General features: G+C 61.5%; 75 protein-coding genes and 1 tRNA gene (2 of these 76 running past the window's edge). 50 read left to right on the top strand and 26 right to left on the bottom strand.

Annotated elements, in window-relative coordinates; translation table 11 throughout:
• From bfr to R8871_RS34435, 3 genes are all read right to left on the bottom strand, one after another.
• Window positions 1-30: the 5' portion of a bacterioferritin gene (bfr, locus tag R8871_RS34445; protein WP_054042121.1), read on the bottom strand. Its footprint begins 450 nt before the window's first position; the window shows 30 of its 480 coding nt (coding positions 1-30); it begins with the start codon at window positions 28-30; its stop codon lies beyond the left edge, outside the window.
• Window positions 31-230: 200 nt separating this feature from the next.
• Complete coding sequence (locus R8871_RS34440) at window positions 231-1754, bottom strand: fumarate hydratase (protein ID WP_175054406.1); 1524 nt, start codon at window positions 1752-1754, stop codon at window positions 231-233.
• Between the two features lie 57 nt (window positions 1755-1811).
• The gene (locus R8871_RS34435; RefSeq protein WP_175054405.1) at window positions 1812-2420 is read right to left on the bottom strand and encodes a TIGR00645 family protein; all 609 of its coding nucleotides are present in this window, start codon (window positions 2418-2420) and stop codon (window positions 1812-1814) included.
• An 825-nt stretch (window positions 2421-3245) separates the two neighbouring features.
• On the opposite strand from R8871_RS34435, the gene acs reads away from it, so the two are divergent.
• From acs to R8871_RS34415, 4 genes are all read left to right on the top strand, one after another.
• Window positions 3246-5228, top strand: coding sequence for an acetate--CoA ligase (gene acs / locus R8871_RS34430; protein ID WP_175054404.1), 1983 nt, complete (start codon window positions 3246-3248; stop codon window positions 5226-5228).
• 148 nt (window positions 5229-5376) lie between these two features.
• A complete protein-coding gene (locus R8871_RS34425; RefSeq protein WP_175054403.1) occupies window positions 5377-5775 on the top strand; it encodes a DUF4212 domain-containing protein in 399 nt (132 codons plus the stop codon).
• A 4-nt stretch (window positions 5776-5779) separates the two neighbouring features.
• Window positions 5780-7798, top strand: a complete 2019-nt coding sequence (locus tag R8871_RS34420; RefSeq protein ID WP_175054402.1) for a sodium:solute symporter family protein — start codon at window positions 5780-5782, stop codon at window positions 7796-7798.
• Window positions 7799-7858: 60 nt separating this feature from the next.
• A tRNA-Ser gene (locus tag R8871_RS34415) sits at window positions 7859-7949 on the top strand.
• A 74-nt stretch (window positions 7950-8023) separates the two neighbouring features.
• Here the strand turns inward: R8871_RS34415 and R8871_RS34410 are convergent.
• The 23 genes from R8871_RS34410 to R8871_RS34300 form a co-directional block, all read right to left on the bottom strand.
• A complete protein-coding gene (locus tag R8871_RS34410; protein WP_175054401.1) occupies window positions 8024-9076 on the bottom strand; it encodes a tyrosine-type recombinase/integrase in 1053 nt (350 codons plus the stop codon).
• Window positions 9077-9298, bottom strand: a complete 222-nt coding sequence (locus R8871_RS34405; RefSeq protein ID WP_175054400.1) for a DUF4224 domain-containing protein — start codon at window positions 9296-9298, stop codon at window positions 9077-9079.
• 58 nt (window positions 9299-9356) lie between these two features.
• Window positions 9357-9569 (bottom strand): hypothetical protein, encoded by a 213-nt coding sequence (locus R8871_RS34400; RefSeq protein ID WP_175054399.1) that lies wholly within the window; start codon window positions 9567-9569, stop codon window positions 9357-9359.
• Window positions 9566-9991, bottom strand: coding sequence for an ASCH domain-containing protein (locus R8871_RS34395; protein WP_175054398.1), 426 nt, complete (start codon window positions 9989-9991; stop codon window positions 9566-9568). Before R8871_RS34395 ends, R8871_RS34400 begins: the two co-directional genes overlap by 4 nt.
• Window positions 9988-10227: a hypothetical protein gene (locus R8871_RS34390; protein ID WP_175054397.1), complete on the bottom strand. Its 240-nt coding sequence runs from the start codon at window positions 10225-10227 to the stop codon at window positions 9988-9990. The genes R8871_RS34395 and R8871_RS34390 overlap by 4 nt, the downstream gene beginning before the upstream one ends.
• Window positions 10224-11213, bottom strand: coding sequence for a phage Gp37/Gp68 family protein (locus R8871_RS34385; protein WP_175054396.1), 990 nt, complete (start codon window positions 11211-11213; stop codon window positions 10224-10226). Before R8871_RS34385 ends, R8871_RS34390 begins: the two co-directional genes overlap by 4 nt.
• Window positions 11210-12343, bottom strand: coding sequence for an RNA-directed DNA polymerase (locus R8871_RS34380; RefSeq protein ID WP_456095321.1), 1134 nt, complete (start codon window positions 12341-12343; stop codon window positions 11210-11212). Before R8871_RS34380 ends, R8871_RS34385 begins: the two co-directional genes overlap by 4 nt.
• 202 nt (window positions 12344-12545) lie before the next feature.
• A complete protein-coding gene (locus tag R8871_RS34375) occupies window positions 12546-12923 on the bottom strand; it encodes a four helix bundle protein (protein ID WP_175054394.1) in 378 nt (125 codons plus the stop codon).
• 13 nt (window positions 12924-12936) lie between these two features.
• Window positions 12937-13404: a DUF1566 domain-containing protein gene (locus R8871_RS34370; RefSeq protein WP_175054393.1), complete on the bottom strand. Its 468-nt coding sequence runs from the start codon at window positions 13402-13404 to the stop codon at window positions 12937-12939.
• A 38-nt stretch (window positions 13405-13442) separates the two neighbouring features.
• Window positions 13443-13802 carry a DUF1566 domain-containing protein gene (locus R8871_RS34365; protein ID WP_175054392.1) on the bottom strand — a complete coding sequence of 120 codons (360 nt, stop codon included), beginning with the start codon at window positions 13800-13802 and terminating at the stop codon, window positions 13443-13445.
• Window positions 13803-14100: 298 nt separating this feature from the next.
• Entirely contained in the window at window positions 14101-14403 is a 303-nt protein-coding gene (locus R8871_RS34360; RefSeq protein ID WP_246287963.1) for a hypothetical protein, read from the bottom strand.
• Between the two features lie 284 nt (window positions 14404-14687).
• Window positions 14688-15212, bottom strand: coding sequence for a hypothetical protein (locus R8871_RS34355; protein WP_175054390.1), 525 nt, complete (start codon window positions 15210-15212; stop codon window positions 14688-14690).
• Window positions 15213-15275: 63 nt separating this feature from the next.
• Window positions 15276-15710 carry a hypothetical protein gene (locus R8871_RS34350; RefSeq protein ID WP_175054389.1) on the bottom strand — a complete coding sequence of 145 codons (435 nt, stop codon included), beginning with the start codon at window positions 15708-15710 and terminating at the stop codon, window positions 15276-15278.
• A 57-nt stretch (window positions 15711-15767) separates the two neighbouring features.
• The gene (locus tag R8871_RS34345) at window positions 15768-15941 is read right to left on the bottom strand and encodes a hypothetical protein (protein ID WP_175054388.1); all 174 of its coding nucleotides are present in this window, start codon (window positions 15939-15941) and stop codon (window positions 15768-15770) included.
• 2 nt (window positions 15942-15943) lie between these two features.
• Window positions 15944-18037 (bottom strand): ParB/RepB/Spo0J family partition protein, encoded by a 2094-nt coding sequence (locus tag R8871_RS34340; RefSeq protein WP_175054387.1) that lies wholly within the window; start codon window positions 18035-18037, stop codon window positions 15944-15946.
• A 10-nt stretch (window positions 18038-18047) separates the two neighbouring features.
• A complete protein-coding gene (locus R8871_RS34335; RefSeq protein WP_175054386.1) occupies window positions 18048-18473 on the bottom strand; it encodes a hypothetical protein in 426 nt (141 codons plus the stop codon).
• 215 nt (window positions 18474-18688) lie between these two features.
• Complete coding sequence (locus tag R8871_RS34330) at window positions 18689-19501, bottom strand: hypothetical protein (protein ID WP_175054385.1); 813 nt, start codon at window positions 19499-19501, stop codon at window positions 18689-18691.
• Between the two features lie 5 nt (window positions 19502-19506).
• Window positions 19507-20259, bottom strand: a complete 753-nt coding sequence (locus R8871_RS34325; protein ID WP_175054384.1) for a hypothetical protein — start codon at window positions 20257-20259, stop codon at window positions 19507-19509.
• Complete coding sequence (locus R8871_RS34320; protein WP_175054383.1) at window positions 20256-20471, bottom strand: hypothetical protein; 216 nt, start codon at window positions 20469-20471, stop codon at window positions 20256-20258. Before R8871_RS34320 ends, R8871_RS34325 begins: the two co-directional genes overlap by 4 nt.
• A 4-nt stretch (window positions 20472-20475) precedes the next feature.
• On the bottom strand, window positions 20476-20643 hold the full coding sequence (locus R8871_RS34315; protein WP_175054382.1) for a hypothetical protein: 168 nt from the start codon (window positions 20641-20643) through the stop codon (window positions 20476-20478).
• Window positions 20644-20737: 94 nt separating this feature from the next.
• The gene (locus tag R8871_RS34310; protein WP_175054381.1) at window positions 20738-20932 is read right to left on the bottom strand and encodes a hypothetical protein; all 195 of its coding nucleotides are present in this window, start codon (window positions 20930-20932) and stop codon (window positions 20738-20740) included.
• Between the two features lie 8 nt (window positions 20933-20940).
• A complete protein-coding gene (locus R8871_RS38585) occupies window positions 20941-21363 on the bottom strand; it encodes a hypothetical protein (RefSeq protein ID WP_246287961.1) in 423 nt (140 codons plus the stop codon).
• A 367-nt stretch (window positions 21364-21730) separates the two neighbouring features.
• Window positions 21731-22492: a helix-turn-helix domain-containing protein gene (locus R8871_RS34300; RefSeq protein ID WP_175054380.1), complete on the bottom strand. Its 762-nt coding sequence runs from the start codon at window positions 22490-22492 to the stop codon at window positions 21731-21733.
• Here R8871_RS34300 and R8871_RS34295 point away from each other — a divergent pair.
• From R8871_RS34295 to R8871_RS34070, 46 genes are all read left to right on the top strand, one after another.
• A complete protein-coding gene (locus R8871_RS34295) occupies window positions 22491-22760 on the top strand; it encodes a helix-turn-helix domain-containing protein (RefSeq protein WP_175054379.1) in 270 nt (89 codons plus the stop codon). The genes R8871_RS34300 and R8871_RS34295 overlap by 2 nt on opposite strands.
• A complete protein-coding gene (locus tag R8871_RS34290; protein WP_175054378.1) occupies window positions 22761-23123 on the top strand; it encodes a hypothetical protein in 363 nt (120 codons plus the stop codon).
• 75 nt (window positions 23124-23198) lie between these two features.
• Window positions 23199-23606: an XRE family transcriptional regulator gene (locus tag R8871_RS34285; RefSeq protein WP_175054377.1), complete on the top strand. Its 408-nt coding sequence runs from the start codon at window positions 23199-23201 to the stop codon at window positions 23604-23606.
• A complete protein-coding gene (locus R8871_RS34280) occupies window positions 23603-23791 on the top strand; it encodes a hypothetical protein (RefSeq protein ID WP_175054376.1) in 189 nt (62 codons plus the stop codon). Before R8871_RS34285 ends, R8871_RS34280 begins: the two co-directional genes overlap by 4 nt.
• A 10-nt stretch (window positions 23792-23801) precedes the next feature.
• A complete protein-coding gene (locus R8871_RS34275) occupies window positions 23802-23954 on the top strand; it encodes a hypothetical protein (RefSeq protein WP_175054375.1) in 153 nt (50 codons plus the stop codon).
• Window positions 23954-24235 (top strand): helix-turn-helix domain-containing protein, encoded by a 282-nt coding sequence (locus R8871_RS34270; RefSeq protein ID WP_175054374.1) that lies wholly within the window; start codon window positions 23954-23956, stop codon window positions 24233-24235. The genes R8871_RS34275 and R8871_RS34270 overlap by 1 nt, the downstream gene beginning before the upstream one ends.
• Window positions 24232-24462, top strand: a complete 231-nt coding sequence (locus tag R8871_RS34265) for a hypothetical protein (RefSeq protein WP_175054373.1) — start codon at window positions 24232-24234, stop codon at window positions 24460-24462. The genes R8871_RS34270 and R8871_RS34265 overlap by 4 nt, the downstream gene beginning before the upstream one ends.
• Window positions 24459-25025, top strand: a complete 567-nt coding sequence (locus R8871_RS34260) for a hypothetical protein (protein WP_175054372.1) — start codon at window positions 24459-24461, stop codon at window positions 25023-25025. The genes R8871_RS34265 and R8871_RS34260 overlap by 4 nt, the downstream gene beginning before the upstream one ends.
• Window positions 25022-26116 (top strand): helix-turn-helix domain-containing protein, encoded by a 1095-nt coding sequence (locus R8871_RS34255; RefSeq protein ID WP_175054371.1) that lies wholly within the window; start codon window positions 25022-25024, stop codon window positions 26114-26116. The genes R8871_RS34260 and R8871_RS34255 overlap by 4 nt, the downstream gene beginning before the upstream one ends.
• Window positions 26117-26408: 292 nt before the next feature.
• On the top strand, window positions 26409-26825 hold the full coding sequence (locus tag R8871_RS34250; RefSeq protein ID WP_175054370.1) for a hypothetical protein: 417 nt from the start codon (window positions 26409-26411) through the stop codon (window positions 26823-26825).
• Window positions 26822-27094 (top strand): hypothetical protein, encoded by a 273-nt coding sequence (locus R8871_RS34245; protein WP_175054369.1) that lies wholly within the window; start codon window positions 26822-26824, stop codon window positions 27092-27094. The genes R8871_RS34250 and R8871_RS34245 overlap by 4 nt, the downstream gene beginning before the upstream one ends.
• Window positions 27091-27720, top strand: a complete 630-nt coding sequence (locus R8871_RS38580; protein WP_246287959.1) for a hypothetical protein — start codon at window positions 27091-27093, stop codon at window positions 27718-27720. The genes R8871_RS34245 and R8871_RS38580 overlap by 4 nt, the downstream gene beginning before the upstream one ends.
• A gap of 28 nt (window positions 27721-27748) precedes the next feature.
• Entirely contained in the window at window positions 27749-27958 is a 210-nt protein-coding gene (locus R8871_RS34235) for a crAss001_48 related protein (protein WP_175054368.1), read from the top strand.
• On the top strand, window positions 27955-28272 hold the full coding sequence (locus R8871_RS34230) for a hypothetical protein (protein ID WP_175054367.1): 318 nt from the start codon (window positions 27955-27957) through the stop codon (window positions 28270-28272). Before R8871_RS34235 ends, R8871_RS34230 begins: the two co-directional genes overlap by 4 nt.
• Window positions 28266-28610, top strand: coding sequence for a hypothetical protein (locus tag R8871_RS34225; protein WP_175054366.1), 345 nt, complete (start codon window positions 28266-28268; stop codon window positions 28608-28610). The genes R8871_RS34230 and R8871_RS34225 overlap by 7 nt, the downstream gene beginning before the upstream one ends.
• Before the next feature lie 2 nt (window positions 28611-28612).
• On the top strand, window positions 28613-28966 hold the full coding sequence (locus R8871_RS34220; protein ID WP_175054365.1) for a hypothetical protein: 354 nt from the start codon (window positions 28613-28615) through the stop codon (window positions 28964-28966).
• Window positions 28960-29424 carry a nuclease domain-containing protein gene (locus R8871_RS38575; protein ID WP_246287957.1) on the top strand — a complete coding sequence of 155 codons (465 nt, stop codon included), beginning with the start codon at window positions 28960-28962 and terminating at the stop codon, window positions 29422-29424. Before R8871_RS34220 ends, R8871_RS38575 begins: the two co-directional genes overlap by 7 nt.
• Window positions 29417-30019: a hypothetical protein gene (locus R8871_RS34210; protein ID WP_175054364.1), complete on the top strand. Its 603-nt coding sequence runs from the start codon at window positions 29417-29419 to the stop codon at window positions 30017-30019. Before R8871_RS38575 ends, R8871_RS34210 begins: the two co-directional genes overlap by 8 nt.
• A complete protein-coding gene (locus R8871_RS34205) occupies window positions 30019-30207 on the top strand; it encodes a hypothetical protein (protein WP_175054363.1) in 189 nt (62 codons plus the stop codon). The genes R8871_RS34210 and R8871_RS34205 overlap by 1 nt, the downstream gene beginning before the upstream one ends.
• On the top strand, window positions 30204-30890 hold the full coding sequence (locus R8871_RS34200) for a DNA-binding protein (protein ID WP_175054362.1): 687 nt from the start codon (window positions 30204-30206) through the stop codon (window positions 30888-30890). The genes R8871_RS34205 and R8871_RS34200 overlap by 4 nt, the downstream gene beginning before the upstream one ends.
• Before the next feature lie 126 nt (window positions 30891-31016).
• Window positions 31017-31316 (top strand): hypothetical protein, encoded by a 300-nt coding sequence (locus R8871_RS34195; RefSeq protein WP_175054361.1) that lies wholly within the window; start codon window positions 31017-31019, stop codon window positions 31314-31316.
• Window positions 31317-31448: 132 nt separating this feature from the next.
• Entirely contained in the window at window positions 31449-31700 is a 252-nt protein-coding gene (locus R8871_RS34190) for a hypothetical protein (RefSeq protein WP_175054360.1), read from the top strand.
• Complete coding sequence (locus R8871_RS34185; protein WP_175054359.1) at window positions 31688-32365, top strand: hypothetical protein; 678 nt, start codon at window positions 31688-31690, stop codon at window positions 32363-32365. Before R8871_RS34190 ends, R8871_RS34185 begins: the two co-directional genes overlap by 13 nt.
• Window positions 32366-32510: 145 nt before the next feature.
• Window positions 32511-33218, top strand: a complete 708-nt coding sequence (locus R8871_RS34180; protein ID WP_175054358.1) for a hypothetical protein — start codon at window positions 32511-32513, stop codon at window positions 33216-33218.
• Window positions 33211-35304: a phage terminase large subunit family protein gene (locus tag R8871_RS34175; RefSeq protein WP_175054357.1), complete on the top strand. Its 2094-nt coding sequence runs from the start codon at window positions 33211-33213 to the stop codon at window positions 35302-35304. Before R8871_RS34180 ends, R8871_RS34175 begins: the two co-directional genes overlap by 8 nt.
• Before the next feature lie 5 nt (window positions 35305-35309).
• A complete protein-coding gene (gene gpW / locus R8871_RS34170) occupies window positions 35310-35579 on the top strand; it encodes a gpW family head-tail joining protein (RefSeq protein WP_175054356.1) in 270 nt (89 codons plus the stop codon).
• Window positions 35579-37231 (top strand): phage portal protein, encoded by a 1653-nt coding sequence (locus tag R8871_RS34165; RefSeq protein WP_175054355.1) that lies wholly within the window; start codon window positions 35579-35581, stop codon window positions 37229-37231. The genes gpW and R8871_RS34165 overlap by 1 nt, the downstream gene beginning before the upstream one ends.
• Window positions 37228-38112, top strand: a complete 885-nt coding sequence (locus R8871_RS34160; protein WP_175054354.1) for a S49 family peptidase — start codon at window positions 37228-37230, stop codon at window positions 38110-38112. Before R8871_RS34165 ends, R8871_RS34160 begins: the two co-directional genes overlap by 4 nt.
• A gap of 65 nt (window positions 38113-38177) precedes the next feature.
• Complete coding sequence (locus R8871_RS34155; RefSeq protein ID WP_175054353.1) at window positions 38178-38783, top strand: hypothetical protein; 606 nt, start codon at window positions 38178-38180, stop codon at window positions 38781-38783.
• Between the two features lie 41 nt (window positions 38784-38824).
• Window positions 38825-39481: a head decoration protein gene (locus R8871_RS34150; RefSeq protein WP_175054352.1), complete on the top strand. Its 657-nt coding sequence runs from the start codon at window positions 38825-38827 to the stop codon at window positions 39479-39481.
• Between the two features lie 75 nt (window positions 39482-39556).
• Window positions 39557-40594 carry a major capsid protein gene (locus R8871_RS34145; RefSeq protein ID WP_175054351.1) on the top strand — a complete coding sequence of 346 codons (1038 nt, stop codon included), beginning with the start codon at window positions 39557-39559 and terminating at the stop codon, window positions 40592-40594.
• 2 nt (window positions 40595-40596) lie between these two features.
• Window positions 40597-40905 carry a head-tail joining protein gene (locus R8871_RS34140; RefSeq protein WP_175054350.1) on the top strand — a complete coding sequence of 103 codons (309 nt, stop codon included), beginning with the start codon at window positions 40597-40599 and terminating at the stop codon, window positions 40903-40905.
• A complete protein-coding gene (locus R8871_RS34135) occupies window positions 40902-41456 on the top strand; it encodes a hypothetical protein (RefSeq protein WP_175054349.1) in 555 nt (184 codons plus the stop codon). The genes R8871_RS34140 and R8871_RS34135 overlap by 4 nt, the downstream gene beginning before the upstream one ends.
• 9 nt (window positions 41457-41465) lie before the next feature.
• Window positions 41466-41738, top strand: a complete 273-nt coding sequence (locus R8871_RS34130) for a DUF2635 domain-containing protein (protein ID WP_175054348.1) — start codon at window positions 41466-41468, stop codon at window positions 41736-41738.
• Window positions 41739-43244, top strand: a complete 1506-nt coding sequence (locus R8871_RS34125; protein ID WP_175054347.1) for a phage tail sheath subtilisin-like domain-containing protein — start codon at window positions 41739-41741, stop codon at window positions 43242-43244.
• Between the two features lie 79 nt (window positions 43245-43323).
• Window positions 43324-43710, top strand: a complete 387-nt coding sequence (locus R8871_RS34120; RefSeq protein WP_175054346.1) for a phage tail tube protein — start codon at window positions 43324-43326, stop codon at window positions 43708-43710.
• A gap of 2 nt (window positions 43711-43712) precedes the next feature.
• Complete coding sequence (locus R8871_RS34115) at window positions 43713-44330, top strand: phage tail assembly protein (RefSeq protein ID WP_175054345.1); 618 nt, start codon at window positions 43713-43715, stop codon at window positions 44328-44330.
• A gap of 68 nt (window positions 44331-44398) precedes the next feature.
• Entirely contained in the window at window positions 44399-46219 is a 1821-nt protein-coding gene (locus tag R8871_RS34110) for a phage tail tip lysozyme (RefSeq protein WP_175054344.1), read from the top strand.
• Complete coding sequence (locus R8871_RS34105) at window positions 46216-47652, top strand: DNA circularization protein (protein ID WP_175054343.1); 1437 nt, start codon at window positions 46216-46218, stop codon at window positions 47650-47652. The genes R8871_RS34110 and R8871_RS34105 overlap by 4 nt, the downstream gene beginning before the upstream one ends.
• A 3-nt stretch (window positions 47653-47655) precedes the next feature.
• On the top strand, window positions 47656-48723 hold the full coding sequence (locus R8871_RS34100; protein ID WP_175054342.1) for a phage baseplate assembly protein: 1068 nt from the start codon (window positions 47656-47658) through the stop codon (window positions 48721-48723).
• Window positions 48723-49367, top strand: coding sequence for a phage baseplate assembly protein V (locus tag R8871_RS34095; RefSeq protein WP_175054341.1), 645 nt, complete (start codon window positions 48723-48725; stop codon window positions 49365-49367). Before R8871_RS34100 ends, R8871_RS34095 begins: the two co-directional genes overlap by 1 nt.
• Complete coding sequence (locus tag R8871_RS34090; protein ID WP_175054340.1) at window positions 49364-49819, top strand: phage GP46 family protein; 456 nt, start codon at window positions 49364-49366, stop codon at window positions 49817-49819. Before R8871_RS34095 ends, R8871_RS34090 begins: the two co-directional genes overlap by 4 nt.
• Window positions 49819-50979 (top strand): baseplate J/gp47 family protein, encoded by a 1161-nt coding sequence (locus tag R8871_RS34085; protein WP_175054339.1) that lies wholly within the window; start codon window positions 49819-49821, stop codon window positions 50977-50979. Before R8871_RS34090 ends, R8871_RS34085 begins: the two co-directional genes overlap by 1 nt.
• A 3-nt stretch (window positions 50980-50982) precedes the next feature.
• Window positions 50983-51573 (top strand): YmfQ family protein, encoded by a 591-nt coding sequence (locus R8871_RS34080; RefSeq protein WP_175054338.1) that lies wholly within the window; start codon window positions 50983-50985, stop codon window positions 51571-51573.
• A 7-nt stretch (window positions 51574-51580) separates the two neighbouring features.
• Entirely contained in the window at window positions 51581-52948 is a 1368-nt protein-coding gene (locus R8871_RS34075) for a gp53-like domain-containing protein (RefSeq protein WP_175054337.1), read from the top strand.
• Window positions 52949-52952: 4 nt separating this feature from the next.
• A protein-coding gene (locus tag R8871_RS34070) for a hypothetical protein (RefSeq protein ID WP_175054336.1) crosses the window boundary here: on the top strand, window positions 52953-53439 show its 5' portion. Its footprint extends 47 nt past the window's final position; 487 of the gene's 534 nt are visible here — the first part of the coding sequence; its start codon is at window positions 52953-52955; the stop codon falls past the right edge of the window.

The raw sequence follows: 53439 nt of genomic DNA, 5'->3' as shown, positions 1-53439 counted from the left end.
ATACTCGATAACTTTCTTGTCGCCTTGCATGGGGTTTCCTTATTAGAGACTTGAATTTCCCAGAACAATAAACGCCGAAGGACAAAAAGCCAAGGCAAAAAACACAGTTTTTTGCCTTGATTTGCAAGGTTTTGTGCGTGATGCGTACCGTTCTCATTTCATCATAAAAAAAGCCGGGGTTCGAGGCCCCGGCTTCCATTTTTCAGCTGTTACTGCCGATCAAATTTCGATCAAACCGTCGCGACCGGAATCTTGCCGATCTTGGCTTGCCATTCCTTCGGGCCAGTCTGGTGCACCGAGGTGCCGTTCGAATCGACGGCAACGGTTACCGGCATATCCTGCACGTCGAACTCGTAGATCGCTTCCATGCCGAGGTCTTCAAACGCGAGAACCTTCGCGCTGCGAATTGCTTTCGACACGAGGTAAGCGGCGCCGCCCACGGCCATCAGATACGCGGCTTTATGCTTCTTGATCGCCTCGATCGCGACCGGGCCGCGCTCGGCTTTGCCGATCATCGAAATAAGACCGGTTTGCGACAACATCGTCTCGGTGAACTTGTCCATCCGCGTGGCGGTGGTCGGGCCCGCCGGGCCGACTGCTTCGTCGCGCACCGGATCGACCGGGCCGACGTAATAGATCACGCGATTCGTGAAGTCGACCGGCAGCTTTTCGCCCTTCGCGAGCATGTCGGCGATGCGCTTATGTGCCGCGTCACGGCCCGTCAACATCTTGCCCGACAGCAGCAACGTCTGGCCCGGCTTCCAGGCTGCGACTTGTTCCGGCGTCAGCGTGTTCAGATCGACGCGCTGGCTCTTTTCCGTGTCCGGTTCCCACTGCACTTTCGGCCATGCGTCGAGCGACGGCGCTTCGAGCTTCGCCACGCCCGAACCATCCAGCGTGAAGTGCGCGTGACGGGTCGCCGCGCAGTTCGGGATGATCGCGATCGGCTTGGAAGCAGCGTGCGTCGGTGCAGCCATGATCTTCACGTCGAGCACGGTGGCAAGACCGCCCAGGCCTTGTGCACCGATACCTAGCGCGTTGACCTTCTCGTGCAGTTCGACACGCAGTTCTTCGATCCAGTCCTGCGGGCCGCGCGCGATCACGTCCTGAATGTCGATCGGATCCATCAGCGATTCCTTCGCCATCACCATCGCTTTCTCAGCGGTGCCGCCGATGCCGATGCCGAGCATGCCCGGCGGGCACCAGCCTGCGCCCATGGTCGGCACGGTCTTCAGAATCCAGTCGACGATCGAGTCCGACGGGTTCAGCATCGCGAACTTCGACTTGTTTTCCGAGCCGCCGCCCTTCGCCGCAACCTGTACGTCGACCTTGTCGCCCGGCACGATCTCGTAGTGGATCACGGCCGGCGTGTTGTCTTTCGTGTTCTTGCGCGCGCCTTCCGGCGGGCTCACGATCGACGCGCGCAGCACGTTGTCCGGGTTCAGATAACCGCGGCGTACGCCTTCGTTGATCATCTCGGTGACGCCCATCGTCGCACCGTCCCAACGCACGTCCATGCCGACCTTCACGAACACCGTGACGATGCCGGTGTCCTGGCAGATCGGGCGCTTGCCTTCGGCGCACATGCGGCTGTTGGTGAGGATCTGCGCGATCGCATCCTTCGCGGCCGGGCTCTCTTCGAGCTCGTAAGCGCGGCCCAGGGCCTGGATGTAATCGAGCGGGTGGTAATAGCTGATGTACTGAAGCGAATCAGCAATGCTCTGAATCAGATCTTCCTGTTTGATGACGGTCATGATGGCTAGCTCAGTGGGGACAATGGCGCTTGTTATCAGACTCGCAGGGCAGTGCGGTCAGTCGTGCGCCTTCAGGGGAGTGGAACCGTTAGAGCCCAGCGGATGCAGTCCCGCGGGCTCCTGAAAATGTTTTGGATGCGTATGCGTGGTAAGCCGGTCGACCAGCGCCATCACCACCGCCGAGAGAAGGAACGCGACGTGGATAATGACCTGCCACATGATGGTGTGCGTCGAATTCTGGTCGGGGCTGATGAAGGTCTTCAACAGATGGATCGACGAGATGCTGATCAGCGCCATGGAAAGCTTCACCTTCAGCACGCCGGCGTTCACGTGGTCGAGCCATTCCGGTTCGTCCGGATGACCCTCAACGCCCAGGCGCGACACGAAGGTTTCATACCCGCCGATGATCACCATGATCAGCAGGTTCGAGATCATCACCACGTCGATCAGGCCGAGCACCACCAGCATGATGTTGGTTTCGTCGAGCGTCATGGACGCGCTGACCAGATGCCAGACTTCTTTCAGGAACAGGACGACGTACACGCCTTGCGCGACGATCAGACCGAGGTAGAGCGGCACTTGCAGCCAGCGGCTCATGAAGATGAGGGCGGGGAGCGGGCGCAGCGGGCGGCGCTGACGGGCTGAGTCGGGGCGCGGAGCGGACATAGGCAAGAGTCAGATGAAACGCAGGTGACGGAACACGGACCAAATGCGCTGACCCGAAGCGCAAACCAGACGCGCGGATCAAGCACGCAAACGAGGCGCAGACGGCGCGGTACGCGGCGAGAGGAGGCCGGAAAAGCTCGCGTCAGGCGCGCTATTGTACAGCGTCGGGTGAATTTGCTGCGCCGCCGCGGGCAGTGCGGCGCTTACGAGGCTGCCGGCGGTATTGCTTGACCTCCAGGCTCGCCAGTCCGATCTCTGCCGTCGCGCATCACGCAGGCGGGGTAATGAGACGCAGCGAGTATCGATTCAAGCTGGAATCCAGACGGCTAGTTCAGTTAGCATTGTAAGAGGGCGTGAGAGCCAGCGTAAGGGCGAAGTGCGGGCGAAGTGCCGGCGAAGCGCCGGTGCGGCGCACGTGATGCTTCCCCTATGCCCGATTTCGGCACGCGTCGCCTGGGTCAGCATGTCGATCAGCACGCATGCACGGACCGTAACGCGTAGCATGCCGTGCGTGACTAGTCTGAACCGCATAAGGGTTTTCGCCCGCCACGCGATGCGCCTCGCGTAAGTGGCCGGTAAGTTGCAAAGTTTATGTTTGAACATGAGAGCGGAACGTTAGCCACTCATTTATGTTGCGCTGCGACATGGATATAAGTGAAAGGGGAACGGGCCGCGGCGCAGCGATCGGCGATCGCTGCGCGAGGGTTGGAGACAGCGCGCGCCTATCGATCACGAATGATCGCGAATGGCGGCGCCATCATGACATGGCGAGCCACAGGCGCGCCGGCACAGGTTTTACGTTTCATCTTCACCAAGGGGTTGTCGATGTCTGCGATTGAATCGGTTCTTCAGGAACGCCGTGTTTTCCCGCCCTCCGCTGAAGCAGCGGCAGGTGCGTCGATCTCCGGTATGGATGCGTACCGGGCGCTTGCCGCCGAAGCGGAGCGCGATTACGAAGGTTTCTGGGGGCGCCTCGCTCGCGAGACGCTCAGCTGGAACAAGCCTTTCAGCAAAGTGCTCGACGAATCGAAGGCGCCTTTCTACACATGGTTCGAAGACGGCCAGCTGAACGCGTCGTATAACAGCATCGACCGTCATGTCGAAGCCGGCAATGGCGGGCGCGTCGCGATCATCTTCGAAGCCGACGACGGCACTGTCACCAACGTCACCTATCAGGATCTGCTGCAACGTGTGTCGCGCTTTGCGAACGCGCTGAAGAAACGCGGCGTGAAGAAGGGCGATCGCGTCGTGATCTACATGCCGATGTCGATCGAAGGCATTGTCGCGATGCAGGCGTGTGCACGAATCGGTGCAACGCACTCGGTGGTGTTCGGCGGATTTTCGTCGAAATCGCTCAATGAACGGCTGGTCGATGTGGGCGCCGTCGCGCTCGTCACGTCCGACGAACAGATGCGCGGCGGCAAAGCATTGCCGCTGAAGAACATCGCCGACGAAGCCATCGCCATGGGCGGTTGCGACGCAGTGAAGAGCGTGATCGTCTACAAGCGAACCGGCGGCAAGATCGCATGGGACGAAAGCCGCGATCTGTGGATGCACGAACTCACAGAGGCTGAATCGGATCAATGCGCGCCCGAGTGGGTCGGTGCGGAGCATCCGCTTTTCATCCTGTACACGTCGGGGTCGACCGGCAAGCCGAAGGGCGTGCAGCACAGCACCGGCGGCTACCTGCTGTGGGCCGCGCAGACCATGAAGTGGACGTTCGACTGGAAGCCCACGGATGTGTTCTGGTGTACTGCCGACATCGGCTGGATCACCGGCCATAGCTACATCACGTATGGTCCGTTGACGCTCGGCGGCACCCAGGTCGTGTTCGAAGGCGTGCCGACCTATCCGAACGCCGGCCGCTTCTGGGACATGATCGCCAAGCACAAGGTCACGTTGTTCTATACCGCGCCGACTGCGATCCGCTCGCTGATCAAAGCCGCCGAAGCCGACGCGAAAGTGCATCCGAAGAGCTACGACCTGTCGACGCTGCGCATCATCGGCACGGTCGGCGAGCCGATCAATCCGGAAGCGTGGGTGTGGTATCACGAGAACGTCGGCGGCGGCCGTTGCCCGATCGTCGATACGTGGTGGCAAACCGAAACCGGCGGCCACATGATCACGCCGCTGCCGGGCGCCACACCGCTGGTGCCGGGTTCTTGCACGCTGCCGCTGCCGGGCATCATGGCGGCCGTGGTCGATGAAACCGGCCAGGACGTGCCGAACGGACAGGGCGGCATTCTGGTGGTCAAGCGTCCATGGCCTTCGATGCTGCGCAACGTATGGGGCGATCCGGACCGCTACAAGAAGAGCTACTTCCCCGAGGAACTCGGCGGCACGCTGTATCTCGCCGGCGACGGTGCGGTGCGCGACAAGGAAACTGGCTACTTCACGATCATGGGCCGCATCGACGACGTGCTCAACGTGTCCGGCCACCGCCTCGGCACGATGGAGATCGAGTCGGCGCTGGTGTCGAACCCGATCGTGGCTGAAGCGGCGGTGGTGGGTCGTCCTGATGCGACCACCGGTGAAGCTGTGTGCGCATTCGTGGTGCTCAAGCGCGCGCGTCCTGAAGGCGAAGAAGCAGTGAAGCTCGCCAACGAACTGCGCAACTGGGTCGCCAAGGAGATCGGTCCGATCGCCAAGCCGAAGGACATCCGCTTCGGTGAGAACCTGCCGAAGACGCGTTCGGGCAAGATCATGCGCCGCCTGTTGCGCTCGCTCGCGAAGGGCGAGGAAATCACCCAGGACGTCTCGACGCTGGAGAACCCGGCGATTCTCGATCAGCTCGGCGAGTCGCTCTGAGCTTAGGTTTGCCTGGGTTTTTAGCCAAGGTATGTCGAACGATGTGCCCTTGGCTGGACCCAGGTACCGACCCGTGACATCGGGCAGTTAAAGCCACCGCGCGGACAATCCCGATTGCCTGCCCGGTGGCTTTTTGATACATAGGCGCATGGCCGCGCCGCACCACACCTCTCACGCTACGCTCAATCCCGCACCCGAACCCCCTCCGGTCTCGGCAGCGATGGCGCGCGCGCATCAGAAATACTGGCGCTTCAATCTCGCATTGATCGCGACGTTGATGACCTTGGGTTTCGTGGTGTCGTTCGTTTTGCCGCTGGTGGCGCCGGCGTTGGATCAGGTGCGCTTCATCGGCTTCAGGTTGCCGTTCTACTTCGGAGCGCAAGGGGCGATTCTGATCTACGTGGCGTTGATCGTCGTTTATATCCTGCTGATGCAGCGCGCCGACCGCCGTCTGCAACGCGCTTTCGATGCGGATGCCAGCGTCAGTGCCGATGACGGTGTCAACGCCAGCGCCGATTCCACCGCGCCCACTGCGCGCGGAAGCTGAGCCGATGAAGCTCACGAACCGGCTGATCCGTTCATACGCGCTTTATACGCTCGGCTTCCTGCTTTTCATCTATGTGATGTGGCGCATCGAGCGGACTACTGGCCCCGGCGTATGGATCGGCTATGTGTTCCTGTTCGTGCCGATCGCGGTGTATGCGGTGATCGGGTTGCTGTCGCGCACATCCGACCTCGTCGAATACTACGTAGCGGGGCGGCGCGTGCCGTCCGTCTTCAACGGCATGGCGACTGCGGCCGACTGGTTGTCCGCTGCATCGTTCATCGGCCTCGCCGGTTCGATCTATGCGACCGGATATGACGGCCTCGCGTATCTGATGGGCTGGACCGGTGGCTATTGCCTCGTCGCGTTCCTGCTCGCGCCATATGTGCGCAAGCTCGCGCGCTACACGATTCCCGACTTTCTCGGCACACGCTTTTCGAGCAACGCGGTGCGGGGACTCGCTGCGTTAGCGGCGATTTTGTGCTCTTTCGTTTATCTGGTCGCGCAGATTCAGGGCGTCGGCTTGATCGCGACGCGTTTTATCGGCGTGGATTTCGCGGTCGGCATTTTCTGCGGACTCGCGGGCATTCTCGTGTGCTCGTTTCTGGGCGGCATGCGTGCGGTGACGTGGACCCAGGTCGCGCAATACATCATTCTGATCGCGGCGATTCTGATTCCCGTGTCGATGATCGCGCATAAGGATGGCCTCGGCTGGGTGCCGCAATTCAACTACGGGCGCTTGATGGAGCGCGTCGAGGGGCTGGAGAAGCAGGTGCGCGACGCGCCGCTCGAACAGACCGTACGCGACGATTATCGGCGGCGCGCCGAGTTGATGCAGATGCGGCTCGACACGCTGCCGCAATCGTTCGTCGACGAGAAGCTGCGCCTCACGCAGGAAGTCGCCGACTTGAGACGCCACAATGGTCCGCTTCGCGAGATCAAGGAACGCGAGCGGGCGCTCGAACAATTCCCACGCGATGCCGCCGCTGCACAGATCGTGTGGACTCAACGCCGTGACGAAATGCTGATGCGCGCGGCCGCGCCGGTGCCGATGCACGAGCCGTTTCCCGTCACGAGCGAAGAAGACAGGCGCACACACGAGCGTAATTTTCTGTCGCTGCTGCTGTGTCTCTCGCTTGGCACGGCGAGCCTGCCGCATATCCTGACGCGCTACAACACGACGACCTCGGTGGCGTCCGCGCGACGCTCGGTCGGCTGGACGCTGTTCTTCGTCGCGCTGTTCTATCTGACGGTGCCTGTGCTGGCGGTGCTGATCAAGTACGAGATGCTGACCAACCTGGTGGGTCATCACTTTTCGGATTTACCGCAGTGGCTCACGCAATGGCGCAAGGTCGAGCCGAGTCTGATCAGCCTCGCTGACACAAACGGCGACGGTATCGTGCGCTGGAGCGAGATCCAGATGCAGCCGGATATGGTGGTGCTCGCCGCGCCCGAGATTGCGGGGCTGCCGTATGTGATGTCCGGGCTGATCGCGGCCGGTGCGTTGGCCGCGGCGCTCTCGACGGCGGACGGTTTGCTGCTGACCATCGCCAATGCGTTATCGCACGACGTCTACTACCACATGGTCGATCCGACGGCATCGAGTCAGCGGCGCGTGACGATCTCGAAGATTTTGCTGTTGGGGGTGGCGCTGTTCGCTTCGTACGTGGCTTCGTTGAATACGGGGAATATTCTGTTTCTGGTGGGCGCGGCGTTTTCGCTGGCGGCTTCGAGTCTGTTTCCCGTGCTGGTGCTGGGGGTGTTCTGGAAGCGGACTACGCGGCTTGGGGCGGTGGCGGGCATGGTGGCGGGACTGGTGGTGTGCATTTACTACATCGTGTCGACGTATCCGTTCTTCACGCAGATGACGGGCTTTGCCGGCGCAAGGTGGTTCGGTATCGAACCGATCAGTTCCGGCGTGTTCGCCGTGCCGGCGGGCTTTCTGGTGGCGATCGGGGTGAGTCTCGTGGACCGGAAACCGGACGCTTATACGAGGGCGCTGGTGGACTACATCCGGCATCCATAGGCCGGTTTGCGCATGGGTCTGGCGCAGGGCCCGAAGTTTGCTATAATTCGGCTCCCCGCCGGAGAGATGGATGAGCGGTTTAAGTCGCACGCCTGGAAAGCGTGTATAGGTTAATAACCTATCGGGGGTTCGAATCCCCCTCTCTCCGCCACCCTTCCAGCAAGCTTTTGCAGCATTTTGAAAATCTGCGCTGTGCCATAAAACTGGCTCTGTGCCATAGAATTTTCATCGCAAAGGCCTCACGCGTTCCGGTTTTCGCCGGTAAATCCGCTGCGTTACCTTGCCGTCGGCATGCGCTAGAAGTGCCTGAGCATGCTCGAGCGTCTCGGCATCGCTCGCGCATTTCGCGCGCAAATCGTGCTCGGTGAAGTGTTCCTTCAGCTTCGTCTCCTCGAGCACGCGCGTCATGAAATTCCGCCACATCGTGTCCCAGCCGCCGGCGCGCCCCGATTCTTCGTTGAAGTAGCATTCACCTCGACGATTGCAGAACAGCCACGGCGCGATCTGGACTGGCCGAGCAGCCATAGCCATGGCCACGGCTTCGCGCAGCGCATCGGACCATTCATAAATGATCCGCTTTGCAGTTGACCCCTCGGTCTTTCCCGGCATCACGTGAATACCATCGTCTTTGAGATTCGCAGGCCCGAGGCGTAACAGATCGCCGCGGCGCATGCCGGTGAGAAGCTTCACCCGCATATATGCCTGGATGGCGCGCACGCTGCCAGCCTTGCGCCGCGATTCGATCGAAAGACATTCGACGATCTCCCAATCCTCGACGTACCGCGTGCGCGCCTTCTCTCCCGTCAGGCGTACCTCGCCCTTGAATGGGTGTCGGTCGATATATCCCCACTCCACGGCTTTGGTATATGCGTGTGACAGGACTTCGATTTCCCGATGTGCCGAGGTCTTGGCGGCGCGCTTATCGACGTACTGATAGATGTGCCGCGGCTTCAACGCGTTAAGGGGATGTGCGCCCATAACGGCGCGCAGTCGCTTGATCGCGATCGCGTTCTGAGCCTGCGTCGTTACTTCCTTCTTCGGCACCACTTCGAGAGAGTAGCGATCGAGGAGATCGCCAATTGTGTCGGCATCATCGAGTGCGCTGAGTCGATCGGCCCAAGTCCGATAGGCCTCGGGCAGCGACTTGCCCAGACGGAACTGCTTTTTCCCGTCCCATGATGTCTCGAACCCGGGTGGCACCCGGTAGTAATACGCCCCATGGATGAGTCGCCAGCGCTTTGGCAAACCATTGTTCTCGGCCAGGCGTTTTTTGGGCACTTACGCTGCGCTCCAGTTGAACGCTTCGACGGGTGCGGACTCCTTCGCCTTACGCGAGCCGAACTGTTCTTTCACGTGCTCGCGCAGCACCATCACGCGCCTATCCGCGCGTACCTTATGCTCGATACCCATCTCGCGCAGGATCCGCACCTGGCTGGCGCTCTGCCGGCGGTCGGTGAGCTCAACGAGTTGCTCTGGGGTCAAAAACATCGAGTCGGACATAATCACTCTCCAAACCAATATCTGCGCGTGACGTCGATCACGCGTTGTGCTGCCTCGGTCATTCCGTGTATCCCTTCAGATCTTCCAATGCTTGGATCATTGCGACGATGTCGCCGCTCGCGGCGGCGCGCGTGGCGCGATCGAGCGAGGCGCGAATCAACATGGCGCCGAAAGCGCCGGCGCGGCCGATCTCGATGTAATGACCGAGGATCACCGTCACGCGCGCGATTTCGTCCGGCAGCGCATCGCCGAGGGTTTTGATATCGCTCACGTGATGGCTCCAAGGTCATGCATCTGGCGCAACTGCGCAGCGACGTCTGCCGGAACCTCGAAGAACCCGAGCGCACCCTTGCAGGCAACAAAAGGAATGGGCTTCGGATATGCGAGCTCGAAACCAAACTGCCCGCTCATGTGCCAGGGAGAGGTGCGGTTGTCAGGGTGTGCACAACCGACGATCGTCGCGGCCCCAACAATGCCGCCGCGCTCGAGCTGCTCGCGAGGCGGGAAGAACCCTCGATAGCCGACGTGCAGCACGGTGGCCAGCGCATCGTCATATTCGTCGCGCGTCATGCCTTTGCCGGCGTGGATGAGCACGCGGCCGCGATACTTCGTTGACCACGTCCGGTTCTCGACATCCTTATGGTCGTTGACGATCAGCCACGCCCACGGCTGGCGGATGGAAAGTGCCTTCATAGTTTGACCTCGGCGTATTCGGTTTTGACCGTCACGCGCGTGGAGTGGTGGTACTGGTGGACGATCCGAACGCCGTTCCAGATATCGAGGGCTCGGCCGCCAACATTCGCCTCGTTGAGCTCGGCGTTGTAGCGCGATGTTCCCAGCTGGCCCAGGATCTCCGCGATGATCTCGGGGTTATCCTGAAGCCTGTGCAGCAGATCGTGGTTGATCTCGATGAGGGTTCGGATACTCATGCGGCACCTCGCGGGAATTCGTCGTGCGTGCGGCCATCGAGTTGTCGACCAGCGGCTTTCTTGCCGACACGTTCGAGGATGCAGCGTGCGCCGAATCGGGTGAACGCACGCGGGTAATGATCGGTTTGGATGAAGTGCGCCGGCTCATGCTCATAGTCGCCGAAGGCGAAGCGCCCCGGTGTATCGGACGGATGCATGCCGGCGGGCGCCCATTCACCCCATTGCTTGAATAGAAACGGCACGCCGGCGCTACCGCATTGATCGCGCAGGCCTCGTATCCATTGAATGCTCATCGGCCGCGCTTCGTGGCCACTCTCGCCACCAGCGATTACCCAATGCACACCGTGCTCGGGGCTATTCCATCCCTGCAGCATGCTCATGCGGTGTCCACCCCATGGAATTGAGGTGAGATCGACCGGGCCGAGCAATGGCTCCATGCTCAGGAAATGTACGCGGGCCGGGGTCTGGACCAGCTTAGGAATGTCGCGGTCGGCTTCTTCCTGATTGACGATCGTCGCGCCGAGCCAAACGTTGTCTGGCAATCGAGGATTGCTGAGCCATGCGGCGTCACAGCGAAATCCGGCTATCTCGCCGAGCATCCACATGACATTACCGATGCGCTTTGTCAGCAGCAACCAGTCAAGATTCGGCGTGGCCTTGATCACATCGAAGAGGTCCGCTCGCCAGGCGACGCCGACGGCGTTGTCGAACACGTCGGCGAGCGACGCGCAGAATACCCGCTGGCGTCGACCGTGCTCGGCGAAGAACTCGCGGTGAGCTGCGTTCCATGCGATCGGCTTGCGCCAGTTCGCCGTCGACGTGCGTCGACGCGGGGCGCCCGGGCCCCAGTTAATCGCGGCACCACCGGCGAATCGCGCGTTGCGGGCTTCCGCATAGCAGTGATCGCAGCCCGGCCCGACCTTCTGGCAACCCTCCCAAGGGTTGAACGTGTGGTCGGTCCATTCGATTTTGCTGTTCTCGCTCATCGGGTACCCCGGTAAGTTTTCGTGAGACTGAAATTGATCGCGTGACCGCGCGATCGCACAACATTCGCGAGTAATGCACGGTCGTGATGACTGGCAGTTGCTTGGCCAAGAAGCCCGAAATACGAGTTGGCAACCGGCATCAATTCGTCGGCTGGCACGGTCGCGACCCTGCGCAACGCTTCGTTGCGCGTACGCTTACGCGTCGAGCGATGCCACGGTTTGATAACCTGGCCGACGAAATCGACACCGCGGTCAATCGGCTGCAGGATCGTCTTGCGTGGATTGAGCTGGATACCGAGATACTTCGGCAGGAAGGCGGTTACTTCGGCCAGAATCTCGTTAAGCCTCGCCGGCGATTCGTCGAGGAATATGAAGTCATCGACATAACGGATGTAATGACGCACGCGGAGCCCGTGCTTGACGAACTGGTCGAGAACGTCGAGCAGCACGTTCGCCGCGAACTGGCTGATCAGATTGCCGATTGCGAGGCCGAAATGCAGCCGTTGCTCGAGCAGCCGCTTATGCGGCGGAACGAGTTCCATGAGCGCGCGATCGCCGAGGTAGTCGAAGTCACCGCGCGGATCGTGCATCAGCACGATTTCGGTCAGCCATCGCCAGAATGGTTCGCGGATCCTCGTGAGAAACAGCTCGAGCAGGAGTGGCTTCGGGATACTGACGAAGAAGTTTGCTATGTCGCACTTCAGGTAATACGCCGGGCGCGACCAGTTTTCGGTAATCGATCGGATCTTTGCTTCGAGGCGCCGTGCCGCGTACAGCGTGCCGCGCCCCTTGATGCAGGCGCAGCTATCGGCGATGAAAGCTCGCTCGAAGCGCTCGCGGACATGGTTGTACAGAAAATGCTGCACGACCCGATCGGGAAAGTCTGCAGCCCACACTTCGCGTGGTTTCGGCCACGTGATAATGAAACACTTCGAGCGGCCGGGTAGGTAGCTGCCATCGGTCAGCTCATCATGCAGGGCTGCTATGTTGCGTTCAAGATTCGCTTCGAACGCAAGGGCGCTAGCGCTATTGCGCTTCGTGCGCCGGCAATCACGGTACGCCGTGACGAGTTTGGAACCAAAATCCGCTTCTGCGTTTCGATCTGCTGACGGCGACCCCGCGGAGCTCAGCGCTCTTGTGGTTGTTGTTCTGGTTGCCGTTGTTGTAGTTCTGATACCAGGCATAAGCTGGACCATCGTGCTATCTACGTCGCCCGGCCGATTGCTCAGCTGGGAAACTGCGCCGGACCGATTCACACGCCGGTGGTCGGTATCCTCATTGCGCATGGCGGTGGCCTTGTGGGCCAGCGGCACGACCAGATTGAAACGGTGCTCAGTCATGGCGGCGTGAACCTCCATGAGACGGGCGTTTAGCGGCCCACTCCCTCCACTTCACAGCTTGTTTGCTGATGCTCTCCGTGAGACGGATAACGGCCCAATACTGGCGGTCCGTGATCTCGTTCAAGTCCCACGCGAGACGGAAGAGCGACTCGACGAGTTTTACTCGCTCGATCAACTGAGACAGGTGAGGCACCTTGTCATCGGCCACATTGGCGCGATAGACGAGAATCAGGAGGCGCTTCATTTCTTCGACGATATCCTCGCCGATCAATCGCTTGAATGAGCGTTCCATGTTTTTGACGATGCCTGTGACCTTCTTAAAAAGGTCAAACCCCGTCTTGTACACGTCGAGTTCGGTGTGGAGGGCCATAGTGGCTGAATGACTAAATTACTGAAGGAATGAATCTGCTGACGGCAACCGCGCGGAGCTCAGCGCTCTCGCGGTAGCCGTTCTGGTTGCCGTAGTCGTAGTTCTGATACCAGGCGTAAGCTGGGTCCGGCTCGTAGTCCTCTTCGAGCCACATGCTTCCCTCGGCGCAGAACTCCGGAAAGGCGGCTTGCAAGAGCCGCCCTTCGCGACGATTGGGAAGCTTGAAGCCGCGATCGCCAACATATGCCTTCGCGGCGGCGTGATTGACATCGCTGGATTCGCCCTTGTGCAGGATCAGGTAATAGTCGAGCGCACCGTCTTCCTTGAAGATCGGCCCGGCGACGCGTGCGCCGGCCGGGAGCGGGATCACCGTCCGTTCGATGACATATTCGGTGGCGACGGCTTGCTGCTTGAACTGCTCGATCAGCGCGCCGATGCGCGCGTGTTCGGACTCGATGTGATCCAGTGTGACTTGGGACATTGAATCTCTCCGGATGGAAGTTCGAATGAGTGAATGAATCAAATAGTGAATCTGCTGACGGCAACCGCGCGGAGCTCAGCGCTCTTGTGGATGATGATCTGGTCGCCGTGGCTGAAGTACTGACACCAGGCGTAAGCTGGATCCCACTCGACGTCGTCATCAGTCCAATAGGCTTCGGGCTTCACAAGTTCGAGGTGCTCGTTGTACATCACGAGCGCATCGATACGGTTGTACAGAACGCCACCTACGCTCTTTGCCCATTCACGCTGCAGGTCGCGCGGCAGGCGCTTGTCGTTCACGGCCACGAGCACTGTGTGTTCGACATCGCCGTGTTTGTTGATGCGGCCGTGCAGATAGATCTGTCCGTCGACGAGCGGTGGAAGTTGAATTTGCTGCATGACTTCTCCTTTGTAGAAAGACAACGGTGTTTTCACTTCTACTTCTCAAATAGATCGCTTTGTGCGGCCACGTCGACGTGCTCCGGACAGCGGTGCAGATCAGCGCCGATCTCGTGCGCATGCTTCACGCACAGATGTCGATCGCATGTCTTGCCGGCCTTGACCGGGTAATCGCACTGGAAACCGCTCGGCGCCGTGCAACCGTCAACCGAGCAGTGCCGCACGCTCTTTCGCCCGCGGGTGCAGACGATGCCCGAGATACCACCAGGCAGGCGAAAGGGCGTGCAGGGCATGATCGTTAGGTGGCGATTGCGGTTAGCGTTGTGGTGCCGTCACCGTTTTCGGTGCGCAACATGAAAGGCGCCCGCAATGCGCGACGCCCACCGCGTAGCACACGCAGCGCGTCGACGAGGTTCTGAGGCGGTTCGGTTTCGGCGGTCAACAGCGCCGTCGTGCATGCAAGGGTTTCATCCCCTTCGTTCGGGATCGAGAACGAAGCGACGAATGCGATCTTGTTGGTCTGGCAGATCTCGATGATCTGGGCCATCAACGGATTGATCTGAGCGTCATAGACCTGCTCTTTGTTCAGTGGTGTTTCCATGGTCACTCCAGAAAAAGGACCGGGCCGAAGCGCAGGCCCGGTCAAACACACGCCGCGCTGTCGAGAGAGTCAGCGCGCCGAACTACTCTGTTTGGTGCTCGAGCTGCTGCGCGCGATCACAACCGAACCAACGTGCAACACAACTCGCTCACCGCGATCTCGCGCGATCATCTCGACGAACTCGGCGCACAACGTGTGCGTCGCGCTATCCGTCGGGATCCGCGAAGTGGCGTACGCGCGCGCCGCGTCCAGGAACGCTCCGCGGCGGCGCGGTTCGCCATACATCAGTTACCCGCCACTCGATAGTTGGCTGGCTGCGTATCGGTGCGCGACTCGAGCTCGGCCGGTTTGAGCGAGCAATCGAAGCCGGCGGCGCGGTATGCGTCATAGACCTCTTTGCTCACCTGGCAACGGATCAGCACCGCGGCCTTCTGCAGGTTCGCTTTGGTCGTCGAGTCGTCGGTGACGGTCGACTGGCGCACGGTCTCGGCGGCCGCGACCTCGAGCTTGCAGTCGAGCAGGCTATGAGAAGCGCCGCCGACCAGCGACACGCCGGCGATCGCGCCACCAAACTGGACCGTCTGGCCGCAGTTCATCTGAGAGAAAGAAGCCGCGTAAGCCCCCAGGACCGGTGCCGAAACATTCCGAACGGTTTCTGTCGTATGTTCCGGGGTCTGTGAGAACTGGATCGTGCCCTGTGCAGTGGATTGAGACGCGCTGGACTGCGTCGCCGTAGACGACGATTGAGCTTGCGCATGACCAATGGTCCCCAGTGCTAGAATCAATGCGACGGTGATTTTCGTGTTCATCGTTACACCCCCAAGGTGTGTGGTCGGGGCCTTCGATATTTACGGTATCGAAGGCCTTCTTCGTTACTGGCCGTAGGAATAGCTGCCGGCGAGGTTGGTATAGCCGTAGCCGCTGACGTCGGTGCCGACACCCGACTTGCTCGAGCCGTAGCCCGAACCGCTCGTGTAGCCGCCGGCGCTCGCATTCGAAGTGCTGCCGGTGTAGCTGCCCGACGCCGAGACACCACCGCCGAAACCGCTAAAGCCATACGAACCGACGCCGGCACCAATCAGCGTGCCGCCGATGGCATAGCCGCCGCCTGCCGAATTGCTCCATTGCGACGAATAGCCGTTGCCGTTCTGGCCGGCGGAGGCCTGCGAGCCACCCGACGTGCTGGACGACGAACCGAACCCGCCGCTGAACGAGCTCGTGGTGTTATTCGAATAGCCGCCGGCGAAAGCTGCCGGTGCGATGGCGAGGGAAAGTGCTGCTGCAACTGCAAGGGTGATGCGCTTCATGGTCTACCTCAGGTTGGTTTATTGCGCGGTGGTCCGGCCGCGCCCGGTGCTGCAAATTCAATCGTTCTTCGCCTTGTCTTCGTCGTGCTCAGCTGCTGTGCGATACGCCTCGGCGAAACGCTGCAGCGCGCTGATCGGTCCGGTCACGCTGTGGTATTCCTGCTGCCCGATGCGCCCGTTCAGGACCACGGTGAGGCCAGCCTCGCGCGCCAGTTCGACGATGTCTGGCATGGTTACGGCCTCGTGGTCGGGAACGGCCACGCCGCAGCCGGATCGAGCGGCGTCTTGATGGGCTTACCTTTGCCTGCTGGCTCGGTCGGCACGAAGCCCGGTTCGCCGCGAATCACCTTGGCGGGTGTCTTACGCACGGCGGCCTTCTTCGCGGCTGGCGCAGCCTTAGGCTTTGCTGTGACCTTGGGCTTTGCCACCTTCGCCGCGGGCGGAGTTACCGGACGAAGCAGGGCAGGGAGCCAACCGGTATCCGTGAGCAGCTCTTCAGCCTTCTGCGCGAGCTCACCTTTCTTCAGCTTGTCGGCCTGTTTGATCGCGAGCTCGCCGATCCCTACCTCTTCAAGCGCCTGGATGATCACGGGCTTAGCCACTTGGCTGAGATAGGACTTGCGCGTCGGTTGCCACCAGTCGGCCATGTTCAGACCGATCGTTTGCTCAACATGCTCGAGCGGTCGCGCGCGATCATTGCTGACGGTGGTATTGATGCAGGCCGCCGTACAGAATGCGAGCAGCTCGATCACGTCGACGGCGCTGCGCGAAGCCACGTAGCCGAAAATCGCGTCCGGATCCTCAGGCAGTTCAGCTAGCAGCTGCGTGCGCCGCTCGGTGAGCGCGGCCCACGCGTTGCTCTCTTCCATATCGTCCGCATTGGACGTGAGGTTCGTCAGCTGCTCGGTCGGTACGATCGCGAGCCCGCTAGATCCGTAGTAGCCGGTGTGGAGCACCTTTGCGAGCAGCGACGAACAAAGCAGATCGAGGGCCACGCGCGGTGCTTCGAGCAGGTGCGCGGACATGGCAGCCGACCGATTCGCGGTGAGCTTGCGCAGCAGGACTTCGCTGTAGGTGGCTTTCTCGGGCTCGACGGCCTCGCCAGCGGCGATGCGCTTGTCCCGATCGGCCTTTTCCTTCACCTTCTCTTTGGCCGCCGCTACCTTCGGGTCGATCATGCCGCGATGGATCTCGAGCACGCCGTTATGGTTGATGCCTAGCACGGCGCCTGCGCTTTTCTTCTGGCGATCACTGAAGGTTTCGAGCGATGCCTTTAGCTCATTGATGCGGGCGACTGCCTTCCGGTTCTTATCCTCGATCTCCGCATATTCGCCATCGGTAAGCTGGTTATCGTCGTCGCCTTCGAGGCCCTCCATTGCCTGCTCGGTTGACGCGGCTATTTCGTGAAGCTGCTCGAGCTCGGCAGTTTCCTCGGCAGTGAAGGTGCGCACCTTCGGTTTGCTGCGGGTGTAGCGGCTCGTTTCGTTGTAGCCGATCTCAGGAAGCACCTCTATGAACGACCAGCCCTCGGCACGCAGCGATTCGGCCGCGGCTTCGAGTTTGTCGCTGGCCAGCTTCTGCAGCAGCGCCATATCGGTGATGTAGCCGCTATCAGGACCGCCAAAAAGATCGCGCAGCACATTGCCGCCGGCGGCTTCGTACGCATTGAGCCCGACAAACTTGGCCGTGCGCAGGCTGGACGTGTCCGTTTGACCCTTGGTAAGCGCCTGGCGTAGATGGGAGGCGTGCTTGTAGAACTGCGACGCGCCGTACCACACCTTGCACTGCAGAGTCTGATCGTCCGTGAGCGTGAAGGCCTGCAGCTGTTCGAGATTCATGCCGCCCTTGCGGTAGATATCGACCAGTTCCGGCGACACCTTGGCAAGCGTCAGGCGGCGCTGCACAACTAGCGGCGTGACGCCGAACTGCGCGGCGATATCTTCGACCGGCGTGCCTTCCTCGAAAAGCACCTTGAACGCATAAAACTCGTCGGCGGGGTGCATGGCCTCGCGCCCGCTGTTCTCGGCCACGCTCGCTGCCAGCGCGTGCTGGGGAGTCGTGAGCAGGCAGAAGACCGGGTGGTCGGCCGGGACCTTGCCCTTTTGCTCGAGCAGCTTGAACGCGCGATAACGGCGCCCGCCACCGACGACGCCTTGATCACCGTCTTCCGGAGTGACGATCAGGTTCTGCAGCTGCCCTTGCGATTCCAATAGCGCGGCGAGTTCGGTCACATCGCTCGTATCGTTTGCACGCGCGTTCAGCGGCGAAATGTGCAATTGATTGAGCGGTATGGTGACCAGTCGCCCTTCGATGGTTTTTTTGCTCATGGCGGTGAATTTAGTGAGTGGTGTGCGGCACGCTGTCGGCCGGATTGAAGATCGCGCCGAGGATGCCGGCGAGGGCTGCGTTACCGAACTGGGCACCTTCGACCGGCTGCGACTGGCGCTGACGGAAGAGGTACAAGGCGCGGCGCCACGCGCCATTGGTTGCCGGCGCATCGAGCCACATGGGCATCCAGTTGCCGGCGCCATAGACCGCGTCATAGCGGCGCAGCAATGCCGCGCGCGTCGCGTGGACCGGGTCAGCGATGTCGGGGTCGTCCTCGCGCAAGAGATGCTGGGCACCCATCGCGAACTGGCAATGCGGTGCCGTATAGCTATCGAACTTGATGCAGCCGACGCGTTGACCGTCTTCGCCAAGCGCCACGATCGACTGCAGGTGATCGGTGGGCCGCGAATCGTTGAAAATGAAAATCGTCTTCATGGCGTTGGTCCCTTCGTTTTGTGCGTCGTGCGCCGGCGCTGGGCGGCGCGCACATGCGCGCGGGTGAGTCGGTAAGCGTCGCGAAGCGAAATACTGTTTGCCTGCAGATCCGCGAGCAGCTGCCAGAGAGTTGGTGTTTGCCTGCGTCGCTGCATTCGAAATCCTGGAAAAAACGGGCGCTGTGAGAGCCGCCCCCAAAGCTCGCCGACCGGGGGTTACAACCGACGAGAGACCACCGAAAAACCGCCGCGCAGCTCGACGAGGGTGATGAGTGCGCGGAAGTGTTGATGCGTGAGATCGACCGTGCTGCTTTCGGTCTGGATGGTGATGTCACCGTCGGGCCACGAGAGCAGCTGGATATCGCCGACGAACACGACGAACTCGGGCTTGCGTCCAGTCACCGGCGGCGCGGGCGCCGGAGCGGGTTGACGCATCGCTGCGATCGCGGCCGCGGCTTCGCTTGCTGCTACCGGCAGATTTGCCGACGCGGACGCATGCTCCGGGTATGCGTCGTCCTCGTCGGTGATGATCCGATTTGCCGCGACAGGTTTTGCTTTTTTGCGGCCCGCGACGATCGCTGTGGTTGCTTCGAAGTGGGAAATAGCTTCGGGAGCAGCCTTGGGCTCGGCATCCGGCTTCGGCACCGCTTCACCGCCGACGGAGTACTTCCCGTTATTGCGCACGATGCGGCCGTCACGCAGCGCAGCGTTTATGAACGGGGTGATGCCACCCTTCGACGTGATCCCCATTGCCTTGCAGAGATCTCCAGCCGGTGACGGGCCGTGGATCCGGAGATAGGCAATCGCTTCGTCAGCTCGCGTTGCGTGCTTCGTTTCGCCAGGCGCCGCAGTCGGCCGGAGTTTCGACAGCGGGTTGGCCCATGCGCTCGCCGGCACCGGCGCAGCCGATATGTCGTCCACTGGCGTCTCGACGACAGCGGCCTTCTGACGCGGCGCAGCTTCGGCGGCCGCGATGGCTACCGATTCACCGGCGATCGGAAACATGTTGGGGTGGCTGACGTTCTTCACGGTGTTCACCCGAGATGCGGCGCGAAGCCGTGGCGAGGGAAAAACCGGGTAGCCCTGGCGACGCTCATATCGAGCCGGAGCAAAGCCTCATCGCCCGCAACATGCGCAGCGGTATAGAGAGGAGGCAATTCAGCTTCGAAACAGGCACGCACTTCGTCGCGGCGGGCGCAACGGCCGTCTTGGTACCAGAACACCTGTTCAGGGTCGCCGATGCACACCCGGACGTCGGAGTCACCGTCTGACACTTCATAGGTGCGCGTTACCCAGACCATGACCAGGCCGATGCTGGTGCCGCGTGATTGGGTCGCCGCCGTAAATTTGGCGCAGTCCTGGTGTGCCGGTGCTTCGCTGCAGCGGCGGCTGATCGCCGACAGCGGGCGGGTGATGAACGCCTTGTACTGGCCGAGCGGTTCGCCGCAAACACAGCAGATCTTGTAGTAGTGGCAGTTCGCGAAGCTGAGTGTCGGCGTCACGTCGGCCGGCACGCGCGGAGCGTTTGCTGCCTGCTCCTGCGGGAGGCAACGCAGCCGCACGGGGGTGGCCGGAAGGCCGTTACGAAGAAGCATGCTCACGGCGCTTCCTATGCGGAAGGCGCGCCGCGACCGCGCCTCCGGAAGAGCCCGGTCATCGTTCGCGGGGGCGGGCAGGTGTTGGTCAGAGTCGAAAGCGTGGTCGAAGCGACCGGCGACAGTCGTGAGCGTCCAGGCAACGGAACCGAATGCAACGAGGGCCGAGCCCACATAACCGAGTGTGTTCACGGAAGCACCCTCCCTGTGGTTTGCTGAAGCCACTGTTTCGTAAGATCGACCCCAGCAGCTTCATTGCCGAGATAGAAGGCCTCGAAGATCTGAGCCACGGATACCTCGACGCCGAACATCGAAGGCATTCCTCGGCTTTCGAGCTCTTTAATCAAGTCATCACGGTCAATCTGACGGAGATCGACGTCCACATCGACGGTCACGTAAGGCATCGCGTCAGTCCTCGTCGATATCGTTGGCGGCGCGACGCTTGATGTCGACGCAGTTCTCGTCGAAGCCAAGCGAGGCCTGACCGCCAGATGCGGGCCGCGCGCGCGAGACGCTGCGCACGCGGGGGCTGGGGTTGCGAAGGGCATGCGCGTGGGCGTTCACGACGGCGCGCATTGGTGGCGGAAGATCCTGCGGCGCAGGCAGACCCATCGCACGACATACCGGCTCGAGCGCTTCGTCTGGGAGATGGACTGGGACCGGGCGCATTTCAGTGCTCCCCGCACATGTTGTCGAGGTGCTCGAGCGGCGCGAAACCGATGGCCGCATAGAATGCATCGATCCGCACCGACTTCGGCAGCAATTCAATGAGCTCAATCTCGTTGCCGAAGTCATCGACAACAGGCGACCATATGACGTGCGCATAGTCGCGCGGCCCGAGGTTGGTGTAGTAGGAGATCTTCATGGCTGATCTCACAGGCACCGGGTGAACGAGCACGACGTATCGCCGGCGGCGAGCCGATCCTGATACTGCATATAGCCGAGGCCGAGCAAGACCACGAAGCACACGCCGAGCACGGCGAGCACGTTCCGGGTAATGCGCAAAGTCAGCTTCACTGCACGCGGGATCTTCAATGGAACGCGGCGCGGGGGCAGCGCAGTGACCACGGCGTCGACCTTGAAGCCGGTGAGATCGTGGTGTCCTGCATAGGTCCACGCCTTGTCTTCGGCTTCCCAGATATTCACGGCTTCGACGCGCACGATGTTCGGGCCCTTGCGAACCTGATCGCAACGAAAGAACACATCGAAGTTGGTGCTGCAGAGGACGGCCGGGTGCACAGCGCGCGCGCCGCGCCGGGTATTGCCGGTGGGTGTTGCTGACTGTTGGTGGGCCATCTCTCGCTCCGTTGTTTGCTACTCGTTGGAGCGAATAATAGAACTATCGGTTACGTTCTGGCAAGTACCGAAAGTTACCTAATTTGTAACAAGCCGGGCTGAGGACGAAAAAAAGCCCGCAAAGCGGGCGTCTGGCGGCGAAGGGATCTGTGGTTAGTGAGTGAGCAGATATGTATCGAGCATGCTTGACGACATATCGAGGCACCAGGCGAGGACGGCCAATACGTGGAGGTCGGCGACGCGCGCCGGGCTCGGAACTACAGTTCCACCCCGGGTCACCGATAGATGTACGTCCGTAATGATTTCGTCATTGTCGATTCGGGCTTTCTTACACCGGGCGGCCCGATAGGCCACAAAGTCCACGATGTCAGGTCCCGTGCTTTCCCGTGTCATGTTGTTTGTCACTCTCAGGTTCCGCGGCCGATCGGAGGTCGGCTCTAGCGCTTCTGGCAAAGGCTGCGGGGCTGTCGGCGCCGTTGTCAGAAGTTGAGTGTGCTGCGGTCGGCGCCGCTTTAAACGGGGGATTAGAGGTGTTTTTACCCTCTTCTCGAGAGTTTTGCGCGCCAAGCATTAATAGGATTGCGGCGCGAATTGTAGGCGACATGTCAGTTTGCACGGCATGCAATGCTGCACGCAATAAAGTTGCGTCGTCGTCCGTAATCGCCGCCAGGCGGTGCTGGCCGTCTATCTCGTTCAAGATTTTGGCGAGCGCGACAGTGATCTTTGCCGGTGCGAAGGACGTCCCCTGCACGGAATCGCTCGCCGTGGTGGCGGGTTCAGTAGCCGGTTCGGCCGGGGTCGCCCCCTTTTTGGCGCCGCGCGCCATCGCTAGCCATTCGAAATTGACGTTGAGCCACTGCGCGAGATCAATGATCCGCGAGGTGGCCGGGATCGCCTCGCCCTCGAGCCACTTTCGCGCTCCCTTTTGCGAAACGCCCATCTTCTCGCCCAGCGCACTCTGCCGCCCGGCGCCCTTTGCGGGGAAGCCGATGTCGTCGAGTGCCTCGTTCAGGCGCTCGGAGAAAGCTCGCTTTTGATCGTCAGTAACCATGGGTTCTATTGTCCGCGCATAGCAAAGAACAATCAGTTCTTGCCGTTTGGTAACTTGCGGTTCTAAAATGCTGCGCATGAACCTCATCGAACAAGCCATCAAGCACGCCGGCGGCGTCACTGCCTTTACTAAGGCTTTGAACGAGCTGATCGAGCGCCCGGTCACCTATCAGGCGGTGAAGAAGTGGGCGGCGAAAGGCCGGCTGCCTCGAACCGAATGGACGGACGAGACTCACTACGCCGCCGCGATCGAGCAATTGACGGGCGGCCAAGTTCTGCGCGAGCGCCTTCTGCAGACCGGCGTCGCGTCGGGGATCAGTGCTCCAGTCGAAAAGGAGGGCGCTTAGATGAAATCCCTCTTTGGCATTTGCATCGTGCTGGCGGAAGGCTTGCTCGCCTATCTCTGGTTGGCGCTTGGGTATGAGGCCGCAGGTCGCATGCTCATTTTCTACCTGTGGGCATGGGCGATTCTGCTGTTCTTCATCGCGGGCATCGTCAGTCACCCGAAGTACACCCCTCCCAAGATCAAGAAATCGCCGCTCGTGGTGCGTTACTTCCACCGCGGCGCAACAGGTGTACGCGTGCTCGGTCTGGCTGCAATCGGCCGTCCGGTGCTCGCGGGTATTTACCTCATCGGCGCGGTGCTTATGTATCTCATAGCCAATGGCGGCGAGAAGCGTGCGCCCGAATCGAAGGAGGGCGGCGCGTGAGTTTTCGGGGATTTGCATGGTGTCCATGCAAAAAATTTTCGCCGCCGGCCGACCGGTGTACCAAGAGGTGTATCGATGACATTTGACTATCACAGCGCCGCTGCACACCCACGCGGCAGAACAATTCACCCCCCGCCGCCCGTCGCTTCAGAAGCGCCGCGGCTGCGGTTTCTGCCTCGCGAACAGATCGAGGCGTGCGCGACCTTCCGCGATGCATGCGTGCTCGCCTGGAAAAGCCGTCGCCACCCGGGCATGACCGAGACGTATCTCGCGTCGATGTGCGACCTCATTCAGCAGCATGTCTCTGAGTACTTCCATCCCGACGATCGCGATGAGAAAGGTCGCAAACGCCGCAAGCTGCCGGCCGACAAGGTCGGCGTCGTGCAGGAGCAGCTCGGCAATTGCGCGATCGGGCAATGGCTCGCGCGCGACATGGCCGTGAGGCTGGTTGAGGAGTTCTTCGCTGCGGAGAGCATGCGGTGACAGAAGTCGAGGCCGATCGGCTTACACAAGAGGCGTTGCGTACTGCGCGCGCCCGGGCAGGAGACAGCGTGTCGGCGACCACGACGGAACTACTCCGGATGATGCATTTCGACGCGCAACTGCAACTTGCTTTCGCCGTGCTGAGTATCGCGCGCCTGCAGGAATCACAGAAATTGCGCCACTGACGGGATGGCCATGGAACTGCACGAATTGATCGACTCGACGATGCGAGCGGCCGCGGGCGCGCTCCTGATCTGCGCGTTCTTCCCGGTGCGCCGGCGTTTCATTCGCCAGCTTAGCGTCAGCTTTGTCGTCTCGCTCGGCATCGCTCTTCTCTGGAGACACTGATGTCGCACCACCTTACCAATCTCACCTGGGAGATCGACCCGGCCGACGTCGACCTGTCGTCACACGGGCTGATCGTACTCTTGCGCCTCGCGCACCTGAGCGTGCAGAGCACGGGAGAATGCTCGGTGACTGTCCCGGAGCTCGCCGTTAAATGCCGGATCTCGGACAGCGGCGTGCGTCGCCAGCTGAAGGTGCTCGAGGCGATGGGCTTCGTCATGCAATTCAGGGAAGGCCGCAGGACGTCATTCCGCATCAACGTCGCGCGACGGGAGTCTGTGTGATCGAGCAGATTGCAATTGGCGTGCTCGGCGCGGGCGCAGCGTTCCTCTCGCAGGATACGAAGCCTGAACGCCGGCGCTTCGCATGCCTGTTTGGCCTCGCTGGGCAGCCGTTCTGGTTCTATACGACGTACCAATCCCAACAGTGGGGCATGTTCGCGCTGTCGATCCTGTATGCGATCGCGTGGGTTCGCGGATTTGCCACGCACTGGCTATGGCGGCGCGCATGAGCAAAGCAGCCTCCACAACCAAACTCAACGCCGGCCTCGTCGAGGCTGCGATCCGTCGGCACGTCGACCACCGCGCAAACACGCTCATTCCCGAAGCGGAGATCCGCTGGGGCATTGGCTCACACCGCGGCAACTACCGCGCCGACTTCGTATTGATCACGCGCGCGGGCTACGCAACTGAGCTCGAAGTGAAGGTCTCCCTCGCAGACTGGCGCAAGGATCTGTCGAAGCCGAAGTGGGTCGGTATGCCGGATTGGATCACGCGTTTCATCTACGTGGTGCCGGAGAACCTCGGAATTCCTGAGTGGGTGCCGGCGAAATCGGGCGTCTGGCATGTTGTGCCGGCGGTCACGGATCCGTATTACAACCCCGCGCTCGAGAGTCGGAGGCCGGACGGTTATCAGATCGTGGTCGCGCGTGCACCCCACGTGCTCGGGCGCACGAAGTTGCCCAGTGCAGTGCTCGGCACGTGGCTTAGAAACCTGTACTACCGCTATTGGGATCAGCGCATCCACGCCGAAGGCCGGATCGCGCGCCATATCCGTGAAGGTGTCGCAGCATGAAGCCATGGACATGGCGCCACGCCATCATCAGCTCGCCGTTGCCGTCGACCACGCGGCACGTGCTCCTCACGCTGTCCTGCCACGTCAACGATGCTGGTGAGCCTGCATACCCGTCGACGGCGCTTCTCGCGACCGAGACAGGCCTTTCCGAGCGTTCGGTCGTCACGCACCTGCAGGATGCGGCCGCACTCGGATGGCTGATCGTTCAGAAGCACGGATACGGTGGTCAGAGATGGGCGCGCAATCAATATTATCCGCGCGTGCCCGATGGTTTCGAGTTGCCGGATCGGGAGATTCGAGGCACTGAACGTACTTCAGTGCCTTCAAAAACGGGTCGTAACAAAAAGGCACTGAACGAGGTTCAGCAGCTTGTGGATAAAGGCACTGAAGCAGGTTCAGTGCCTCCGGAAAAGGCACTGAACGTCGTTCCAGAAGGCACTGAACCTAACGACAGAAAGGCACTGAAGGAGGTTCAGTCTAATACTGCAGTTAACCCTGCAGAGAAAGCAGCAGCACGCGAGGCCGAAAACGACGCTGCCGCTGCTGCTCAAAAAATAAGCAAACCCGAAAACACCGAACGCGAGCTCACCGATCTGTTGATCGACCTCGAGCGACAACGCGGGAAGGATCTGACGATCGACCGAAGCCGCGATCGCGTCCACGTGCTGACGTGGATCGGCAAGGGCGTGACGGCCGAGCAGCTGCGTGCAGCCCACACGGCAGCCGTGGCGGCGCGCAAGCGAGATACCGACGACCGACCGACATACGCCGGTTTCGTGTCGACGTTCATCGACCAGGTGCTCGCGCCGCCGGCGACCGCGACGCCTGCCGCTGCGAGCGTCGAAACCGAAGACTGGTACCGGACGCCCGACGGCGTCGACGCTCGCGGCGCCGAGCTGGCGCAGCGAACGCGCAAACCGGACGAGGACTGGCGGTATTACCGGGTGCTGGTGGCGAAGGCCTCGCGCGAGCCGCGGGCAATCGAGTTCGTGCTCAGCGACGCGCAGCGCTTCAACCAGCTCGACCTCTACCAGCTCGCCCGCAAGACGTTTGGCGACGCGCTGATGCCTGTGGACGACTACGCATCATGACCGAAAAATTTTCCCCTTCGGAACAGTGGGCGACCGCTGAAGTGGGCGTTCGCCACCTGTGCGTCACGTGCCGCTATTCAAAGCCCAATCCACCGCCGGGTCTTCCAATGGCTTGCTTCCATCCGCATTCGCGTCGCGACCCGGTTTACGGACAAGTCGATAGCTGTCAGGTCATGCGCGCCGCCGGCGAGCCTTGTGGCCCGAATGGGCGGTACTGGGATCAGCGGCCGCCGGCACCGCGGCGCAAGCCGACGTTCCAGCGTGTCATTCGCTGGTGGAAGGGAAACCGCGTATGAGCAACGTCATCGATATCGAGGATCTGCGCTTCACGCGCGACCGGCGGATCGTCAGGCCGCAGGACGAGTGCAGCCATCGCCACATGACGCTGGACGACAAGGGCCAGTTCGTCAGGTGCGACGACTGCGGCATCCAGCTTTCGCCGTTCTGGGTCGTGGCGAACATGCTCGACCAGTACGAACGCGCGCTCACGAAGATCGCATCTCGCGAAAAGCGCCAGGCCGAGGCGGAATTGCGTGGCGTGCACCTGCGCGCCGCCCAGATCGTGGAGCGGGCATGGCGCAGTCACAGCATGGTGCCGGCATGCCCGCATTGCGGCGAGGGCATCCGAGCGACTGACGGCTTCGGCCAGACCCAGATCAACAAATCGATTGATGACCGGCGGCGCGCCGCCAAGAAGGGAGGCGTATGAACTGCAAAGAGGGTGATCTCGCATATGCCGTGCGTGGTCTCTATACGCGCCACGATCGGCCGCCGGTTGTCGAGGTGGTGAGCTTCTACGCAATGCACCCAGAGTTTGGGGTTATCTGGTTGGTGCGCAGTCGCGAGCCGTTGCGCTTTCTATCTTCAGACGGCGAGCGCGAGGGATTTAATCGCGAAGTTCATGCCGCTGACGATTGGCTGCGCCCGATCAGCGGCGTTCCGGTGCTCGACGAGCAGCTCGATGAGGTACCTGCATGAGCAAGAGTGCCGTCCGCTTCCCTGAGAGCGCGATCGCCGACGGCTGCGTCGGTACCGCGCGGATCCGCGAGCAGATCGCGGGTGCGGCGGCGCGCCTCGCGTCGACCGAGCCAGTCCCGCTCGATGGCGCAATAAAGCGGCTGGCACAGTATGACGCTGCGGAAACCGCAGCAGCGTTCATGCAGGCATCCACTGTAGCGCTAGGTCTGGGCGTAGAAGTTGAACGCGTGCTGGCCGACTGGCGCAACGCACCGAGCCTTTCGCCGATCGAACGTATGCAGCAGCTCGGCCGTATGCCGCGCGGCAAGCAGAACAAGACCGAGACGGCCTATGAAGAGGAAGTGCTCAAGCCACAGCTTCACGCCGGCGAGATCCTGTTCTACCGGTTCGAGGCCATCAAGCTGCGTCTCGCTGACAACACGTTCATCACCATCGACTTTCCCGTCATCACCGCGGCTGGCCAGCTTGAGTTCCGCGAAGTGAAAGGGCGATGGACAGACGACGCGCGGGCCAAGACGAAGATCGCGGCCGCGCAATTCCCATTTCGATTCATCGCGATCCACGCCGTCGGCCGAGGTAGCCGGCGCACGTGGCGCGTCGAAGACCTCACCAGCCGCAGCTGGTAACCCCTCAAATCATTCCGGAAAAATGGACATGTCATACGCTCCCCATCAACAGCGCGTCGTCGACGAGAAAACCGAACTTGATTTCAAGCGAACCGCGCTCAAGGTTTTCATCGATTCGAATCCCGTGTTCGCTGGACTGCCCGACGATGAGCGCGGCCGTCTCGTTGCTCAATATCGCGTGATGACCGAATACTCGGTGATCTTGGGCGAGCGAATTGGCGCGTTCAAAGCATCATGAGCCAGCTCGACATGTTCGGCGATCCGGAGCCGACCGCCATCACCGCGGCGGCGGCGACCGATGCAACCGCAGTGCTGCGGGCCCAGCATGCGGAGCTCATCGAACTACTGCCGGAGAAGCTTCGCCCGCAATGCGCGCCGGCGGCGCCGGTACCGCAGGGCGGCGCGCAGCTCGAGCAATGGGCCCGCGTTACGCAGCGTATCTATCTGCTGTATCTCGTCGGCGCGATCGCGCGCGGCGTCTACCGTGATTCGAGTGAAGCGAACGCCCCATACGTGCTGATGAAGCTGAATGGCCTCGGAGGTGAATGGTGAGCCTCAGCGAAAAAGACCGGAAATATCTGATCGATCCCGTCACGCTTCGCGCGTCGGCCGTAGCGATGCGTAGTAGCGGCTTCGAAATTGTTGCTGAGCAGCTCGAAGCGGCGGCCGCGGAAATCGAAGGTGGTAACGAGGCGTTCGCTGCGATCGTAGAAGCCAAACACGGGTTAGAAACCGAGCTCAAGCATTCACGAAGCAATCACCGAAACACGCTCGATGTGATTGCGGAATGGGGCGACTTGTTGCGGGAACTCAAGGATGCCCGGCCGCTGATTCTTTATGGCGACGAGTGGGTCAAGCGTATTAAGCGCGCTCTGCGGATGATCGTCTGACCATGAAAATGACCTTTATCGTCCCTGCAGCTTTCACGGTGTACGGCGTACCGCAAAAGGAGCGGCCGCCATGTCTGATCCAGTGCGACGTCGTCGAGCTGGTGCGCGCGTTCTCGCATTCGCCGTGGAAGTTCCGCAATAGCCTGCGCCGCGGATTGCGCGTCAGCTACTCGGCATACGTGCGCCTGCCCGCGTGGATCATCCCGCCGGATAACTGGCCACGCCTCGAGAGTGGCGAGGTCGAACTGCGCGTGCCGCTGCATTTCAACCAGCGCGTGCCGCTTCCCGCATTCCCGCCGGACAGCAACCGCGTGCGCCTCGACGGCGTCGTCCAGTTGCGGGACGAGCCATGCTGACTCGCAAGAAACCGCTGATTAGCAAGACGCCGCTCAAGCGCAGCGCGCCGATCGGCCGCCGCCCGGCGCCGAACAGCTCGTTGACGCGCACACAGCTGCTCGTGAAGTCGCCATTCAAGCGCAAAGCGAGGAAGAAGCGCAGTTGGCACGACGCGAAGATGCGCAACGCCTGTCGTGACCAGCTCTGCTATTTGCGCGTGCCCGGGCTCTGCCGGCGGCGCGATCCCGAGGAGACGATCGTGCCATGTCACAGCAACGAGAGTGCACACGGGAAGGGCGGCGCGCGGAAGGCAGATGACAGGTACACGGTACCAGGGTGCGGTCTCTGTCATCACTGGCTTGATTTCGGCGGCGCGTCGCATCTGCTGAAGTGCTCGACGTGGCGGCGCGCATACAGGGAATGGTCGACCGTCCGCGACGGAGCACCGGACGAATCAGTCGGAGAGATCGATGGATGATCAACAGCGTGCGCGGTGCGGCCGCGCCATGAAATGGCTGGATTCGGAAGACGAGATACTCCGCGAGATCTGGAAACTGCGCACTCCGCTGAAAGTGAGCATTGCACGCCTGCCGGGACGGTCGGAACGAGGCGTCCAGATGCGCGCCGATGCGCTCGGTCTGCCGCGGCGCCGCCAGGCACGCGGCACATCTGATACACGGCCGGCGTTTGTCGCGCTGTGGGCTGCGCTTAAGAAGAAGCGCGGTACCCGGATCGAACTGGCGGCGCGTGCGGGCGTATCGAATCAGACCGCAGGGGCGTTCATCCAGCATTTCCGCGCGCAGGTCCGGATCGTCGGTTGGGCACCCAGAAAGGACGGCCCACATGCGCCGATCTATGCCGCGGGCGCCGGAGAGGACAAAGCCAAGCCTCCGCGCAAGCCGCGCGCGGAGGTGTACAGCGACTACTGGAAGCGAATGAAGCGCGAAAGACCTGATCTGGCCGCCGCCCGAATCGCGCGCACGACGTTTAAACGGTTGGAGCGGGAGGGCAAATTGGCTCGGCGTGATCCTCTCACAATTGCTCTGTACGGCCCGTCGTCCACCTTCAGGTGATGACCGCGCCGCTTGAGGAATGGGAGTTCCTCGACCCGGCCGACGTGCTCGAGCGGAAACGGGGCGAGCGCTGCGTCGGTTGTGTGCACGCGGTGCTTCGCAAGGATCATCTCGGGACGCTGAAGCGGGTTTGCAGGAAAGGCAGGAAATACGGAAAGCGCTGCGCGAAATACAAGGAAACCACATGATCGACACAGAACAGAAACTCTTCCGCTCGGCGCAGGACGCGATGATATTCGCCTTCAGCTATTCCATGCAGACACGCGACCGTTCGGCCGTGGACAGGATGGCCGCGCCGTCGCCACGTACGGGTAAGGGGCTGAGCGGCAACGACGGCGCCGCCCAGGCAGGCATGATCCGCCGCGAGCTCGAGGAACTAACGGCCATTGAACGGGCTGTGCTTGTTGCACGATTCGCGCCGCGTTCGTCGCCGTGCGCTTGTGGCCGTGCATGCTGCTGCGGACATACGCCAAACCCGGAATATCAGGAAGCGATCCGCACGCTCGAGCAGGCTGCAATGTCGATCCTGCCGTCCGGCACAATCGTGCATTACCAGTTGCGTCGCGGGCTTGTCGAGAAGGCGACTGGCATCAAGATCGAGATCAAAGCACTCGCAATCAAGTGCGGGGTTGCCGAGCGCACTGCTTACGCGCACTGGGAAGTAATCAAGCACTGGTTTCTCGGCACCGCAAAGCCGAAGAAATCGAAGGAAGCTAAACGCAAGCGAGTCGCGGCCGGCGATGGTGTCGCAGATGTACCGAACGAATCCGAACTTCTGCCCGAGGTTGCTACAGCGGTCGACGGCATCGAATCGAAGGCGCGGAAGCACGCCGATGAACTACTTAGCGGTCTCGATTTCGTTAGGCCTTGACGGACAAATAGTTGACTTCCGTAAAATCGACGTTAATATACGCATCAATCTGACACTGTGAATAAGTGTCTCCAAAGCCCCGAGTCGCTTCCGACCGGGGCTTTTTCCGTTTACCCGGAGCAAATCATGAGCATTCGCGCCAAGATGAGGTTGAGTTCGGTCATCGCCCAACAGTGGGGCGGTGCGCAGGCGATTTTCAGCTGCGAATACGACCCGACGCTGCCAGAAGATCAGAAGTTTCAGAAGGCCACGCCCACCGGTATGGCGCAATTCACGATCGACAATCCTTCGGCGACCGAGCAACTGGTCATCGGCAAGACGTACTACTTCGATATCTCGCCGTGCGATCCGCCGGCCGCCGTTGTCGTCGAACCCATCGCCGATCCTGTGCCGGCAGCGGCTCCGGACGCAACCGACGCCAGCTAAGCGATTTTTCTTTGCCCATTGCGGGTGTACGCCACCGGCAGACCATCGGGCTCATAACCCGAGAGCAGCAGGTTCAATTCCTGCCCCCGCAACCAATTGCCGCACGATGAACGAATCACGAGAAGGCAAGTGATGAACAAACCGAAGTCCAAGGGCGCCGCGCCCAACATCGCGCGCCCGCGCCTCGGTGAAAGCGTCCTCGTGCGAGCCCCGTTCTTCGCGAAGCCGACGGTCAGCCTCGTAATCGGCCTGTACGACGAAGACACGAACGATATTGCTGTGCAGGCTTTTCCCGTCGGACGTGATTCTCTGCAGATCCCCGCGATTCCCTTCTTCGAAGCTGAGCCCGATGCAAGCGTTCGCTCCGCAGCATGGCCGGCGTAATCACAATCCGCGTCTCATCGAACGCGAACGAGATCGCGCGCGGCCTCGACGATTTCATTCGTCGCCAGTTGCCATTCGCGATCGCCCAAGGTGTGAACCTCACGGCGAACCGAGTGGCGGGCGACGAGACCGAAAACATCGTCAAGACGTTCAAGAATCCGTCGCCATTCACGCGAAAAGCCGTCGGCATCAAGCGCGCGAAGAAGGGTTCGCCGACCGCCGTCGTCTTTATGAAGGACGCAACAGCGGCGTATCTACAGCCATATGAGACCGGCGGCGCACACCGTCTAGCGGGCACCGCGCTGCTGAATCCGAAGGACATCAACCTCAACCAGTACGGTCAGTTGCCGCGCGGCATCATGGCCAAGCTGCGAGGTCGGAAAGACATTTACATCGGTGTGATCCAGACAGCCAAAGGCAGTATCAATGGTGTCTGGCAACGACTTGATGTGACGAACAAAGGCACGACGCGTCGTAAGCGCGTTGAGCGCGGCAGTGTGCATGACAAGCATCTCGGTGCACTGAAACTGTTGATTCGTTTCGGTGATGCGCTCCCGGTCAAACAGCAGTTGAACTGGGGCAAGAAGGCCAAGCAGACGGTCGATCAATGGATCGACCGCGACCTGTCAACCGCGCTCGCCGCGGCCCGCAGAACGGCCCGTTAGGCCGCTGGCGGGGACTGCGGAGGGTGTCCGGTCGGAGGCCCCGGGTTGAGCGGGTCCTTCCCGGGACCCCTCGATAACGCGGGCATTGCGCGCGCCCGTTTCTCCCGTTCCACTGGGTAAAAAAATCCCGTTACACGTTACACCTATGGCGGCATCGAACGCAGCGCAAAGCCTCGCGGCGTCTGGGAAGCGTGGTGTAACGAAGGCTGGTGGCAAAACTCGGGGGAAGGCGCAAGCCGTTACACCAGCCGCCGTTACACCGGCGGGCAGCGACGGGATGATCGGCAAGGCGGCGCTTTGCGAAGCGCTGGGCTGGACGCGGCCGAAGCTTGACCGTCGGCTCGACAGCGACGAGAAATTTCCGATCGCGCAGCGCGGCACGCGCGCCGGCGGCTGGGCCTTCGATCTCGCCGCGGTGCGCACTTATCTGGAAAGCGGATCGCAAGCATCGGCGCCGGCGGCCGCCGCGCACTTCGATCAGCGCATCGATCCGAAGGCGTCGAGCAATCCGTACCCTGGCGCGAAGTACTCCGTCGTCCCGCCGGCTGGCGTTGAGCCAGTCGTGCATTCCGGCGAGCAGTCCGCACGGCAGCGGCGCGACGCCGTGCAGGCTGAGATCCTCGAAGACAAGCTGCGTCGCGATCGTGGCGAGCTCGTGCAGGCGGAGGTGATGCGCCAGGTGATCACGAAGATGCTCGTGCACCTCGGCAAGGGTCTCGACCGGCTGTCCGATCAGGTGGTCGACAAGTTGGGTTTGCCGGAGTCAAACGCTGACGATATCCGGGATCTGACCGACGATCTTCGTGCAACGATGGTCGACGAGCTGAACGTGTTGCTAGGTCCCGATGCTTGAGAACGCTTACGCCGACGCGTACCAGATCGCGCGCGAGGCGCTAGCGGCATTCATACCGCCGAAGCGTGAGACGGTCGCGCAGTACGCCGCGATGAATCGCCGCCTGTCCAATCAGGGCGGTGGCTTCGTCGGCCGCTGGCACCACGAGAAAGCGCCGTATCTCGTCGCGCCGATGGAGACGCTCACACGGCTTGACTACCTGACGACGGTGGTCGTCGGTCCGGGCCAATCGGGCAAAACGGAGATTGCGCAGAACTGGTTGCTCAAGTCTGTTGCGAATGACCCGGGCGACATGCTCTGGTACATGCAGACGGATCCGGGCCTCGAGGCCTTCGTCAAGAGCCGGATCAACACGCAGATCAATAGCCATCCCGAGATGGCGATGCGGCTCGGGTCGAAGCCCGTCGACGACTCGTTGCACTACAAGATGTTCGACGGCATGCACGTCGAATTTCTGTCGGCGAACGACAACAACCTGATCAACAAGTCGGCGCCTCGGATCGTCGCCGACGAGATCGATGCATATCCGGTATCGCTCGGCGACATCAAGGCGGTGCTGGACGTGCGGCGCCAGACATTCGGCCGGCAGTCGATGCTGCTCGGGATGAGCCACCCGGACCGTGCGCGCGGGATGGTACCGGAGCGTGACTGGACCGCCGGCATCATGGCTCTATACGGCGACAGCGATCGCCGCGTCTGGTACTGGCCTTGTCCGCACTGCGGTGCATGGTCGAGCCCGGTACCGCTCGCCGCACGTTTCATGGTGTTGCACTACCAGGACGACTGGAGTCTCGATGAGATCCAGGAGAAGGCGCGGCTCATTTGTCCTGTGAATGGCTGCCTGATTGAGGACCGCGATCGCCGTGCCATGAACCTCGCCGCTTACCGCTCTCCATTCGGCGGATGGGTCGGCGAAGGTCAGGAGATCTCACAGGATGGTGTCGTGACCGGCGAACTGGTCGCGCGCGACAGTGCCGGCTTCTGGATCGTCGGCGCCATGTCGCCATTCATCCTCGGCGGCATTGGTGGTCTCGCTCGGGCGAAAGCGAAAGCGGAGCGCGAGTACGAGGTCGACGGTGATGACAAGACGCTCCGGCAGGTCGTCGCCAAACAATGGGGCTTTCTGTATTCGCCCAAGCGCGGCACGGGTTCGATCGATGCGAATGTGCTTGCGGAGCGTGCCGAGGCGGCGCTCAAGCTGGCAGAGGTTCCCGAGGGCGTCCGCTTCCTGACGGCCGGCGTCGACGCGAACGGCGGACGGTTCGAGTGGCTGGTTCGCGGCTGGGGCGTGAACGGCGAGAGCTGGGTGATAGAGAAAGGGCGCCTTCTCGGCGATCCCGCGACGAACGCAGATGATTGGGATCAACTGCTCGAGATCATCGGGCGGACTTATCCGCTTTCGGACGGCAGCCGCCGGCGAATGCCGATCCGCGCGTTCGGTTTCGACAGTGGCGGCGAAGCCGGCGTGACGCAGCAGGCATATTCCGCATGGCACCGCTGGCGGAAGTTGAAGGGCGTTGTGCGTCTGATCGGCAAGATCGCCGGTCGCGATGCGTGGACCGTGATACCCACCAAGGGCGCTAGTGCGCTGGGTGCACAGCGGCTCGTGGTGACGTACCCGGACACGGGGCGTAAATCGAACCGTGCGGCTGCTGGCGGTACCGTCCCCGTTGCGCAGTTCAATCCGAACAATTTCAAGGACGATCTTTCCGGCCAGCTGCAGAAAGCGGACGTCGGCGAGTGGTATGTGCATTTCCCGTATGCGTTGCGTTCTCCCGAAGAACCTCACCTCTGGTTCGAGCAGCTGACCGCTGAGACGCGCATGAAGAACGGCCGGTGGGAAAAGTCCATCAAGAGCCGCCGCAACGAGGCGCTCGACCTGATGGTGCTCACGCACGTAATGGCGCACCTCCACGGCCTCGCTCGGATTGATTGGGCAAAGCCCCCATCGTGGGCGGCCGCGTGGGACACAAATTCATCCCTGATCGCAGGGTCAGCCACACCGGCTTCGAGCGCGCCCGAGTCTACGGCTGGTTCTGGCGATGCTCAGCAGAAGTCGAAATCCGCAGTTCACCGTTTCCGCTAAATCCTATGGCCACTACCGATCTGAGCTCGCCGTATTACGGCATGAGCGACGCGCAGCTGCAGGCCGCGCTCGTGTCGGCGCAGCAGGCCTTGATTGATCTGCGAACGGGCAAGAAGTTGGTCACCGTCTCGTACGCGCAAGGCGGCGGCTCTCGCAGCGCGACGTTCCAGCAAACCGACATGGCGAATCTGCGCATGCTCATTCTCGAGTTGCAGCAGGCACTCAACCCGGGCGTGCGCATTAATCGTCGCCGCTTCATCACGCCGGTGTTCTGATGAGCAAAGAGATCACGCTCGTCGATGCGGGGGGGAATCCGATCCGCCGTGCGCGTGCCGACTATCCGAACGGCATGCCTCTACGGAGTCAGGTCGGCGCCTCGTTTTTCCCGTATCAGGCCGCGGAGTGGCAGACGCAGGAGATGGGTGCGTGGCTGCCGTGGATCCGTTCGCCCGACGCCGAGATTACCCAGTTCCGCGACCGGATGGTCGCGCGCTCGCGCGATCAGGTTCGCAATGACGGTCGCTCGAGCGGAGGCATCACCCGAATCCTCGACAGCGCGATTGGCGCGTCGCTGCGCCTGTCCGCCGCGCCTGACTATCGCGCGTTGCGTCTCATCAGCGGGGCGAAGTTCGACATCCAGTGGGCGAAGGAATTCGCGAGCGCCGCCGAGGCGCGCTGGCGCATGTTCTCGAACGACCTGAACCGTTACAACGACGTGTCGCGGCAGCTCACCGTGTCGCAGCAGCTGCGTCTCGCGCTGCGTCACAAGTTGATCGACGGCGAGAATCTGGTCGTCAATTACTGGAAGCCCGAGCGCGTTGGCCGCGGCGCGGCCCAGTATGCGACCTGCTTTCTGGTCGTGGATCCGGACCGCCTGTCGAATCCCATGCAGATGCTTGACACAAAGCACCTGCGTGGTGGTGTCGAGGTCGACGAGGACGGCGTCCCGCTCGCATATCACATTCGCAGGGCGCACCAGAACGACTGGTACAACGCCGTCGAGAGCATGGAGTGGGAGCGTGTCGAGCGTGAAGACGAGGACGGCTGGCGGCGCGTCATCCATGACTATGACCGCGATCGCGCCGGACAGAACCGCGGAATTGGCGTCTTCATTCCTGTGCTGGCGCACGCGAAGATGCTCGCGCGTTATTACGGCATCGAGCTGCAGGCGGCCGCGCTCGCCGCAACGATCGGCACGTACGTTACGAGCCCCTACGATCCCTCGGAAGTGCAGGATGCGATCGGCAGCGATCAGGAGCTCAAGTTCTACCAAAGCCTGAGAAAAGACTGGAACGACGAGCGGCCGGCGATGTTCAACGGCGTGCGCGTGCCGGCGCTGGCGCCTGGCGAAGAAATCAAGTCGGTGGCGTCGGACCATCCTCATAACGGCTTTACTGAGTTCGTGCATGAGATGCAGGGTTGCGTCGCTTCGGCGCTTGGTGTCCCGATTGAACAGGTCACGCAGGATTGGTCGAGGAGCAACTACTCGAACATGCGCGGTTCAATGCTCGAGGGATGGAAGACATTGATCCGGCGCCGCCTGGATTTTTCCGCCGGCACGGCGACGCCGATGTATGCGGTGTGGCTTCGCGAGTCCATGGAGAACGACGAACTGCCGTTGCCGAATGGCGCGCCTGACTTCCTGGAAGCCGCCACGGCCTACGCGGCCTGTTCGTGGCTCGGGCCCGCACGCGGCTGGGTCGACCCGGTCAAGGAGCCGCAGGGCTCCATTCTTAAGATGGACGCGGCGCTTACGACGCTCAAGCAGGAAGCCGCCGAGCAGGGGCTGGACTGGGAAGAAGTGCTCGATCAGCGTCAGATCGAAATCGAGGCTTTCAAGAAACGCGACATGCAACTTCCCGAATGGGGCGGCAGCGAGATGGCGACGCGTACCGACGAACCTCCTGAACAGCCGAAGGCGGCATGATCAACTATCCCCACCTGGCCACGCGGCTTTTCAATGTGCCGATCGCGATCCTGCCGCATAAGGCTGAAGTCGTGATGGCAGCCCTCGCAGACCGCTTCGGCATATCGCATCTCTTCCGTGGTGACGGCTCGTCGCTCGAGCTGGCGAACGGCGGCGCGCGCGCGTTTCTCGACGCCGAGGACGACGGTGAGGAAGCGCAGTACAAGCCCTATGACGTGACGCAGGGCGTCGCGCGCATTCCGATCGAAGGCACGCTGGTGCACAAGCTCGGGATGCTTGAGCCGTATTCCGGCATGACCGGATATGACGGGATCCGCGCGCTGCTGAGCATGGCGCTCGGCGATCCGGACGTGCGGGCGATCATGCTCGATATCGATTCTCCGGGCGGCGAGGTATCGGGATGCTTCGATCTGGTTGATGCGATCTATGCGGCCCGCGGCCGAAAGCCGATCTGGGCCGTCCTGACAGAAAGCGCTTATTCCGCTGCGTACGCGATTGCGAGCGCGGCCGATCGGATCATCGTTCCGCGCACGGGCGGGACCGGCAGCGTCGGTGTGATCTGCATGCACGTCGATATGTCGCAGGCACTCTCGAAGGCGGGGATCGACGTCACGCTCATTCATTACGGTGCAAAAAAAGCGGACGGCAACGAGTTCAATCCGTTGTCGAAAGATGCGCTCGCCCGCTTCCAGTCTGACGTCGACAAGATGGGCGAGATCTTCGTCAAGACGGTCGCGCGCAATCGAGACCTCAAAACGGCCGTCGTGCGCGACACGGAGGCTGGCACTTTTCTCGGCGCCGCCGGCGTCGATATCGGCTTCGCCGATGCCGTCATGGCACCGGATGAAGCTTTCGCGTCCCTGCTCGACGAGCTGGGCTGATTCATCCCACCATCAGGGTAAATCCAATGAGCACTACGTTACGCAACCTCATGTCACGAGGTGGGTTGAGCTTCGCCCATCTCGCCCGTGGTTCCCGCGCTTCCGACGACGATAAGGATGACGACGACAGCGGTAAGGGCAAGCGCAGCAAGCGCGCCTCGGACGACGAGGACGATAAGCAACAGGACCGTGAAGACGGCGACAGCAAACGCGGCTCGCGCGCCGAAGGTGACGAGTCGGACGACGATAAGGATGACGACGAGGACGACGATCACGATGACGGCGGCAAGGGCAAACGCAGCAAGCGTGCTGCGGACAAGGAGGACGACGAAAGCGCCGACGAGGATGACGACGACGAGGAAGAGATGCGCGGCAATAGCGCAGCTGCTAACGCGCGTCGCCGCGAACGCGCGCGTTGTGCTGCCATCTTCGCGTGCAAGGGTGCGGGTCGCAACCCGGTCCTAGCCTGCAAGCTGGCGTTCAGTTCGGCCATGCCGCGAAGCGAGGCGATCGAAGTCCTTAATGGCGCGCCGGCGGCGGAAGGCAGCCGCGGACGTCGTCAGAACCCCAACCTTGGGATCGATAGCGATCGCAGCGTGAGCAGCGAGCAGTCGATCGCGGCCAGCTGGGACGTGGCGTTCCAGAAGGCTGGTGCGAAGCGGCGCCGCTAAGCAAGGCTGCTCACTCCTCTTTCTAACTCAGGAATCCGATCATGGCTCAGACCCCTCTTCTTGAAAACCGGCACGACGGTGGCTTTCTCGTGTCGGAAGCGCGCGGGCACCGTTCGCGCGATGCAGTCACATTTAGCGGCGCCGTTCGACATCTTCCCGGCGAAGTAATCGCGAAGAAGGCCGGCGGCACAGCAACGGCTGTGGCGAAGGCCGGAAACACCGGAAACGGCGTTTTCACGATCGACGCGACGACGCCCGTTCTGCCGAATGCGAAAACAGGTATCTACGTCGTGCGATGCACTATCGCAGCGACGAACAGCGGCACGTTTCGCGTGTTTGATCCCGCCGGCGACGTCGTCGGCGATATCGTCGTCGGACAAACGTTCGCCGACCAGATCAAGTTTGCGATCGCCGACGGTGCGACCGACTTTATCGTCGGCGACGAGTTCGACGTGGACGTGTCCGTTACCTCGACAACCTTCGTTCCGTTGAATCCGACGGCGACGGACGGGACGCAGATCGCGGCGGCCATCAGTTTCGGAACCTATGACGCAACGTTGGCCGATGTGCCGGGCGCTGCCGTCACGCGCGATGCCGAAGTGAATGGCGGCGAACTGATCTGGCCGACGGGGATCACCACCGCGCAGCTTGCGACGGCGCAAGGGCAACTCGCCGCGAAGGGCATCATTACCCGCTAAGTCTTACCCGCCGGGGTTTTTCTTTCCTTTGTCCTGTGGCCGCGTTCGCGGCCATTATTATTTCTGGAGCCGATAATGGCCAGTTTGGACGTATTCCATCAGGATGCTTTCTCGACCATCCAGCTCACCGCAGCGGTCGACAAATATCCATATCAACCGGTGGGCCTTGGCGATCTCGATATCTTCGAGGACGAACCCATCCGTAATACCGTGCTCGCCGTCGAGCAGCGTCAGGGTCAGCTGATCCTGATTCCGACGTCGCCGCGTGGCGCGGAAGGCACGCAGCGTGTCACCGAAACCCGTGCGGCAAGGTACTTCAAAGTGCCGCGCCTGATGCACGACGACACGATCTACGCGAACGAGATTCAGGATATCCGCGCGTTCGGCACGGAATCCGAGCTCATGCAGCTGCAGGCCGAACTGGCCCGCCGCGTTAGCGGGCCGACGGGCATTCTGCGCAACATCGAGTACACGTGGGAATTCCACCGGCTGGCTGCCGTGCAGGGCCAACTGCTCGATGCAAACGGCTCCGTGATCTACAACTTCTTCGACGAGTTCGGGATCACGCCGGCGACAGAAGTTGGATTTAACCTGCCGGCCGCAACGCCGAATTCCGTGCGTCCGATCTGCAACCAGATCCGTCGGGCAATGATGCGCAAGGCGCAGGGCGCCTGGTTGCCGACCACCAAGGTGTATGCGATGTGCGGCGACGTGTTCTATGACGACTTCGTCAACCACCCGGACGTGATCCGCACTTACCTGAACTGGTCGGCTGCGGCAGATCTGCGCGACGATAGCCAGGGTGCAGCGTTCGATACGTTCAAGTTCGCGGGCATCTACTGGATGAACTACCGTGGCTCGGACGACAACTCGACCATCAAGATCGCAGACGACAAGGTCAAGTTCTTCCCGGTCGGTGCGCCCGGCGTCTTCCGCCGCGCGTTGGCGCCCGGTGAATCGTTCGAGTGGGTCAATACGCCGGGCAAGCCGATGTACATGATCCCTATCATGGATCGCGACCGCAATGCATGGTGGAAGGTTGAGGGCTACTCGTATCCGCTCCATATCTGCACGCGGCCGGAAATGCTGCAGAGCGGTCGCCTCGAATCCTGACCGTGATCGACTTTGACGGGACGCTGAACGCCGCGATCGGCAAAGCACTTGGGGACGAGGTGCCGATCGTGTTTCCGGGCATCAGCACACCTGTGCTCGGTATCTTTTCGCTGATCACGGATCACATCTTCAGCGAGGAGAGCGGTGCGTCCGCGAACATCACGGTCGCGACGCTAGGCCTGCAGGTCTCCCAGCTGCCATCACCACCCCAGCAAGGCATCGTCATCCAGATCAACGGGGCGAGCTACGTCGTAAAGGACGTTGCGATCGACGGCCTCGGCTGGGCTTACCTCGATCTGGGCGCTCAATGACGACCTCACGTGATCTGCGCGAGCTCGCCGTGCAGGGTCTTGTCGTGTCCGGCGCGACAGCAGCCGGCACGAATGTCTTTTCGCCGCGCACATGGCCAACGTGGGACGGGACCTACCCGATGCTTCTCGTCCAGACGCCCGACGAGGACGGTCAGTCGTGGGGGCCGCACGGTCCGCCGGCGTTCACGGTAACGACAACCTTACGCGTCACGGCACGTGCACAGGCCGCGGCGCTGACAGGTGATCAGGCAGCGGTGGTCGTCGAAGAGCAGCTCGAGACGCTACGCGAGCAGATCAAGGCGGCGCTCATCAACTATCCGCCCTTGATGTCTTTGCTTCAGCAATACCCGTTTTTCAGGTCGACGATGCAGCCATCTGGCGAAGGGCAGTCGCCGATCGGCCAATTAGTGCTCGACATTGGTCTCGAGTTTGTACAGGGACCGCACGACTTCTATCAGCCCGCCGCGGTGCCGCTCACCGGCGTCGATCTGACGGTTCAGGTACCCGACGGCACGACCGTGCCGGGTCTGACGATCAACCTTCCCCAGTAGAGGATCTCCATGTTTGTGAAACCTGCTCCGGGCGTGCTCCTGCGCGACCCGGTCACGAAGCAGCTGCTGTCGGATGCGCCGGTTGGGGGGCTGAAGACGACTGTAGTGCCGCCTGAGGGCATGAAGGTCAGCGACTTCGACAAGTACTGGCTGCGCCGGATCCACGATCGCGATGCCGTGAAGGTATCGGATGTGACCGATGCGCAGGCGACTTCCACAACCAGCAACGCTGGCACCGTACAGAAGGTCTCGGACGGTGAAGCGGAAACCGGAGCAAACTAAATGGGCGATATCTCGTTTCCGAATATTCCGCAGAACATCCGTGTACCGCTGTTCTACGCGGATATCGATCCGTCGAATGCGAATACTGGGCAGCAGTCGCTTCGTGCGCTGATCATCGGCCAGATGCTCACCGGCAGTCCGGGTGTCCCGAGCCAGGCCGTAATCTGCCAAGGCGTCGACGCGACCAAAGCGCTTGCTGGCCAGGGCTCAATGCTCGCATTGATGACAGCGGCATATCGCAAGCGCGACTCATTCGGTGAGGTGTGGCTGCTACCGCTACTGGACGACGGCTCGTCGACGGCGGCGGCCGGCAGTCTCAATTTCACCAGCGTGCCGACGGCGACGGGTGTCCTGTCGCTGTATATCGGTGGCCAGATTGTCTCGTTGGTGGTGACGCCGACCATGACGCTCCCGCAACTCGCGACCGCGCTTGCCGCCCAGATCGGTACGCTGCCGGATCTGCCGGTGACGGCGGCCGTCGACGTCACGACGACGAGTAAGGTTGATTTAACAGCGAAGAACAAGGGTCTCGCTGGCAACGATATCGACCTGCAACTGAACTACGGTGGCACGCTCGCCGGCGAAGCAACGCCCGCGGGACTGGCAGTAACGATCGTGGCGATGTCCGGTGGCGCAACGAATCCTTCGCAGCTGCCGACGGCACTTGCCAATCTGGGCGATCAGCAGTTCGACTTCATCGCTTTCCCATACACGGACAGCACGTCGCTTAGTGCGATCCAGTCGTTCCTGAGCACGCAGACGGGTCGCTGGAGCTGGAGCGAGCAACTCTACGGCGGTATGTACGCTGCATATCGCGGCACGCTCGGCACGCTCACGACTTTCGGCGTCACGCGCAATGATGAGCACGCGTCGATCATGGGTTTCAACGGATCGCCGACGCCGGCATGGGTGATCGCTGCCGATATCGCTGCCGCTGTTGCTGTTTCAGCGCGCGCTGATCCTGCGCAGCCGCTGCAGACTGTAACGCTCGCGACGATGCAGCCGCCACCGCGGCAGATGCGCTTTGCGTTGACCGACCGCAATACGTTGCTGTACGACGGGATCTCAACTTTCGATGTGGCCGACGACGGCACTGTGTCAATCGAAAACCTGATCACGACGTACCAGAAGAACAGCTTCGGCAACGCGGACAACAGCTACCTCGAAGTCGAGACGATGAACACGCTGGCCTTTGTGCTGCGCGATCTCAAATCGCTCGTCACGACGAAGTATGCGCGGAAAAAGCTGGCGGCCGACGGTACGCGGGTTGTGCCCGGGACCAACGTCGTCACGCCGAGCATGATCAAGTCGGATCTGATCGCGCGGTACGGGACGCTCGAGGAAAACGGCTACGTGCAGGGCAGTGCAGTTTTCGCACAAGGCCTCATCGTGCAGCAGAACTCGCAGAACCCGAACCGCGTCGACGTGCTGTATCCGGCCATCCTGATCGACCAGTTGCGGATCTTCGCGCTGCTGATGCAGTTCTCCAACATCGTCCCGGCGTAGATGACCTGACGGTTATCGCGCTGCTTCGCAGCAGGCCGCCGTCTGGCGGCTTCTCTAATTTCCGCGTGGAGCATTCCAAATGCCATCTCAGACTGGTGGACTTCTCGCCGGCACAGCCGACGTTTCCGTCGACGGCACGACATACATGGTCACCGGCGACTTCAAGTACAAATCCGGCAACAAGAAGCGCGAGACGCTGGGCGGTATGGACCGGATCCATGGCTACAAGGAAACGCCCTCGGCCCCGTTCATCGCATTCAATCTGCGGGACTGGGGCGGCCTGGTCGTGGGCGACATCAACAACTGGACCGATGTGACGTGCGTGGCCAGGCTCGCGAACGGCAAGACGGTGATCGGGAGTGCCATGTGGGCGGTTGAAGAACAGGAAGTCGACTCGACCGAAGCCAAATTCGACGTCCGTCTCGAAGGGACTGACGACTCCGTCACCGAAGTTACGACGAGCTGAGCATGAGCCAATCCGAAGAAAAGGTCATCACGCTGGACGTCCCGCTCTCGCTGGGGGACGCGCTGAAGTACGAATCGATCATGTTGCGTGAACCGACGGTCGACGAACTCGACCGCAGCACGCAGACGGCCGGATCGATCTATGCGGTGAACGCTGCGCTGATCTCGATGGTTTCGAGCATTCCGCTGACGTTGATCCGCAAGCTGGGGAAGACCAAGTACGAAGAGGCCGTTGCATATCTGAAGGGCTTCGACTGGACGCCCCCGAAAGATGATGCCAAGGCGCCCGTCAAGACCGTGGTGCTGAAGAAACCAATCACACTGAACGGCGACAACAGGACGTATGACTCGATCGCGCTCAGCGAGCCGACCGTCGAGCAGCTCGACCAAAGCGCGCAGGTTGAAGGCACGGCCTACGCGTGCAATGCCGAGCTGATCTCGCTCGTTTCTGGTGTGCCGCTCGCCGTCGTGCGGAAGATGGGCAAATCGAGCTACGAGGAGGCGACCGCGTTCCTCTCGGGTTTTACATGGGCGCCCCCGCAGTCTGGCGAGACCTCGGAGACCGGTGCGCCGACGTTACCCACTTCTTCCGATGGGGACCTGACGCCGTCGGCTGCATGAAGCTGAGCAGGTTCCAGTATTGGCACGACCAGGCCCTGCGCCTGAGACAGAGCACCTGAGGCCTTCCAATGCCCAACGTTTTCCAGATCACGATCAGCGCGGTCGACCGCGCGACCGCGGTCGCCAAGGGCGTCAACGCGTCAATCGGCAAGATTACCAAGCCGATCTCAGACGTGAAGGCCTCCGTGCAGGCTTTTTCGAAGGAAACCGGTCTCGACAAGTTCGGCGATCGCCTCGTCAAGGTCGGCGGCCTGGCTAGCGATGCGGCGCGCCGCATCGGATCGATTGCGCCGCCGCTCGCCGCGATTTCGGCTGCAGGCTCGATTGCAGGGCTTGCGACCATGGCCCACAGCTGGGGGCGCACGGCGACTGAGATCTCGAACACGGCATCGGTTATCGATGTGACGACCGACCAGCTGCAGAAGTATCGCGGCGCCGCTCGGCTGGCGGGCCTGTCGGATGCCGACATGACGTCTGGCCTGAAGTCGGTGGGCTCGGCATTCGAGGATGCGGCGGCGGGCCGCGACACGTTCGTCGCCGGGGTGCTGTCCAGCAAGAATATTGGCATCCACCGGATGGCCGATGGCTCGGTCAACACGATCCGCGCGTTGCATGACATTTCGAACGCCGCATCGAAGATCACGAACGCGCAGGCGCGCGAGAAGTTTCTCGACATCTTCGGACTAGGATCCCTCGCACCGCTGCTCTCGAAGGGGGGCGCAGCGATCGACGAGTACGTCGCGAAGTACGAGAAGCTGAACGCGACGATGACGCCAGACCAGATCGCACGCGGCCAACGCTTCAACGAGAACATGGTGGCGCTGGATGCATCGTTCGGGAAGCTGAAAAACACCCTGGGCGAGTCTGTAGCGCCGGCGCTGACAACTGTCGCGAACCGCCTCGAGCCGATCGCTCAGGAGTGGGGGCCGAAGGTCGCCGCGTGGATTGAGAACACGGACTGGAACAAGGCCGCTGACGACACCTCGAAGTTCGTCGATCAGCTGGGGGGCGTGAAGACGATCGCCGCTGCTGTCGCTGCGATCACATTCGCTGGTCCGATTCTGAGCATTACGACGCTGATCGCACAGGCGGTACGTCTCATCGGTCTACTTGGCACGATCGCAGTGACAACAGGGGCCGGTTCGGTCGTCGCGTTGGGCGCTGCCGGGTATATCGCGGAAAAGACGCGCCAGGCGGCTTTTGACAAAGCCATTCCCGCCGGGCCGAATCATGATCAGTATGTGGCGGACGCAATGGCCGGCGGTATCGTCACTCCAGAAGTTCAAGGGCCAAAGGGCGGCGGTTTCGGCGGCGATATCTACCGATGGGCCTCAGGCCTGTTCCGCTCGAGCGCTGCAAATAATGCCCAGACTGCGCCGATCGTCGGGCGCTTTCAGCAGATGGGATGGAGTCCGGCGCAGGCAGCGGGCATCGCGTCGAACATTTTCCGCGAGAGCGGCTATAACCCTGCGGCAAGTGGCGATAACGGTCAGGCATATGGCCTGGGGCAATGGCACAAGGATCGTCAGGAAGAATTCCGCAAGCGGTTCGGAAAAGACATCCGGCAGTCCTCTCTCGACGAGCAGCTTCAGTTCGTCGACTACGAGATGCGGCAGGGCAATGAACGTCGCGCGGGAACTGCCCTCGCGCAGGCAACGTCCGCGGCGCAGGCCGGCGAGATAGTGTCGAGACTTTATGAGCGTCCCGCCCAGGCGGACAACGAGGCGGCGATCCGTGCCAGTGACGCCGATGCGATCAATGGTCGCGTGCACGTGCAGATCGAACTGCCCAACGCTCCGAAGGGTACGCGGGCAACAGTCCGCAGCAGCGGGGCGGCGAGTGCCTCGGCGAACATCGGCGAGTCGTCCATGATGGAACCGGCAATATGAGTGCAGCAACCCTGACGACCTTTGCGGGCAGCATTGGCGGTCTCGCATCGGCTGCGCAGCAGGTCGCATCAATCCTGACGGGAAGCGGTGCCGGCACGTGGTGGGGGTCGCTGCGTCAGGCATCGTTTGGCGGCGTCCCGTTCGCCGTGCGGGAGAACCGTACGCGCTTCGGCGGCCGCAATGTCGTTCACCGCTACCCGATGCGCGACGACGCATATATCGAACCGCTCGGCAAGCTGCCGCGGCAATACGAGCTGATCGGCTTCCTGATCGAAAACAGCCGGGTCTACGGTGGTGGCCCGGTCATCGCACAGCGCGATGCGCTGGTTCTGGCCTGCGAGAAGGCTGGCCCACAGACGCTCGTGCACCCGACTTTCGGTGCCGTGCAGAACGTCAGCTGCATGGAATCGGAGGCAAGCGAGAGCTTCGATCATGGTCGGGTGATCATGATCCGCCTTTCGCTGATGCGAGGCGGCGCGAAGATCTATCCGAACGTCACGCAATCGACGCAGAACGGGGTTGATAGCGGTGCGCAGAATCTGTTTGGCAGCGCCCTGGTCGACTTCGCGACGAAGGCTGCCACCGCAGTTCAGCAGGGCGCTGCCGTCGTGAATACGGCCGTCGATACAGCTCTTTCGTGGTACCAGACGGCTGTGAGCGACGTCCACGATGTAGAGCGTGTGGTCAATGCCGTTTCGACGCTTTCCGGCGACTTCAGCCGGTTCTTCGGCGGCGGCAATAGCGGCTATACGGGCTCGAACCAGAAAGCGCCGGCGGGGACCACTGCAGAGCAACTGCTCGAGCAGGATACTGTCAGCGTCGCGGCGGTAGTAGCCGCTGGCAGTGCATTGCAGGTTGCGGCCGCGAACGCGAGCGATACGACGACCTTCGCGACGGCTGCGCAGACGCTCGTGACCGCGCTTGCAGCCACCGCCTCAGATCCCGCCGATGCGATTCGCCTGATGACGGATCTGGCGTCATTCAACCCGTCTGGCATGTTCACGAGCTCTCCGATCGGGTCGGCAATGTCGTCGATGCAGACGAGCTGCGGAGCGCTCTTCCGGCGAACGGCGCTTGCCGGCGTGGCGCAGGCCTGCGCCACTTATCAGCCGTCCTCGTATAACGATGCGACGACCGTGCTCGAGAACGTGACGACACTCTTCGATGCCGAGATCGAGACGGCAGGTGATGCAGAGGACGATGCAAGCTTCACGGCACTGCGCGCTTTACGTAGCGCAGTCGTTTCGGACCTGCAGGCGCGCGGTGGCGACCTCGCGCAGCTGGTGACGATGTCGTTCGCGGGTTCACTGCCGGCGCTCGTGCTGGCGCACCGGATTTACGACGACGCGGCCCGGTCCGATCAACTGGTTCAGCAAGTGCAGCCTATCCACCCGTTATTCATGCCCCAATCGTTCCAGGCACTGGCCAGCTGACGGATGGACGACGATCTGATTCTGATCGCGGGCGCCCAGGCGATCAGCGGCTGGACCGATGTGCGTGTCACGCGAGGTATCGAGCGCTGTCCGTCCGACTTCAACCTCGGGCTGACGGAAGATTTTCCGGGCGAGACAGAAGAGGTCATCGTGCAGGCGGGCGATCCGTTCCAGCTGCTCATCGGCTCGGACCGGGTCATCACCGGGTATATTGATGAATACGTGCCGGAGTATGACGCCGACAGTCATTCGATCGCCGCCGCGGGCCGTGGAAAGTGTCAGGACCTGATCGACTGCTCGGCAGTGTGGCCGAGCGGCCAGATCAGCGGGACATCGGCGCTCGACGTAGCGTCCAAACTTGCGGCGCACTATGGCATCAGCGTTACATGCGATATCGAAGGGCTGCCGCCGATCCCGCAGTTCAACATTTTCATCGGCGAAAGCGCGTACGACATCATTGAGCGGATCAGCCGGTACAGCCAACTGCTTGTCTATGACACGCCGGACGGCAATCTGCTGCTGACGCAGGCTCACAAGACCATGCATGTCGGCGGCATCGCCGAGGGCATCAATGCACAGCATGCCCGCGTGCGGTATTCGGCCTCGCAGCGGTTCTCGAAGTACACCGTCTTCACGCAGTCGGTCGAGACATTCAACGACGCCGGCGTTGGGGCGAACGTGATTGTCACCGTCGAGGACGTGGGGGTGAGGCGCACGCGCGAGCGCTATATCGTCGCGGAAGCCGTGCAAGGCTATGCGGATCTCGCGAAGCGCCGCGCGGTGTGGGAGATGAATCGCCGCGTTGCGCGTGCGGCCGAGATCACGGTCACGACCGACAGCTGGCGCGATGGGGCGGGCACGCTCTGGACGCCCAACACGCTCGTGCCCGTGACATTGCCCAAGCTGAAGATCGTCGATGAGGTCTGGCTGCTCGGCGAAGTGACCTATATCCGGAACGAGGAAGAAGGCACGATCGCGGAGCTCACGATCATGCGGCCCGAGGCCTATCTGCCAGAACCTGTCGCGCTGCAGCCGTTGTTCGTCGACGCAAGCGCATTGCCGGGGGCTTGATGGCTACCTTCCATGCAGCGATCCGTCAGGTAAGTCGAGCGCTGGGCCGTGCGCAGGCAACAGCGGACCGCCTCGCGCGACGCGTCCTGCTGCTCGTGGGCCGCGGTCGCGTCAGCGCGCCTGTGAATGATGCTGGCCCAGTCCAGGTGTTGCAGGCGCAGATCAACGAGCTCGAGACGATCGACAACCTGAAGCGCATTGCTGAATTCGGCTTCACGTCGGTACCGCCGCAGGGATCCGACGTCGCAATCGTATTCGTAGGCGGCGATCGCGGCGGTGGCCTCGTGATCGGTACGAACCATCAGGCGTCACGTCCTACAGGGCTCAAATCGGGCGAGACGATGATCTTCACGCAGGACGGCAAGCAGATCTATCTGACAGCCTCGGGCGGCATCTTCATCAAAGCAAACAATCAACCGGTCGAGGTCGACGGCGCCACGATCGTCACAATCAATGCAGCTACGAAGATCCGGGCGGTTACGCCCCGCTTCGAATGCACAGGCGACATCATCGACAACTGCGACTCACAGTCGAGCACGGTTGCGGAGCTGCGCGCGGCACATGATGAACACGATCACGAAGTGGTGGACGTCCAGACCGGTGGAAGCACCATCACGACGACCGGACCAAACCTGACCACATGAGCGATTTCAAGATTGTCTGGGACGTCGCTAACGCGCGCGGCGACTGGGCGCTCGTGCCCGGCGATATCGCGACTGGAGACGACCTGGAGACCGCATTGCTGTTCAGCATCTTCACCGATCGCATAGCCGCGCCGGACGACGAGATTCCTGACGGATCGAACGACCGGCGTGGGTGGTGGGGCGATGACGATTCGGGCGATGCCACCGGCCCGACAGGATCGCGCCTCTGGTTGCTCTCCCGTAGAACCTCACCGACAGACAAAACGCTCACGGATGCCTATGACTATGTGGTCGAAGCTATCCAGTGGTTGATCGATACGGACGTCGTCGGCAGCTTCGCTGTCGTTACGCAGTGGGTGCGCCCGGACATGCTCGGGATTTCTATTACTGCGTATCAGCCGGATGGCACGGCATTGCAGACCTATAACTGGGCTTGGCCCATGGTGAACTGATGCCATTTTCACGCCCTACGTTAAGCGCACTGCGCACCCAGATCTGGACGGACATCAAGAGCGCGGTCGGGCTTACAGTTTCGCTGTTGCAAAAGGCGGTCCTGAAGATCGTCGGATCGGCACTCGCCGCACTTGTTTTTGGTCTATACGGCTACCTGGACTGGATTGCGAAGCAGGCGGTTCCGTTCACATCAACCGACGAGTTCCTCGCGGGCTGGGGCGCGATGAAGAGCGTGTACCTCGAGGCCGCTACACAGGCGCAGCTCACCGTGCAGTTCACTGGAACCACGGGCACGCCGCTGCCGGCAGGAACGGGCGTGAACCGCACGGCCGACGGCTTTTCCTACGTGACAATGTCTGACGCCGTGTGGAGTGGCTCGACTGCAACGGCGAATATTCAAGCGGTCGCTGCGGGAACAGCGGGGAACTGCGATGTTGGAACATCAGTGTCTCTCGCCTCGGCAATCACAGGGATCCAGTCGAGCGGGACGGTGACGGCGATCGTCAGTTCAGCTGCGGACGTCGAGACCCAAGACGATTTCCGCGGTCGGGTGATGCTCGCATTCCAGGATCCAGTGCAGGGCGGCGCGCAAACCGACTACGTAAAGTGGGCGCGCGACGTGGCAGGCGTGACGCGCGCGTGGTGCGCGCCGAACGGGTTCGGCGCGGGCACAGTCGTCGTCTACTTCATGATGGATGAGGCGGAATCGTCGCACGCTGGCTTTCCGCAGGGCACGAATGGTGTGTCGCAATACGATGAGGGGCCTGGTGGCATACCACGCGACGTTGTGGCCACCGGCGACCAGCTCACGGTGGCCAACGCGATCATCAGCTTGCAACCGGTAACCGCGCTCGTCTATTCCTGTGCACCGATCGAGAACCAGATTGGCTTCAACATTACTGGCGTGACATCGACAACCACGCAGGAGGCGATCGAAGGGGCGCTTGCCGAACTGATGATCCGGGAAGGAGCGCCGGCTGGCACGATCGATCTGTCGGATGTGAATTCATCGATCGGTTCCGTGTCGGGGTCGTCAGGGTATTTGATCGAATCCATTACCAGCACCGTGGGAGGCGTGACAACCACTTATCCCGCGAATACCAACATTACGAACGCCACGGGCCAGTTGCCGGTGCTCGGTAACGTCAACTGGGTATAGCCGATGGCCGCTCCTGACTATAGCGCCGCGGACTATCTGCAGGCGCTTCAGACGCATTTGCCGCGCGGTCGTGTATGGCCGCGAGATCCGGATGCCATACAGACCGCCGTCCTCTCCGGTTTCACCCCGTGTTTCGCGGCGCTGACGACCCGGGCTAACTATCTGCTCGTCGACGCCTTTCCGCCGTCCACCTTTGAACTGCTTCCCGAATGGGAGTCGACGTTAGGGTTGCCGGATCCATGCGCAGGAGAAGCACCAACGACGCAGCAGCGCGTCGCACAGGTTGTTGCCCGGCTCACTGCGACCGGCGGCCAATCGATTGCCTATTTCACCGCAGTGGCGGCCGCTCTCGGATATGCGATCACGATTACGCAGTTTGTGCCGTCTCGGTTTGGAAAGAATTTTGGAACGCTCTTTGGCGGCACGGCATGGGCGTTTGCATGGCAGGTAAACGCACCGACATTCACGATCGCCGGGTTGCAATTCGGCGGATCGTTTGGCACCCCTTTTGCCTCCTGGGGCAACAACGTTTTGCAATGCGAGTTGCAGCGCTTCGCACCGGCGCACACGACCGTTCTCTTCTCTTACTCCTGAGGCATTCATGGATCGATTGATCGCGCCAAATTCGGTTATAGAAGCGCAGGCTGATACCGCTCCGACGACGGGCACCCCGCAATACGCGACGGATGGCAATCCGGCCACGAATGTTCCTGCAACGCAATGGCCGGCATATCAGTACAACGCGTTCCAGGAAGAGCTCATTGCAATTTTGACGGCGGCCGCCATCGCGCCTGACCGCACGAAAACCAATCAGGTTGTCGCTGCGATTAAACGATTGATGCAGAACACGGTTGTGCTGGCCGACACTGGCGCCGTGAATGCATACACAGCCGTGAACGCCGTGCCCCTGGTCGCAGGCGGATCGCCGACGTGGGTAGACGGTGTTGTGCAAGCGGTCAAGATCGCACACACGAATACTGGCCCATCGACGTATGCGCCGGACGGCCTGACACCGATTCCGATCTACGGTCTAGGCCTTCAGCCATTGCAGGCCAATGAGCTTCTGCTGAACGGTACAGCGATACTCATGCATGCGACGATCGCGAGTGTCAACAGTGGCAACCCGATTTGCGTCTTGATGGAGTGCGCCGGAGGCGCACAGCAGATTCCTTCCGCATCGCAATCTCTGCACGCCGCGCAACTTGGTCAGCTGGGCGCTATTCCGTCCCTGACAGCCACAGTTGCATCCAGTGCACTGACAGCCACTCTCAATGCGCCGCTTAATCTATTCTTCCGCAGCGCTACGCTTGCCAGCGGTGTTCCAACTTCCCTGACAATCGCATCGAACCTGTCGCTCGTTGTTCCATCTGGTGCGACGCTTGGTACTGGTAATGGCGTAGCCGCCACGCTTGCGTTGCTAGCGATTAACAACGCCGGCACAGTTCAACTCGGCATCGTCAATATGGCAGGCACTGCCAGCCTAGATGAGGGCGCACTGATCTCTGCAACCGCCATCAGCGCGGCCGCGACCTCGGCCAATACGATCTATTCGTCGAGCGCCGTTGCTAACTGTCCGTTCCGTGTGATCGGCTTCATAACAGCAACAGAAGCAACGGCTGGCACATGGGCGACGGCACCGACGCAGGTTCAGGGAGCATCAGTCTCACTGCTTGGGTTCGGTTCGGCACAAGGATCTTCGGGTTATCAAAAGTTTCCTAGCGGCACGATCATGCAGTGGGGAACCTACGCCACGAACGGAAGTACTGGTGTTTCAGTCACCTTTCCGATCGCGTTTCCGAATGCAGTCCGTGCGGTCACGGTGAGCGCTAATGTTCCGTCTAGCACTGTCAATGGTGCATATGATTCGGTAAACAGCCTGACTGCTACTGGTTTCCTGGTGGATGGTTGGCAGGCGGGATCAACATCGCGCAGTGGCCACTCTGGAAATTACATCGCGTTTGGGAACTGATCAAATGGGACAGAAATTCGCCGCCTACAATTCGCAAGGGGCAATTGTCGCCTATTACGACAGCGACGATAGTCCGCCGCCGGCGAGTGCGACCACCATTGAGATAACCGACTCGGAATGGCTTATTTGTCTTGCCACGCCGGGGTACACAGTGGTGGACAACGCGATTGTTGCACCGCCAGCGCCAACCGCAGCCCAGATTGAAGCGCAGGCACTTGTGCAATCAGCTCAAGCAGCCTTGGTTGCCGGGCTCCAAGTGTCGAGCACCGGAACACCCGCTCTGAACGGCACTTATGCGATAGACCAATTTAGCCAGATGGATATCATCGCGATCGAAACTGGTTTGAATGCGGGCAAGGGATTTCCTGCCGGCACAACGACGCTTAACTATCCTGACACGACAGGCCTGCTTCACAACTTCTCCGAAGCAAACTTTACTGATTTCGCCGCCGTGGTGCGTGATTACGTGTATGCATTAAAGTCGGTCATGG

This window comes from Paraburkholderia sediminicola, from assembly GCF_902859805.1.
Taxonomy (GTDB): Bacteria; Pseudomonadota; Gammaproteobacteria; order Burkholderiales; family Burkholderiaceae; genus Paraburkholderia; species Paraburkholderia sediminicola.
Note: the sequence above shows the minus strand (reverse complement) of the source record. Positions and strands in the feature narration are given on the sequence as shown.

Coding starts and splice junctions, on each gene's coding strand:
- R8871_RS34440 (WP_175054406.1), bottom strand. CDS start 1,754: ATGACCGTCATCAAACAGGAAGATCTGATTCAGAGCATTGCTGATTCG.
- R8871_RS34435 (WP_175054405.1), bottom strand. CDS start 2,420: ATGTCCGCTCCGCGCCCCGACTCAGCCCGTCAGCGCCGCCCGCTGCGC.
- acs (WP_175054404.1), top strand. CDS start 3,246: ATGTCTGCGATTGAATCGGTTCTTCAGGAACGCCGTGTTTTCCCGCCC.
- R8871_RS34425 (WP_175054403.1), top strand. CDS start 5,377: ATGGCCGCGCCGCACCACACCTCTCACGCTACGCTCAATCCCGCACCC.
- R8871_RS34420 (WP_175054402.1), top strand. CDS start 5,780: ATGAAGCTCACGAACCGGCTGATCCGTTCATACGCGCTTTATACGCTC.
- R8871_RS34405 (WP_175054400.1), bottom strand. CDS start 9,298: ATGTCCGACTCGATGTTTTTGACCCCAGAGCAACTCGTTGAGCTCACC.
- R8871_RS34395 (WP_175054398.1), bottom strand. CDS start 9,991: ATGAAGGCACTTTCCATCCGCCAGCCGTGGGCGTGGCTGATCGTCAAC.
- R8871_RS34390 (WP_175054397.1), bottom strand. CDS start 10,227: ATGAGTATCCGAACCCTCATCGAGATCAACCACGATCTGCTGCACAGG.
- R8871_RS34385 (WP_175054396.1), bottom strand. CDS start 11,213: ATGAGCGAGAACAGCAAAATCGAATGGACCGACCACACGTTCAACCCT.
- R8871_RS34375 (WP_175054394.1), bottom strand. CDS start 12,923: ATGGCCCTCCACACCGAACTCGACGTGTACAAGACGGGGTTTGACCTT.
- R8871_RS34370 (WP_175054393.1), bottom strand. CDS start 13,404: ATGTCCCAAGTCACACTGGATCACATCGAGTCCGAACACGCGCGCATC.
- R8871_RS34365 (WP_175054392.1), bottom strand. CDS start 13,802: ATGCAGCAAATTCAACTTCCACCGCTCGTCGACGGACAGATCTATCTG.
- R8871_RS34360 (WP_246287963.1), bottom strand. CDS start 14,403: ATGGAAACACCACTGAACAAAGAGCAGGTCTATGACGCTCAGATCAAT.
- R8871_RS34355 (WP_175054390.1), bottom strand. CDS start 15,212: ATGAACACGAAAATCACCGTCGCATTGATTCTAGCACTGGGGACCATT.
- R8871_RS34350 (WP_175054389.1), bottom strand. CDS start 15,710: ATGAAGCGCATCACCCTTGCAGTTGCAGCAGCACTTTCCCTCGCCATC.
- R8871_RS34345 (WP_175054388.1), bottom strand. CDS start 15,941: ATGCCAGACATCGTCGAACTGGCGCGCGAGGCTGGCCTCACCGTGGTC.
- R8871_RS34340 (WP_175054387.1), bottom strand. CDS start 18,037: ATGAGCAAAAAAACCATCGAAGGGCGACTGGTCACCATACCGCTCAAT.
- R8871_RS34335 (WP_175054386.1), bottom strand. CDS start 18,473: ATGAAGACGATTTTCATTTTCAACGATTCGCGGCCCACCGATCACCTG.
- R8871_RS34320 (WP_175054383.1), bottom strand. CDS start 20,471: ATGCCTTACGTGACCGTCGATGTGGACGTCGATCTCCGTCAGATTGAC.
- R8871_RS34315 (WP_175054382.1), bottom strand. CDS start 20,643: ATGCGCGCCGTCGTGAACGCCCACGCGCATGCCCTTCGCAACCCCAGC.
- R8871_RS34310 (WP_175054381.1), bottom strand. CDS start 20,932: ATGAAGATCTCCTACTACACCAACCTCGGGCCGCGCGACTATGCGCAC.
- R8871_RS38585 (WP_246287961.1), bottom strand. CDS start 21,363: ATGGCCCACCAACAGTCAGCAACACCCACCGGCAATACCCGGCGCGGC.
- R8871_RS34295 (WP_175054379.1), top strand. CDS start 22,491: ATGAACCTCATCGAACAAGCCATCAAGCACGCCGGCGGCGTCACTGCC.
- R8871_RS34300 (WP_175054380.1), bottom strand. CDS start 22,492: ATGCGCAGCATTTTAGAACCGCAAGTTACCAAACGGCAAGAACTGATT.
- R8871_RS34290 (WP_175054378.1), top strand. CDS start 22,761: ATGAAATCCCTCTTTGGCATTTGCATCGTGCTGGCGGAAGGCTTGCTC.
- R8871_RS34285 (WP_175054377.1), top strand. CDS start 23,199: ATGACATTTGACTATCACAGCGCCGCTGCACACCCACGCGGCAGAACA.
- R8871_RS34275 (WP_175054375.1), top strand. CDS start 23,802: ATGGAACTGCACGAATTGATCGACTCGACGATGCGAGCGGCCGCGGGC.
- R8871_RS34270 (WP_175054374.1), top strand. CDS start 23,954: ATGTCGCACCACCTTACCAATCTCACCTGGGAGATCGACCCGGCCGAC.
- R8871_RS34260 (WP_175054372.1), top strand. CDS start 24,459: ATGAGCAAAGCAGCCTCCACAACCAAACTCAACGCCGGCCTCGTCGAG.
- R8871_RS34255 (WP_175054371.1), top strand. CDS start 25,022: ATGAAGCCATGGACATGGCGCCACGCCATCATCAGCTCGCCGTTGCCG.
- R8871_RS34250 (WP_175054370.1), top strand. CDS start 26,409: ATGAGCAACGTCATCGATATCGAGGATCTGCGCTTCACGCGCGACCGG.
- R8871_RS34245 (WP_175054369.1), top strand. CDS start 26,822: ATGAACTGCAAAGAGGGTGATCTCGCATATGCCGTGCGTGGTCTCTAT.
- R8871_RS38580 (WP_246287959.1), top strand. CDS start 27,091: ATGAGCAAGAGTGCCGTCCGCTTCCCTGAGAGCGCGATCGCCGACGGC.
- R8871_RS34235 (WP_175054368.1), top strand. CDS start 27,749: ATGTCATACGCTCCCCATCAACAGCGCGTCGTCGACGAGAAAACCGAA.
- R8871_RS34230 (WP_175054367.1), top strand. CDS start 27,955: ATGAGCCAGCTCGACATGTTCGGCGATCCGGAGCCGACCGCCATCACC.
- R8871_RS34225 (WP_175054366.1), top strand. CDS start 28,266: ATGGTGAGCCTCAGCGAAAAAGACCGGAAATATCTGATCGATCCCGTC.
- R8871_RS34220 (WP_175054365.1), top strand. CDS start 28,613: ATGAAAATGACCTTTATCGTCCCTGCAGCTTTCACGGTGTACGGCGTA.
- R8871_RS38575 (WP_246287957.1), top strand. CDS start 28,960: ATGCTGACTCGCAAGAAACCGCTGATTAGCAAGACGCCGCTCAAGCGC.
- R8871_RS34210 (WP_175054364.1), top strand. CDS start 29,417: ATGGATGATCAACAGCGTGCGCGGTGCGGCCGCGCCATGAAATGGCTG.
- R8871_RS34205 (WP_175054363.1), top strand. CDS start 30,019: ATGACCGCGCCGCTTGAGGAATGGGAGTTCCTCGACCCGGCCGACGTG.
- R8871_RS34200 (WP_175054362.1), top strand. CDS start 30,204: ATGATCGACACAGAACAGAAACTCTTCCGCTCGGCGCAGGACGCGATG.
- R8871_RS34195 (WP_175054361.1), top strand. CDS start 31,017: ATGAGCATTCGCGCCAAGATGAGGTTGAGTTCGGTCATCGCCCAACAG.
- R8871_RS34190 (WP_175054360.1), top strand. CDS start 31,449: ATGAACAAACCGAAGTCCAAGGGCGCCGCGCCCAACATCGCGCGCCCG.
- R8871_RS34185 (WP_175054359.1), top strand. CDS start 31,688: ATGGCCGGCGTAATCACAATCCGCGTCTCATCGAACGCGAACGAGATC.
- R8871_RS34180 (WP_175054358.1), top strand. CDS start 32,511: ATGGCGGCATCGAACGCAGCGCAAAGCCTCGCGGCGTCTGGGAAGCGT.
- R8871_RS34175 (WP_175054357.1), top strand. CDS start 33,211: ATGCTTGAGAACGCTTACGCCGACGCGTACCAGATCGCGCGCGAGGCG.
- gpW (WP_175054356.1), top strand. CDS start 35,310: ATGGCCACTACCGATCTGAGCTCGCCGTATTACGGCATGAGCGACGCG.
- R8871_RS34165 (WP_175054355.1), top strand. CDS start 35,579: ATGAGCAAAGAGATCACGCTCGTCGATGCGGGGGGGAATCCGATCCGC.
- R8871_RS34160 (WP_175054354.1), top strand. CDS start 37,228: ATGATCAACTATCCCCACCTGGCCACGCGGCTTTTCAATGTGCCGATC.
- R8871_RS34150 (WP_175054352.1), top strand. CDS start 38,825: ATGGCTCAGACCCCTCTTCTTGAAAACCGGCACGACGGTGGCTTTCTC.
- R8871_RS34145 (WP_175054351.1), top strand. CDS start 39,557: ATGGCCAGTTTGGACGTATTCCATCAGGATGCTTTCTCGACCATCCAG.
- R8871_RS34135 (WP_175054349.1), top strand. CDS start 40,902: ATGACGACCTCACGTGATCTGCGCGAGCTCGCCGTGCAGGGTCTTGTC.
- R8871_RS34130 (WP_175054348.1), top strand. CDS start 41,466: ATGTTTGTGAAACCTGCTCCGGGCGTGCTCCTGCGCGACCCGGTCACG.
- R8871_RS34125 (WP_175054347.1), top strand. CDS start 41,739: ATGGGCGATATCTCGTTTCCGAATATTCCGCAGAACATCCGTGTACCG.
- R8871_RS34120 (WP_175054346.1), top strand. CDS start 43,324: ATGCCATCTCAGACTGGTGGACTTCTCGCCGGCACAGCCGACGTTTCC.
- R8871_RS34115 (WP_175054345.1), top strand. CDS start 43,713: ATGAGCCAATCCGAAGAAAAGGTCATCACGCTGGACGTCCCGCTCTCG.
- R8871_RS34110 (WP_175054344.1), top strand. CDS start 44,399: ATGCCCAACGTTTTCCAGATCACGATCAGCGCGGTCGACCGCGCGACC.
- R8871_RS34105 (WP_175054343.1), top strand. CDS start 46,216: ATGAGTGCAGCAACCCTGACGACCTTTGCGGGCAGCATTGGCGGTCTC.
- R8871_RS34100 (WP_175054342.1), top strand. CDS start 47,656: ATGGACGACGATCTGATTCTGATCGCGGGCGCCCAGGCGATCAGCGGC.
- R8871_RS34095 (WP_175054341.1), top strand. CDS start 48,723: ATGGCTACCTTCCATGCAGCGATCCGTCAGGTAAGTCGAGCGCTGGGC.
- R8871_RS34090 (WP_175054340.1), top strand. CDS start 49,364: ATGAGCGATTTCAAGATTGTCTGGGACGTCGCTAACGCGCGCGGCGAC.
- R8871_RS34085 (WP_175054339.1), top strand. CDS start 49,819: ATGCCATTTTCACGCCCTACGTTAAGCGCACTGCGCACCCAGATCTGG.
- R8871_RS34080 (WP_175054338.1), top strand. CDS start 50,983: ATGGCCGCTCCTGACTATAGCGCCGCGGACTATCTGCAGGCGCTTCAG.
- R8871_RS34075 (WP_175054337.1), top strand. CDS start 51,581: ATGGATCGATTGATCGCGCCAAATTCGGTTATAGAAGCGCAGGCTGAT.